Here is a 57459-nt window from a genome sequence, read left to right on the forward strand (position 1 = left end):
CTGCACGCTACTGGAATAACGTGACTCGTGACGGTGAGCCAGTCACTACTGCCCAAGTGACCACTCCTTTCCATTTCTGTACATCCGGTGCCACGGTTTTTGCTCCGGGTGTGAACCTTACCGACTTCTCGGCTACCTACAACAGCGTATTCACTCCCGACCAGTCGGGAGAGGTGGTCTTTGACATCTATGCTTATGGCTCAGGGAGATTGCGGATAAATGGGGAGGAAGTGAGAGGATTCTCCAATCAGCACGGTGGGCAGAAGAGTGCTTATACTTTGCAGGTACAAGCAGGAAAAACGTATGACGTTGAATTGGATTTTGAATATTTCCGTAGCGATGCACAGCTGAACTTTGACCTTGGATTTAAGAATGAAGTGGATGTGAGGAAATCTGTGGAGCGTGTAAAGGATGCTGATGTCGTGGTCTTTGTGGGAGGAGTCTCTCCGAACCTCGAAGGCGAGGAGATGGGTGTTGAGCTTCCCGGATTCAGAGGAGGCGACCGTACTGATATTGAGTTGCCTGCTGTCCAGCGGGAACTGATTGCCGCTTTGCACCATGCCGGTAAAAAGGTGGTGTTGGTGAACTGTTCAGGTTCTCCTATCGGCTTGGAGCCGGAAACCGGGAGGTGTGGAGCTATCCTGCAGGCATGGTATCCCGGTCAGGCAGGCGGTACGGCTGTAGCTGAAGTCTTGTTCGGTGATTACAATCCGGCAGGACGCTTGCCGGTAACCTTCTACCGTAATGTGTCACAGCTTCCTGATTTTGAGGATTATAATATGACCGGCCGGACTTACCGTTACATGACCCAGGAACCGCTTTTCCCCTTCGGTCATGGATTGAGCTATACCTCTTTCTGCTATGGCGCTGTGGTGCTTGGTTCGGATAATATAAAGTCCGGTGAGAAATTGAGATTGAATGTCCCCGTAACCAATACCGGCAAATGTGACGGTGAAGAGGTTGTGCAGGTCTATTTGAAGAAAAACGATGATGTCGAAGGACCGAGCAAGGCATTGCGTGCTTTCAAACGGGTACATATCCCGGCAGGAAAGACGGTCGATGTAGAGTTTGATTTGGGCGATAAAGAGTTGGTGTGGTGGAATCCGCAAAGCAATACCATGTGCGTTTCCGAAGGCAGTTATGAACTTATGGTGGGCGGTAGCTCGCAGACTGCTGGTTTGCTGCGCCGGTCTTTTGTCATTCAGCCTTGATACATTGCTGACAAAGTCGAAAAAGAAAATTCCGCTTGAAGGTAAGTCATGACCCTCAAGCGGAATTTTTGTGTACTGGGGATACATGTTCTTAATAATCCTTAATACAATATGTTAACTTCCTTGCTTCTCTGTTCTTATCTAATTTTAATTGATATATTTGTGATATCATTATGATATCAATTAAATCTATAGAATATGGAAACAAAAGAGTGTGGTTTCAGTGGTTTCAAGATGAATGGCTTTTTGGCCTTGTTCCTTCATTTGGTAGTGCTTACGGCAGTGATAATCTTTGGGTTTATCATTTCTGTGCCTACCTTGATCCTTTCGGTGTGTCTGTGTCTGATATGGTTTATTATGTTTGCCGGCTATATGGAGCTGGAGCCGAACGAGGCGCGTGCTATGGTGTTCTTTGGTAAATATAAAGGGACGTTCAAGGAGACCGGCTTTTTCTGGGTAAACCCTTTTCTTAATAAGAAGAAGCTTTCGCTTCGTGCACGCAATCTGGATGTGGAGCCGATAAAGGTGAATGATAAGATTGGCAATCCCATACTTATAGGATTGGTATTGGTGTGGAAGTTGAAAGATACTTATAAAGCCATGTTTGAGATTGACTCGCAGACGATGGCTGCATCCACTCCCACAGCAGGCAATGCCAACCAGGTGAGCCTTGGTAATGCGGTGGCCAACCGTATGAATGCGTTCGAGAACTTTGTGAAGATACAGAGTGATGCCGCCCTTCGTCAAGTTGCCGGTCAGTATGCCTATGATGATAATGAGGCTGATACGGAGGAACTGACGCTTCGCTCCGGTGGCGAGGAAATCAATGAGCAGTTGGAACAGAAGTTGAACGAGCGTCTGGCCATGGCGGGTATGGAAGTGGTGGAAGCCCGCATCAACTATCTGGCGTATGCACCCGAAATTGCTGCTGTGATGCTGCGTCGCCAGCAAGCATCCGCCATCATTACGGCACGCGAGAAGATTGTGGAAGGGGCAGTCTCTATGGTAAAAATGGCGCTCCATAAACTTTCTGAAGAAGAAATTGTTGAACTGGACGAAGACAAGAAAGCAGCAATGGTCAGCAATCTGTTGGTAGTGCTTTGTGCGGACGAGGCTGCACAACCGGTAGTCAATACGGGAACGTTGAACCATTGATAAAGGATACGGATGAAAGAGATGGGGGTTATAGGACGATGGGCTCTTATACTGCTCTTGCTGGGCAATGTATATGGGGGCTTTGCACAAGATGCGAATACTGCGCGCGCGCAGCACATTTATGAATTGTTTGTGGCAGGGCAAGATGACAGTATCCATGCGGCATTGAACCGGGAGTTGCAGAAGAAACTAGCTCCGGCACTCTTCAATGATTCTTTCCGGCAAGCAGAGAAAATGTTTGGTAAATCCATATCAAAAGGAGAATGGAAGACCGATTCTGCCCAGGGAATTACTATCTATTATTCCGATGTGGAATTTGAACGTTATAATCTCCGTTTTCTGGTGGCTTTTGATGCTGACGGGGCACTGAATACAATCCGGCTGGTCCCTGCACCTGCTGTTAGCACTGCCCAACCGGTAGCCTATGATAAGACAAAAATGGATGAAAGGGATATTACGCTGGGAGCCGACGGCTACAAGCTTCCCGGAACGTTGACTTTGCCCAAGCGGGCAGTCGGTCCGGATGCATGCAGGGTTCCTTGTGTTATTTTGGTACATGGTTCCGGTCCTCACGACCGTGACGAGACGATAGGTCCCAACAAGCCTTTCCGTGACCTTGCCTGGGGATTGGCGAAACGCGGCATTGCTGTCGTCCGCTATGAAAAACGGACAAAGGCATATGGTGCGGCTTGCGTTCCTGCCGGTCGCGAACTCGATTATGATACTGAGGCCGTGGACGATGCCGTTGCCATAGTGGAGCAGGTAAGGGCTTTGCCCGAGCTGGCTCCTGACAGTGTGTATGTGTTGGGGCACAGCCTGGGAGGTACATTGGCTCCCCGTATTGCCGGGCGTTCGAAAGGTTTGGCAGGTATCATTATCCTTGCCGGACTGGCAAGATCGCTTGAAGATGCTCTTGAGGAACAGTTTTATTATACCTCTTCTTTGACGGATTCTTCAGTCAATGTAAAGGTTCAACTTGATGAGCTGAAACAACAGTTGGCTAATGTCAAAAAGCTTGGTACGGAAGAGTTTGATGAAACGATTTCCTTGCCATTGGGGCAGCCCCGCTCATATTGGCTGTTTGCCAATGCTTACAAACCGGTGGAAGTTGCCGCTAAACTAAAGCTGCCTATATTTGTTCTTCAAGGGGAGAGAGATTATCAGGTGACTATGGAAGACTTCGGTTTATGGCGTTCCGGTTTGTTGCGCTGCAAGAATGCATATTTCAAATCTTATCCGAAATTGAATCACTTGTTGCAGGAAGGCAGCGGCAAGGCGACTCCGTTTGAGTATAGCCATGCTTCGCCCGTCCCAGCATATGTTATGGATGACATTGCCTCCTTCGTGCGGGGCAAGCAGAATACTCTTTGATTGGTACTTGGTTATATCAAAGTAACTTCAATCGTAAATCGTAAATTGTTAAATAGTAAATAAATAGTGGCTAAAAAAGAAACTTCAACCAAAAGCTTTGTCCTCCGTGTGGATGCTGCAACGATGGATGCCATTGAAAAATGGGCAGCCGACGAGTTCCGTAGTACCAATGGACAGCTTCAGTGGATTATCGCTGAAGCATTGCGGAAGAGTGGGCGGATGAAGAAGTCCAAGAATCCTCCTCCGTCTGAAGAGAAAGCAGAGGAGGATTCGTAATAACAGATTCTAAATCGCAGATAGTATGATTAATCTTGGTCCTTATTCCGGCAAGAATTGCCCTAATGTCCGTTTTCACCCCACTGTGATTGACCGTATTCTGGAAGGTACGGCCCTGCTTATCGTGCTCGTTACGTGGATTAGCATTTACTGGCTGTATACCCAAAGAGAAGGTGCCCTGCTGCCCGCCGTCTGGGTGATGGGTGGCTGTTCCATTTTCTGTTTCCTTTTGATGGGGGGATTGGCGTATCTTCCCGTCCGTTTCATCAATTTCCCTATTCGGGTCACCGAGCGCAATGCGGCTGTTCAATATTTGTTTGCCATACGCCTTACCCGGGTGATGAACATCATTCTGTTGTTAGTGCTTTTGGGCAGTGTTTGGGGCTTGTATTATGCATTCGGCAAACTCCTGCTCCTTGTCTCGTTTGTTTTGTTGGGGGTGGCATTTATAGGGTACTATATACTGGCGTTTAAATATAAGTAGCCTTACAGTCTGTTTAATAGTCCTTTTTACCACTTACCCTCCTTTCTCATCTTTATTTGTTGTTATAAATCTGCCATTACCTACTAATGGTTACTCCTTCTCTTCTTTTCGTAATTTTTAGGTATTGTTCTCCTTTTTAACTACCTCTACCTTTGCCCTAATAAAATTTAAGATAAAAGATGAGAAAATTAACAGGCTTATTCGTTTTATGTTTTCTGCTTTCTGCCAATGCTTTGCAGGCTGCTGAACCTGAAAAAGTTACTTCTGCAGCAGAGAGTACGGAAATTTCAACAGACAAAGAGAAAAAGGAAAAAGTAGCGAATGATGGCGACAACTACAAGAAATTCCGTTTCGGTGGATACGGAGAAATGGTTGCAAGTTTTAAGGATTATGGTATTAACCGTTTCTATGGTGCGCCTGAAGGCAATCCAGACAAACATAGGAATACAATTTCTATACCCCGTTTCGTGTTGGCTCTGGATTACAAGTTCAATTCCAAATGGATACTCGGTGCTGAAATCGAGTTTGAATCCGGTGGTACGGGTACTGCTTATGAACTTGAGAATACGGAAAACGGTGAGTATGAAACGGAGGTGGAAAAGGGTGGCGAAGTGGCTATCGAGCAATTCCACATTACCCGTTTAATTGTTCCACAATTCAACATACGTGCCGGTCACATCATTGTCCCGGTAGGATTGACCAACGCCCATCATGAACCAATCAATTTCTTTGGAACTTATCGGCCGGAAGGAGAGACAACCATCCTTCCTTCTACGTGGCATGAAAACGGACTCGAGTTTTTTGGTTCTTTTGGAAAAGGATATGCCAGCTTTGATTATCAAGCCATGATAGTGGCCGGTCTGAATGCCAATGGTTTTGACCGTAACACCTGGATAGCAAGTGGCAAACAAGGCATCTTTGAAGAAGACAACTTTACTTCACCGGGCTATGTGGCTCGTCTGGACTACAAGGGGGTTCCGGGGTTGCGTATAGGCGCTTCGTTTTATTACTGCGCTGATGCCGGTTCCAATTCTGACAAAGCGGATACTTATTCGTCTACCGGTAAGATTCCGGTAAGAATCTATACGGCAGATGCCCAATACCGTAATAAATATGTGGTTGCCCGTGCCAATATGGTATACGGAAATTTGGGTAATTCAGCGAAGCTTAGTGAGGCAAATACCAAATTGTCGAATAAATCTCCTTACAGCCGTATAACCCCCATTGCAAAGAATGTAGTCAGTTATGCAGCCGAGGCCGGTTTGAATATCAGCGCTTTCTTCAAAGGAAACAGGAAAGTTCCGGTTATCTACCCCTTTGCACGTTATGAATATTATAATCCGCAAGAAAAGGGAGAGGCCAGCCAGATAATGGAGAAACGTTGTCAAGTAAGCATGTGGACTGCTGGATTGAATTGGTATGCCTTGCCTAATCTGGTGGTAAAGGCTGATTACACCACCCGCCAAATCGGAACAAACAAGGTTTTTGGAACTGGTAAGTATAATAGTGAAAATGAGTTTTCGATCGGTATTGCCTATATCGGTTGGTTTGTCAAGAAGTAGATGAATAGTAATCAATTAATTTTATACAAATGAAGAAAAATTTCTTTTATGCGACAGCTTTGGTATTAGGGCTGGCATTTACGGCTACTGCTTGTAGCGATGATGATGACAACAGTACAGTTAATCCTGCTGACATTGAGTATAATTCGGGGAATGCAGCAAGTTGGCACAACTACATGAGAAATGTGGCGGCTTTGTTGAAGACAGATGCCACCAATCTTTATGATTCTTGGAATACGAGTTATAAGGGTGGGGCAAGTTTTGCAACTTCCTTCAAAGCTCATAATGGTGCCTATAACTTTTCAAGTGCCTGGAACTGTATAGAGCAGGTTATCGACGGTTGTGTTGAAATCTCCAATGAGGTAGGTGAGACGAAGATTGGTGATCCATATAATAAATATATGGCAAACAATGTTACAGAGGCCCTCTATGCTGTTGAGTCATGGTATAGCTGGCATTCCCGTGATGATTATACCAATAATATTTACTCAATCCGCAATGCCTATTACGGCTCTTTGGACGGTAAGGTGAGCGACAAGTCAATTTCAAAATTGGTGGCTGGAGCCAATGCGGAGTTGGATACGAAAGTGTCGGCAGCTATCACTACGGCAGCATCGGCTATTCAGGCTATTCCCCAACCTTTCCGTAATAATATCAACAGTCAGGAAACGGTAGCGGCTATCAAGGCTTGTGAAGAACTGGAAAGTGTATTGGATAAGGAGTTGAAACCTTATATCAGGGACAATAGCACCATTAACAGCAATGAAGCACTTGACCCGATTGTTGAAAATTATGTCAATGTTGTGGTTTTGCCTACCTATAAGGATTTGAAGGAGAAGAATAGTACGCTGTATGACGCTGTGGTGGCTCTTGCCAACAATCCCTCTAACAGTGCTTTTGAGACGGCATGCAATGCTTGGATAACAGCCCGTGAACCTTGGGAGGAAAGTGAGGCGTTCCTATTTGGGCCGGTGGATGAGCTGGGGCTTGACCCGAATATGGATAGTTGGCCTTTGGACCAGAACGCCATTGTCCAGATTCTGAATTCCCAGAAATGGGGCGATTTGGAATGGAGCGAGGGTGATGATGATGCAAAAGTTGAATCTGCCCAAAATGTACGCGGATTCCATACTTTAGAATTCCTGCTTTTCAAGGATGGCAAGCCTCGTACAGTTAAATAAGAATTATTTATAAACAATACTCAAGAAGTAAAGGGGGGGATTTGGAGAATCCTGCCTTTACTTCTTTGGCATGTTTGGATATGCCATTATTAAAAAGTAGATAAAGATGATGAATCATTTAATGAGATATTCATGTCTTCTCCTTTGTTTGTCGGCAGGTTTGACTGCTTGTGATGATGATGGGATTGACGTGTTGGATATAGAGATTCCTGAAGGATACGCTCTGTCTGCCGGAACGTCCACAATCTTCATGAATTCATCCAAGGCCTATGATTCACCGGCAGATTGGGTGTCGGGTGTTTACAACAGTCGCTTTAATGATGGTGACGGGCTTTACGATGATGTGCGTACGAGTAGCAATGGCATGGGAGGGGGGCTTGGCCCAGTCTATGCGGGGTATTCTTGTGGCAGTTGTCATCGTAATGCCGGCCGTACCAAACCGACGCTGTGGAGTGAAGGCGGATCGGGTAGTTACGGGTTTTCCTCGATGCTGGTTTATATAAGCCGCAAGAATGGTGCGTTTTTTCAGGATTATGGCCGTGTTCTCCATGACCAGGCCATTTATGGAGTGAAACCGGAGGGAAAGCTTTCTGTGGAGTATACTTATGAGACTTTTACCTTTCCCGACGGAGAGAAGTATGAACTTTGCAGACCGGCTTATTCCATATCCGAATGGTATGCTGACAGTATAAAGCCTGAAGATATGTTCTGTACGGTGCGTATCCCGTTGAGACATGTCGGTATGGGGCAAATGATGGCTTTGGAACCTACGGAGATTGAAGCGCTTGCTGCAAAAAGTAATTATCCGGAGTATGGTATAAGTGGCCGTTGCAATTACATTACCGAACGTGGTGTGAGAAGCTTGGGGCTGTCGGGAAATAAGGCTCAACATGCGGATTTGACTGTTGAACTTGGTTTTTCAAGTGATATGGGTGTTACCAATAGCCGCTATCCGGAAGAGATATGCGAGGGGCAGGCCCAGGTGAATCAAGGCAGCATGATGGGGCTTTCTTATGCCCAGTTGGATGTTTCTACAGAAGATATGGAAGATGTTGACTTGTATATGCAGAGTCTTGGTGTTCCTGCACGGCGTAATGTGAATGACCCGCAGGTGATAAGGGGAGAACAGAATTTCTATAAAGCCAAGTGCCATCTTTGCCATGTCACCACGTTGCATACCAAGCCTCGGGGCTCCGTGCTGTTGAACGGTACCCGTTTGCCATGGTTGGGAAGTCAGACAATTCACCCCTATTCGGATTTTTTGCTGCATGATATGGGCTCCGAAATTATGGGAGTCGGTCTGAATGATAACTATGTAAGTGGGTTGGCGCGTGGCAATGAATGGCGCACTACTCCGCTTTGGGGTATCGGGCTTCAGGAAAAGGTAAACGGACATACCTACTTCTTGCACGATGGCCGTGCCCGCAATCTTGTTGAAGCCATAATGTGGCATGGGGGAGAGGGAGAAGCATCGAAAAATCTCTTTAAGAACATGAGCAAGGATGACCGTGATGCCCTGATTGCATTTTTAAATTCACTTTAGAACTAATAAGCTTTATATAAAAAGTAATTATGAAGAAATTTTTATATGTCGCCATGCTGGCTGTTTTGCCTTTGACCGCTATGGCGCAACATGAGGAAGATACGGAGAATGGTGTAGTGTCATTGGCCGGAAGAGAAGGTTTTACCATTGAAACAAAGAAAGGTGACTTTGTTTTCAAGCCTTATCTGTTGGTACAAACGAGTGCTAATTTCAATTGGTATGATGATGAAGGCTTGGATAAGGCTTATAACCAAGATAATATTGCCAATTCGGGTTTTTCCATTCCTTATGCCGTACTTGGCTTTACTGGCAAGGCTTTTGGAAAAGTGGCTTTCAATCTGTCCATCAATGCTGCTGCAAGTGGAGGAGCGCTGTTACAGCAGGCGTGGTTCGATGTACAGCTGAAAAAACAATTTGCGATTCGTGTCGGAAAGTTCAAGACTCCATTCTCGCATGCCTATCTGACAACTCTTGGCGAAACACTGCTTCCCCAGTTGCCGGTTTCTCTGACGTCTTCTGTAATTTTGCCTTATTCGTTGAATGCCGTGACGCCTAATATCGGTACGGGATTTGACCTGGGTGTTGAAGTTCACGGTCTGGTGGCAGATAAGTTCGGTTATGAAGTCGGCTTGTTCAATGGAACCGGAGCTTCCGTGAATACAGCTTCAAAGACGATGAGTGATGACTGGCATATCCCTTCATTGCTGTATGCCGGACGTCTGACTTATATGCCCAAGGGGGTGATGCCTTCCACACAAGGTAATCCTAACCGTTTGAACGAGGATAAGATATTATTCGGTCTTTCGGGTTCTATCAATGTGGAGAGTGAAAATGAGAGTACCAATGATACCCGTGTGGGGTTGGAATTTGCTATGTTGAAGAACAAGCTCTATCTGGCGGCTGAAGCTTATTATATGAATGTAGGTTTCACCAAACGGCAAAAGATAAATGAATCGTATAGCTTTTTAGGCGGTTATGTGCAAGGTGGTTACTTTGTCGCTCCCCGCCTACAGCTTGCCGCACGCTACGATATCTTCAATCGTAACGGTACGGATGACGACGGTTTCCTGAATATGCCTGCTGTAGGTATGAACTACTTTTTCAGAGGATGCAACTTGAAATTGCAGGCAATGTATCAGTATGTAGCCCGTTGGGGACACGACACGCAGCTCGACCGTGATAATGATAATTTAGGTCTGGCCACTCACTCTGCCACGGTGATGCTTCAATATACATTCTAAATGAAGTCAGGAAAGGATTCGTCTATGAAAAAATACATTCTTTTCTTTTTTCTGCCCGTGCTTCTTATAGGTCTGCATGCATGCGATGAGGGGAGAATTTATGAGAATGCCGTTGTGGCCACGGGTGAAGGACGCACAGTGAAGATGACAGGCCGGATTAGTGGTGTGGATAAGTGGTCGGGCGACTATAGTGTGGTAGTGGCAGGATTTGATGATGAAAGCGATTATGCCATTGTTTCAAAGGTTGTTCCGGCATCCGAATCGGATAATGATGAAATCCAGTTGACAATGTCCGGCATAACGGATGAGGTGACAACTGTCGAGCTATGTGTAATCAATAAGTTGAGGAAGCGCATTGTCAGTTTGGTGGCAATGGAATGTACTGAAATCGCTGATACTATACTTATGGATGCAGGAACAGTTGATGCAAGTATGTACAATGCCATTCAACAAAAAATATTCAATGCCACTTGTACGGCTTGCCATGGTCTTAGCACCACTCCGGGTGGTGGCTTGAATCTGCTGGAAGGACATAGCCATGCTGATCTGGTCAACCGGGCTTCAACGACGGTGGACGGTAAAATGAGGGTTATGCCCGGTAATGCGTCAGAAAGTGTCTTGCATCTCATATTGGGTACGGACATCAGCTCGGATTGGCGTATAGACCATTCTCAGATGATAACCTCATCTGATATGCAGTCTTTGATTGGCAACTGGATTGACGATGGTGCACAGCCGTAATAATGATGGGCCTTACTGGTAATACCGGTACTTTTTTGAACAACAACGACTAATTGATATTTAATATGAAAAATAAACAACAACAAACTAATCAATTGGAGAATACCTTAACCGAAATCTTTAAATATGAGGTAGAAGCGGGTGTTTCGGAATATCATGTAATGATTCATGCCACCAGACCGGAAGCGACTTATGAAGAACAGCTGAATGCGGTGGTCGACACTTACTGCCAACTGCGTGAAAGTGAACTACAAGGTGCTGTTGCCATCTTTAAACGCTACTTTCTAAGTGACGCCGCCAATCAAGCAGATATGCTACTGGCGCTTTCGGCAGAATGTTCGGATTGTGCACTCTCCGTGGTAGAGCAGCCGCCGTTGAACGGTACAAAGATTGCACTGTGGGTCTATCTGCAGAAAGGTGTGGAAACACAGGTGCTTCATAACGGATTGTTCGAAGTGAGACATGGCGCCTACCGTCACCTTTGGGGAGGCGGCTCTTTCAATCGTGCTGCCAATTCGGAATACCAGACCCGTCTGCTGTTGAATGACTATGTGATGCAGCTGATGGAACAGGGCTGTAAGCTGGCTGATAATTGCATACGTACCTGGTTCTTTGTACAGAACGTGGATGTGAATTATGCCGGAGTGGTGAAGGCGCGTAATGAGGTGTTTGTTACCCAGGACTTGACGGAGAAGACTCATTATATTTCCAGTACCGGTATCGGTGGCCGTCATGCCGACCCAAAAGTGACGGTTCAGATGGATACTTATGCTGTAGATGGTTTGAAATCTGAACAAATTCACTACCTTTACGCACCGACACATCTGAATCCCACATACGAATACGGTGTGAGTTTCGAGCGAGGTACGTATGTGGATTATGGCGACCGTCGCCAGGTGTTTATTTCGGGTACTGCGAGCATCAATAATAAAGGTGAGGTGGTATGTCCCGGAGACATTCGCAAGCAGACGGAACGTATGTGGGAGAATGTGGAGGCTTTGTTGAAAGAGGCTGGCTGTACGTTTGATGATTTAGGACAGATGATTGTTTATCTGCGGGATGTTGCAGACTATACCGTGGTCAAAGGAATGTATGACGAGCGTTTTCCGGATACTCCGAGAGTGTTTGTATATGCTCCCGTATGTCGTCCGGGTTGGCTGATAGAGATGGAATGTATGGGAGTCAAGTCTTTAGAAAACAAGGAGTTTGCTCCATATTGATTTTTTTACTTTTAATTGATAGCTCTTAATTGAAAAAGTTTCTCATAGCTGTTTATGGTTGTTTGCTGCTCTTACTTGCTGCAACTACGTTTGTAGAGCAGACATACAGTACGGATTTTGTAGAAAAGCATGTTTATCATACGATTTGGTTCTGTTGTTTGTGGGGAGCCCTTGCTGCGATGACTGTTGTTGTGCTTGTAAGACAGCGGTTGTGGCGGCGTCTCCCGACGTTGTTGTTGCATGGCTCCTTCCTCGTGATTTTGGCGGGAGCCATGACTACGTTTCTTTGTGGCCGAAAAGGATATGTGCATCTTACTGTCGGCAGTGAGGTGAACTGCTTTTTGGAACAAGACGGCAGGCAGGTTGTAGAGTTACCGTTCACCTTACGTCTGGACAGTTTCCGGATTGAGTACTATCCGGGTACGGATGCTCCTGCAGATTATATCAGCTATATTCACGGTGAGACGCCCGTCTCCATGAACCGTATTCTTTCACGGCAGGGGTTCCGCTTTTATCAGTCTTCCTTTGATGAGGATATGCAGGGGAGCTGGCTGACAGTGAATTATGACCCGTGGGGGATAGGGGTTACCTATAGTGGATACCTCTTGTTAGGTGTCTCCATGCTCTGGATGCTGGTCAGCCGGGGTGGAGAGTTCCGCAGGCTGCTGAGGCATCCGTTGTTGAAGAAGGGAGGAATGTTTGTTCTATTGTTGCTGTGTCTGGGAAGTGGGGTACATGCGCAGAAGAGAAGCCTTCCGGCACTGGCACGCAAGCAGGCGGATAGTCTCGCCCGTAAGCAGGTGATTTATAATGACCGTGTGGTTCCTTTCAATACCCTTGCGCGCGATTTTGTACTGAAACTGACGGGAAAACCGTCTTATGGAGGCATGACGCCGGAGCAGGTGATTGGTGGATGGCTTCTGCGTCCGGAAGTTTGGCAGAATGAGCCGATGATTTATATCAAAAACGAGGCACTCCGTCGCCTGCTTCATTTGGAGACACCCTATGCATGTCTGGCTGATTTGTTCGACGGTGAGAAGTATCGCTTGCAGAAGTTCTGGAAGGGGAAGCAAGACCATCATCAGAAAATGACTTCTCTGGAAAAGGCCATTGTAGAGGCGGATGAAAAGGTGGGACTGATTTTGATGCTCCAAAATGGTACATTGATTCGTCCTTTGCCGGAAGACGGGAGTGTGGAGCCTGTTTCCGATACTAAAATACAAGCCGAATTGCTGTATAACCGTATTCCTTTCAGCAAATTACTGTTCATGTTCAACCTTACGGTGGGGATGCTGGCTTTCTTCCGTCTGCTGTATCGCGGCCTGCGTCGTTCGTCGGCATTGTCAGACTCTTCCGGTAGGATTGTAGCGCTCTCTTTCTCTTCGCGTTTGGCAGATACTTTTTTCCCGTTTTCTCTTTATGCGGCGTTTCTCTTTCAGCTCTTCGGGTATGGCCTGAGGTGGTACATCGGTGGGCGAATACCGTTGGGCAACGGATACGAAACGATGCAGTTCATGGCATTGTGTGCGCTGTTCCTGGCTTGTCTGTTTCGGCGGCGCTTCCCGTTTATGGTGCCTTTCGGCTTTTTGCTGTCCGGTTTTGCCTTGCTAGTGTCTTATTTGGGACAGATGAATCCCCAAATCACTCCCTTGATGCCCGTGCTTGTTTCTCCATGGCTCAGTACGCATGTGTCGTTGATAATGATGTCTTATGCTTTGTTTGCCTTTATGATGCTGAACGGCATACTGGCATTGTGTCTTCGCCGTTCAGCCCGGATGTTGATGCTGCTCGGCCGATTGCTGCTTTATCCTGCCGTTTTCTTTTTGGGAGCCGGTATTTTTCTGGGTACGGTTTGGGCCAATGCTTCTTGGGGGCGATATTGGGCTTGGGACCCGAAGGAAGTATGGGCGCTGATTACCTTTATGGTTTATGGAGCGGCGTTCCATGCGCGCAGCCTGCGCATTTTCCGCAGGCCGTTATTCTTCCACATCTATATGATTGTCGCTTTTCTGACAGTCCTGATGACCTATTTTGGGGTGAACTACATCCTTGGAGGAATGCATAGCTATGCCAATGCTTGATTTGCGGGTGGTTCTACCTATTTATAATGACTGGCTTTTTTCATTATACCTAATTTGAGCGATTGCGTACTGTCTGCCGATGCCTTATCTTTGCAACATCAGATTTGAATGAATTAGTTAGTCATAATTACGTAACCACTTTTATGAAGATAAAAGGATCCCCACTTTCCGATGTGATATCGTGAAGTGGGGATTTGTGTATGGCGTGGCGGATACTGTGGGCAAGGTTGGTTAAGGCTACTTGTCAGACTGCTTGAGTCATAGCATGGGGAGGGCTGACATAGGGGATGAGCTTTGTCTTCAGTCTGAAGATGCACATCTCTATGCTGAAGATATACATCTTTACGCTAAAGATGTATATCGCCAGTCACAAGATAAACCTTAATCAATAGCCAGAGGCCTTTTCCCGTATGGGGGAGAATACTTTTGCAAGGGATTCATCCGTTTTTTCCCTATAGGCCGTAGTGGGTAGGGAAACAGTTGCCGGAAGAACCTTATAGAGAGTTCTTGATGTCTCCCAATTCCACTAGCTTGTTCACAATAGCGTAGATGGTAAGCCCTGCCGGAGAATGTATCTGCAGTTTGCGTGCAATGTTACGGCGATGGGTAATGACAGTATGAATGGAGAGGTAGAGTTTGTCGGCGATGGCTTTGTTGGTCATGCCCTTCACAACGCAGGTGATGATTTCTTTTTCGCGCTGGCTCAGGGTTTCTTGTTCGCTGTCTTTTTCCTCTTCCTCCTCGGTGTGCAGCAAGTGGTTGATTTTGGAGGTGATGACATCTATGTCATCGCACATGGCGAAGTTCTCGTCATATTCCTTCAATATGTTGTTGTCGATGACGGAGCATACCATAGCAATGTACTTGATGCCGGATTTTCCGTGTTCTGCCTTGAAGGCGGGCAGGTCGAACCAGCCACCGAAAGTGGGGTTGATGATGATAATGTCTGCCGGATGCATGTGAATGTAGTTTTGCAGCGATTCCGGAGAAGAAACTTCAATAGGGTGTGCATTCAAGTTGGGAATACGCTTCAAAACAGCCGTCAGACCACTTCGGATGATGACCGAAGTTTCTGCAATGACAATCTTCAAAGAAGTATTATTGTTCATTTTTCAGTTTCCTTTCTATTTGCGCTACGGCGGGAACAAACATATAATCTTCTACCTGGCAGTGGGTGGCAAGGTCTTGTTCGCAGTTGAATATATCGAACAAGACCGCATTCAGGAGATTGTTGTTCTCCTTTTCCGGGTAGTATTTGATGATGATGTTCTTCAGTTCTTTCAGTTTGGTGTCTATCTGATTATGTTTGCTGGCAAAAGTGGCGATGTTGTATTCGTCCGATAGTCTGCCCTGGAGCAAGTGCTCTACGTAGGTGAATACGGCCTGGTTTTCATATTCCATGTGGCGGCGTACCTCCTTGGCATATTCATCGAAGAACTTCAGGATGAGGTAGGCTACATCGTTTGTACTGGAACAATCGATGGCTTCGATGAGTTTGCGGCGGATGGCCGGCAGGTTGAAGTCGAGGAAATACGTGTGGGCACGCTTCAGATAATCCATAAGGGCGGGAATGGAAAAGTCACTTTCATTGCCGCTGTAAGAGTATTGTTCTTCGCTGATAAAGTTGGCTACGGCGAGGAATGTGGGGCAATCTACGCCTTGCGCTTCGCAGACGTCCTTCACGTTCTTGTCTCCGAATCCTAATGACAGTCCGAAGCGGCTCATCACCATTAATAAGGAGTAATTGTCACAGATGAGGTCGCTCATTTTGTCCGTGGAGCGGTACTTATGTTGCTCATTCATTGTGTGTTATTGTTTTTAATTCTTTAATTCGTGCGCAAAGTAACGGCTTTTATCCGAGAACTGCAATCACTATTAGTAGGTATTTTGCTTGTCGGGAGATGGTTGGAGAGTGGTGTTTGCTGGATAAACTAAAAGCTTTAGTTTTATTTAACGAGAGAAATTAGTTTTTGAACTAAATAATTTAGTTATTTGCGGAAAACAAAGAATGTTATGAAAGGATTGACTGCAAAAGAAGAAGAAATCATGGGCTTTTTCTGGGGAAAAGGACCCTTGTTTGTGAAGGAAATGCTGGCATTCTATGAAGAGCCGAAACCCCATTTCAATACTTTGTCCACCATTGTGAGGGGATTGGAGGATAAGGGATTCCTAAGCCATCATGCATATGGTAACACCTATCAGTATTATGCGGTGGTCAGCGAGGAGGATTTTCGCAAGCGGACACTGAAGAATGTTATCAGTAAATATTTCAATAATTCCTATCTCAGTGCAGTGTCGTCTTTGGTGAGGGAAGAAGATATATCTTTGGAAGAACTGAAACTGTTGATACAAGAGGTGGAAAAGGGAAAGGATTGAGGTAATTGAAAATCTAATAACTCTTGCTTATGAAAAACATCGGATTGGTTTGTTGGTTGCTGGTGAGTATTTGCTGCGGATTGCAAGCAAAGAAAATTGTAAAGACTCCCTATTTCATGGCTTGTAATACGCGTAGCATCGAAGTGGAGCGAGTGATACTTGGAGAAGACACGACTTGGCTGGATGTGAAGATATACGGTATGCAGGGTGATAAGGTCAGGATAGATTCGGCAGCCGTATTGCAGGCATCCGGAAAGCATTATGAATATTGGGGGGATACCGGTTTTTCCAGAGGGGAATGGACAAGTATTCCTGCTTCCGGTGAAATGACCGCTACTTTGAAGTTTAGGCCGCTTCCGATGGACACCGAGAGTTTTGACTTTCTGGAGATGCCTGGCAGTGATGAGGGATGGATAATCTACGGCATACAGCTCAACGGGCAGAAGCCTCAGGTGGATATTCCCGAAAGGCTACTGGACAAGAAGCCGGATGAAGTTTTACCCTTGCCCGCACCGGAACTGAATGCAGGAAAGGCTGTCATAAAAGGACGGATATTAGGGTATAAGCCGGAATATGGAGTGACGTTACGCTACTATGGCTCGCCTTGGTTCTTTATGTATTTCACCGGCAAGGACTTGGAGATTGCGGAGGATGGCACGTTCCGCTATGAGACGGAGGTGCTGTTGCCAAGCGGTGCTGCGTTGTGGATATCCCGTTCGAAGATAGAATTGTTCCTTGTGCCGGGTGGAGAACTGGATATTACAATCAATCTGCCCGAAATATTCTATTCGCAGAGCCGTCTTTTAAGCAGGAAAAGCGATGGGGAAGTGGAGAACCGCGTCTGGTTTGAAGGAGACTATGCCGGACTGAACACCGAGTTGTTGCGGTTCGGTGAAATGAAAAGCTTATCGGAAGCTGATGATTTTTATTCCGATATTTGTGGGATGACTCCGCAGGCATATAAGAAATATCTGTTCAGGCATTATGAAGATATGCTGGAGGAACTTGTGAAAAACAAGGATATGAGTCAGGCTTGCCGCACCTATATCCGGTCAAATCTGGATATGAATCTATTCAGCCTTATCTATAATTACAAGAGCAACCTTAGTTATGCCCCGATGCTTTCGGGCAGGAAGGGTGTGAAAAGGGCGGACATGACGGTGGACAGCACCTCATACTTCAAGGAAATACTGCAACTAGATATTCTGCATTCTCCCGCGCAGAAGTATTATGACTTTTATACGGATTTTGTGCGGACTGCTACCGGAGAACTTCGTGACAGGTTTGTGCAGGACACCCTTTGGCCGGACATGCTTCTTGCCAGGCGTGCTTCCCGTAATCTGAGCAAGTACATGCCTTTGACTGAGGAAGAGCATCGGACGGTAGACAGCATTGCTTCTCCCGACCTCAGGCAATTGTTCCTGATGAGAAACGAGAGGATTGAGGCTGAATTGAAGGCCGGGATGGAAGCTGCTAAGGGCAAGACCGGATATACGGTTGTTGAAGTAGGAAAGGAGATAGCGGCAGATAGCTTATTGAAAGTTATTACCCGTCCTTATCGTGGTAAGATGGTATTGGTCGATATGTGGAACACCTGGTGCGGTCCTTGTATGCGGGCAATGAAAAGTCTGAAACCTTTGAAGGAAGAGTTGAAAGAGGTGGTCTATTTATACATTGCGGATGAATCATCTCCTGAAGGGAAATGGAAATTGAGGATACCGGATATACACGGCATCCATTGCCGCATCAGCAATGAGCAAAGTACAGCATTGGCAAAGCTGTATGAATATCCGGGCATCCCGACCTATTTCGTAGTGAACCGTGAAGGAGATGTCTCCTACAAAGTAACCGGATTCCCCGGAGTGGAGATGCTACGGAATGAACTGACTAAGTAGCTGTAAATAGTAAATCGTTAAATAGTAAATAACTCCATGGGTCTGTTTTTTGTTTATATACTCAAATCATCCGTTTGTCTGGCGGTATTCTATCTGTTTTATCGCTTGCTGCTGGCACGTGATACATTTCATCGTTTCAACCGGTTTGCGTTGCTGGGCATTTTGTTGTTGTCGTGCCTGCTGCCTTTGGTTGAGGTAAGTGTAAGGCAAGAGACTGAAGTGCATCAGACCATGCTGACATTGGAACAGTTGTTGATGATGGCAGATGCAATGAATGCTACTGAAACCGGAATAACGGCTGAGGCGGCAACGGTCACCTGGATACAGGTGGCGTTGTTGGTTTATCTGGCAGGAATCATTTTCTTTGCTCTCCGCAATGCTTGTTCGTTGGTGCGGTTGCTGATGTTGCTGAAAGCGGGTAAGAAAGAAAGTGTCGGCAATTACTTGCCGGGCAGGAAAGAGCGCGTTACTTTGATTGTACACAACTGTGACATCGCTCCGTTCAGTTGGATGGGATATATTGTCATTCCACGGAAAGACTTGGAGGAGAACGGACGGGAAATCCTTATCCACGAGCTTGCCCATATCCATAACCGCCATTCCTGGGACTTGCTGGTGGCTGATGTCTGCATTTTCTTTCAGTGGTTCAATCCGGCATCATGGCTCCTGAAGCAGGAATTGCAGAATATCCATGAGTTTGAAGCGGATGAAACGGTGATAAAGGAGGGTGTGGATGCAAAACAGTATCAACTATTATTAATAAAAAAAGCTGTCGGCACAAGGCTCTACTCTATGGCCAACAGCTTTAATCACAGTAAACTTAAAAAACGTATCACTATGATGTTAAAAGAAAAATCAAGTCCGTGGGCACGTTTGAAGTATCTTTATGTACTTCCGGTAGCTGCCATTGCAGTGACAACTTTTGCCCGTCCAGAAGTCTCCGATAAGGTTGAGGAGATTTCAAGTGTCAAAGTTAACGATTTGGCTGCAATTGTAGAAACAAAAGTGGTGGAAAGTGTAGGAGACACAACGAAACCTGCCGATGTGAAGTATGTACCTACGGAAGTCCGCAAGCAGTTGAAGGGAACTCCGGTCTTTGAACTGGTAGAGGAGATGCCGGAATTTCCCGGAGGTGGAATGAGTGCTCTTATGGGTTATCTGAAAGACAATATGCGCTATCCGGCATCTGCCAAAGAGAAAGGTACGCAAGGGCGTGTGACTGTCCAATTTGTGGTGGATAAAGATGGAAGTATCAAGGAACCGAAACTTCTCCGTTCTGTAGATAAGGATATGGATGCTGAAGCGTTGCGTTTGATAAGTAATATGCCGAAGTGGAAACCGGGGAGACAGAAGGGGCAGCCGGTGGCGGTGAAATATACGGTTCCGGTGATGTTCAGTTTGGATGATGACAAACTTGAGAAAACTTCTTCTGCCAATGGTATTACAGTTGAAGGATATGCAGGTAATGGGAAAGAACCACTGTATATTGTGGATGGAAAAGAGGTGACACCATCTGTCATGAGTGCATTGGATCCTGATAAGATAGAGCGTGTAACGGTTTTGAAAGATAAATCTGCCACGGAATTATATGGAGAAAAGGGAAAGAATGGTGTTCTTTTGATAACCCTGAAACAAGGAACTCCAGGTATAGTTATCCGTCGGGATAAAGAGGTGACAGAGAACGCTAAAGTACAGCATAACGGTAGTCTTGATTTAACGAAGACTATTTATATTGATGGAGAAAAGGTTGATTTGGGTACTAAAACTATCGATGATTTAATACCTGCGGAGAATATTGAGAGCATTGAGGTGAAGAAAGAGGCAGGTGGAAAAGGTGAGATTTACATTGCTACTAAAAAAACTAAAGCTGTAGAAAAGACTTCCGTTCAAGGTAATATGAAAGTGGAAGGCAAAGTGGTGGATGAGCAGGGCGAGCCTATTATTGGTGCGGCTGTTCTGATAGAAGGTACCACTACGGGAAGCGTTACCGATGTCAATGGTAATTTTGTCCTTTCTGTTCCTTCTAAGGATGCTGTATTGGTTGCTTCGTATATAGGCATGGCTACCAGCAAAGTGAAGGCGCAATCCAAGCTTACGATTACACTAAAAAATGAATAGTCTCTAACAACTATGACAAGTAAAATTCTTTCTTTGTTTCTGATTCTGATAGCTGTGGGGGCAGGGCTTTGCTCTGCCCAGACAGCAGGTAAGAAATATTATTTAGTGGATGGCCTTTTCTTCGAAGGCATGCCACCTTGTGTGGATTCGGATAATGTAGCAGCCTACGTTATACATAAGGACGGCGTGGGACACGAGGTTACAGAACTTCGTTTGTGCAGGGATTTTGTGCTGCCTGAAGATGTGAGAAAATACGCTACTCCTGCTGAAGAGGTGTCTGGTGCGGAAGCCTTTTTGATGAGTTATCGTGGAGGGATAGGGCAGAAGCTCCCGATAGTCTCTGTCGTACGGACTCTGAAGACAGAGGAATGGATAGGTAAACCCTTTCCAGAATTCAAAGTAAAAGATACCGCAGGGAAGGAGTGGACTAATACCGATGTAGTGGGCCGTCCTATGGTCTTGAACTTCTGGTATACTGGCTGTGGCCCTTGTATCCGTGAAATGCCGGAGCTGAACAAATGGATGGAAGTCTATCCTGATGTAACCTATCTTGCTACGACTTTTGACAGTGCTGCACAAATAAAGAAAATTGTAGAGAGCCGTCCTTTTCTCTTTACCCAGATAGCCGATGACTTGTTTTTCTTCGAGACCTTTCATGTGAGCGGTATGCCGGTCACTATACTGGTGGATAAGAAAGGTATTATCCGCCATATAGAACAAGGTACTGGAACTGCGAAACTTCGGTATATACAGGATAAGTTGCAGAAACTTGTCAGCGAATAATTCTTTCTTGATGAATAGGGATAAGGATTTCAGAGGATTTCTTTTGCTCTTTCACAGATTATCATACCTTTGCGAATATAAATCTAAGGAAGGGGAAGGTTATGATAAAACATCTTTTTTTAATATTGGGACTGCTTGCTGCGCTCACTTTTGCCGAGCCGGTTCTGGCTTGTACATCTGCCGTCGTTTCCGGAAAGGTTACTCTTGACGGCCGTCCGTTGCTATGGAAAAACCGTGATACGGACTATCTGCGAAATCATGTAGCTTATGTGAAAGGTGAGAAGTATGACTTCATTGCCGATGTGAATAGTGACAATTTCCCTGATTTGAAGGAGGCATGGGTCGGTACCAATTCCGCCGGCTTTGCCTTGATGAACACCCAATCCTACAATCTGGTGGAAGTGAAAGATGGGGAAGAACGGGGTGCCGCCAACGGGAGGATTATCTACCGTGCTTTGGAGGTTTGTGCCACGGTGGAGGACTTCTGCCATTTTCTTGATACCATCACCAAGCCCAGCCTGATAGAAGCCAATTTTGGCGTGATTGATGCCAAAGGCGGTGCCGCCATGTTTGAGGTGGATTACTATAAATATACGATGTATGATGCCAATGATCCGAAAGATGCTCCTTACGGTTACATTGCCCGTACGAACTTTTCTTTTGCCGGTGAGGTGAACCGGGGAGCGGGTTATGTACGCTATATGGAGGCAGACCGGGTATTGATGAAGGCTTCTGCAACGGGTGGGGTGACACCTCAGGGTATCTTCAATGACCTTTCACGTTCGTTCCGCAATTGCATGCTCGATATTGATTTGAGGAGCGGGAAGTTTAATCGCCCGCAAGGTTCCGGTTGGTTTGTCGACCAGGATTTTATTCCCCGTAACAGCACTTCTTGTTCCATTGTGGTGCAGGGCGTAAAACCGGGTGAGAAGGCGGAACTTACTACGATGTGGACAATGCTGGGATATTCTCCTACGGGCATTGCCGTGCCACTTTGGGTGAAGGATGCGGATAAATTTCTGCCTTCGATGGTATGTTGGGACAAGGCGTGTGCTGCCGCTCCGCTCAGTGATTGGTCACTCCGGCTTTCCAATAATGTCTTCTGTTACAATCAGGGGATGGGAACCAATCGTTATCTGAATTGGGAAAAACTGTACAATATGGAGAATAACGGCTATATGCAACAGCTTGTTCCGGTGGAGGCGGAGGTGTTTCGCCGTACATGCCCATTGTTGGACAGTTGGAGACAGCAAGGAAGCATTGATTCTCAAGAAATGCAGAAGCTTTATCAAGATGTGGAAGCACTTGTCCGAAAGGCTTATACGCCTTTGATGGAGCAATGACAGTATTCCAGTATTTCTCTTTCCTGCTCAGGGTGGAACCAGCGGATTTCCTCGTCCCGTTTGAACCAGGTCATTTGCTTACGGGAATAGATGCGTGAGTTCTGCTTTATCTTCTCAATGGCAAAGGGTAATGTCCATTCGCCGTCCAGGTACTTGAATATTTCTTTGTAGCCTACTGTATTTAGGGAATTTAGACTTTTATGCGGATAGACCATGTGCGCTTCTTCCACCAAACCCTCTTCCACCATTTGGTCCACCCGGCAGTTGATGCGTTCATAAAGCTCTTCCCGGTCACGCGTTAATCCTATTTTGATAATACGGAAGGGGCGTTCTTTCTTTTGTTGGGTGCGGAAGGAAGTGTAGGTCTTGCCCGTCATATAGCAGATTTCCAAAGCATGGACTACGCGTTTTGGGTTTTTCAAATCTACTATTTTGTAATATTCCGGGTCCAACAGCTTAAGTTCCGCACAAAGTCTTTCCAGACCTTCTGTTTCGTATTTGTACAGCATGAGTTGGCGTGTATCGGCATCTACGGTCGGAATGTCGTCAATGCCTTTACAGACTGCATCTACATACATCATTGAGCCTCCGGTCAGCAGTATGGTGTTATGCTTTGTAAACAAGTCTTCCAGCAGCTTCATTACTTCCGCTTCGTATTGGGCGGCACTGTAATAGTCTGTCAGCTTCAGGGTACCGACGAAGTGATGCTGTACCCGTTGCAGCTGCTCCGGTGTAGGGGCAGCCGTGCCTATCTTTAAATCTGCATAGAGTTGTCTCGAATCGGCCGAGACGATACAAGTATGGAAATGTTCTGCCAATCGGAGGCTTAATTCTGTTTTGCCTACTCCGGTGGGGCCGATAAGTACGATTAGGGTGTGCATGCGGGTATAAAATTTAGGCGCGAACCATAACAATCCGCGCCTTTCTGAAGGGGAATAATGTCTGTTTAATATTTCTCTTCTTCGAAGGAGTTCCCGGCTTCGTCCAAACCGCCGAAACCCTCTTTGTCGAAATCTTCCATATCGAAGTCTTGGTCGCCGTAAAAGTTTTCGTCCAAGTCCAGGGAACCGCCGGCAGCTGCCATTTCTTCAAAGTCAACGGTCTGCTTGGGAGCTTCACCCGCTTTCTTGGTGCATTTGGCGCCTTTCATTTCTTTTCCGGTAATGATTTCAGAAAGCTCGATGAAGAAGCAGCGTTCAGTCATATAATCGAATACATAGAGAAGTTTCTGCTTCTCGTCTTCAACCAGTTCGCTCAGCTGGGTCTCTTTCATCACCCAACTGTCCATTTCCGGATTGTCGTCCATTTCTTCCAGCGTAATTTCCTTTTCTTTTTCCCAGTCATCATCGCAAATGAAGAAAGAAGTCATCTGGTCGTTGGTGTAGCCTGCCGACTTTAGAATCGCCTCATGGAAGTCATAAAAGGTAGCTTCCGGGTCTATCTGTATTTCTCTGACAAAATCGTCCACCTCATCAGAGATGATTGTAAATCTGTAGATCATGATGATTTATAATTTATGATTTCTGACTTCTGATTTTGTGTAAATCATACGTTTTTCATTTTCCTGCGGGGATAATGCCGCGGGCTGATTCACGTATAAAGTTTACGATATAGCTTATTTCCGGTGTCATTTCCATTTCATCCTCGATTTTCTTCAAGGCATCCGTATTGTTCAGGCCGCCTTGATAGATGATGCGATAGGCATCATGGATTTTCTCGATGGTCTCGTTGGAGAAGCCGCGTCGGCGTAACCCTACCACATTGATTCCCGCATAGCAGATAGGCTCGCGTCCGGCAATGATGTACGGCGGGATGTCCTTGCTGAAACGGCAGCCGCCCTGTATCATGCCGTAACCACCTACATGGCAGAATTGGTGCATCAGTACATTGGCGCTGATGATGGAATAATCGTCGATGACAATTTCACCCGCCATTTTTGTAGAGTTGCCAATGATACAGCCGTTGCCTATTAGGGCATCATGCGCCACGTGTACACTTTCCATCAAGAGATTGTTGTTGCCGACAATGGTTCTGCCTTTGGCAGCTGTACCGCGGTTGACAGTTACGTTTTCACGTATGATATTGTTGTCTCCGATTTCAGCAGTGCTTTCCTCCCCTCTGAACTTTAAATCCTGGGGAATGGCACCGATAACGGCTCCCGGGAAAATGGTGTTTCCATTGCCGATGCGTGCACCGTACAGAATGTTGGCGTTTGCCATAATCTTGTTGTTATCACCGATTACCACATTCTTGTCAATGAAAACAAAAGGAGCAATTTCTACGTTTTCCCCGATTTTAGCTTCGGGATGAATATACGCTAAGGGACTTATCATATTATTTACGATTTAGCTATTTACAATTTACGATTGAGATTACTTGCGATTTACTGTATATACGATTTTACCCGAAGGTGATAATTCTTATGGGTAATATGAATCGTAAATCGTAAATCTTCTAATCGTAAATCTATTTATTTGTTCTTAACTATTTGTGCCATAAACTCTGCTTCGCAGACCACCTTTTCGCCTACGAACACATAACCTTTCATGGTGGAGATGCCGCGGCGTATGGGGGCCATCAGCTCTACACGGAAGATGAGCGTGTCTCCCGGTACCACTTTCTGGCGGAATTTCACACCGTCAATCTTCATGAAGTAGGTGGAGTAACGTTCCGGTTCATCCACCGAATTCAGTACAAGCAAACCTCCCGTCTGTGCCATTGCCTCTATCTGCAATACACCGGGCATTACGGGTTCCTGCGGGAAGTGTCCCTGGAAGAAAGGTTCGTTGGAAGTTACGTTCTTGACACCTACAATGTAGTTGGCACCTATTTCTATGACTTTGTCCACCAATTGCATCGGGTAACGGTGAGGCAGAAGTTCGCGGATGCGGTTTACATCCATAATCGGTTCGCGGTTGCAGTCGTAGGTAGGAGCCTGTATTTCGTGCAGGCGGATTTCCTTGCGCATCTGGCGAGCGAACTTATTGTTGATGGTGTGTCCCGGGCGGGTAGCGATGATACGGCCCTTGATGGGCTTGCCTATCAAAGCCAGGTCACCGATGACGTCGAGCAACTTGTGGCGGGCGCATTCATTGGGCCACACCAAAGGTTTGTGGTTGATATATCCCAATTGTTTGGCGTCCATGTGAGGAACACCCATCACATCGGCCAGCTTGTCATAGTTCTCCTGGGACATTTCGCGTTCGTAAATAACAATCGCATTGTCAAGGTCGCCGCCCTTGATAAGACCGGCTTGCAGCAACGGCTCAATTTCGCGTACAAACACGAAAGTACGGCTTGCGGCGATTTCATCCTTGAACTTCGTCATGTCTTCCAGCGTTGCAAACTGGTTGGGGAGGATGTTGGAGTCGTATGATACCAATACATTCAAGCTGAAGTTCTCGTCCGGCAATACGATGATGGAAGAGCCGGTTGTTTCGTCACGGAATTCAATTTTGGACTTGATGATATAGAAATCTTTTACGGCATTTTGTTCTACAGTGCCTACGCGCTCTATTTCGTTGACATAATATTGGGCGCTTCCGTCCAGAATGGGAAATTCCGGTCCGTTTACCTGTATCAGGCAGTTATCGATACCCAATGCATAGAGGGCTGCCATACCATGCTCCACTGTGCTCACCTTTACTCCGTTTTTGGAGATTACAGTTCCACGGGTAGTTTCGGATACGTTGTCTGCAACGGCATCGAAGGTTGGCTGTCCTTCCAGGTCGATACGTTGGATTTTGTATCCATGGTTATCCGGAGCAGGATTGAAAGTAACGGTTAGGTCAAGTCCCGTATGAAGACCTTTTCCACTAAGCGAAAAGCTATCTTTCAGAGTCTTTTGTTTTAACATTGGTTACTTATTTAATTGTTGTTTAAGTTCATTCAATTCTTTGCGGAGCTGGCGTAGCTCCACTTGCATTTCCGGCAAACTTCTTTGTACGATGGATGCCTTGAAATATTGTTTCAGCTCCATAGGAGGGGTGCCGATAAGCTGGCTGCCGTCTTTTATGCTACTGGGAACACCAGACTGTGCGCCAAGGTTTACTTTATTGCCAATATGAATATGGCCTGCAATGCCTACCTGACCGCCGAACATGCACCATTCTCCTATCTTGGTAGAACCTGCTATACCTACTTGCGCCGCCATTACGGTGTGGGAGCCTATTTCATCGTTGTGTGCCACCTGGATTAAATTATCCAGTTTCACGCCGCTATGTACGATGGTAGCTCCCATAGTAGCACGGTCCACACACGTGTTGGCACCGATTTCCACATGGTCTTCCAGAATGGTAATGCCTATTTGCGGGATTTTTTCATAACCCTCGGAAGTGGGGGCGAAGCCGAAACCGTCTGCACCGATAACGCAACCGGAGTGCAGGATACAGTGGTTTCCTACCCGGCAATCGTGGTAGATGGTTGAATTGGCGTAAATAATACAGTCATTGCCTACTTTGGCACCGCTGCCAATCGTGACGTGCGGATGAATGACCGTATTGTCTCCCACCTCTGCATGCTCGTCAATGCAGGCAAAAGGCGCAATGTAAACATCCTTGCCAATTTTAGCTGTTTCGGCAACAAATGCCAGAGAGTCAATTCCCACTCGCTTTGGTTTACTTTGCTCATAAAGATTTAGCAATTTAGCAAGACTTTCATACGCATTGTCCACTTTAATCAAGGTAGCTTTCACTTCTTGTTCCGGAACAAAGTCCTTATTTACCAGAACAATGCTTGATTGGGTTTCGTATATGTAGGGGGTATATTTGGGGTTGGATAGGAAGGAGATGGCTCCCGGTATTCCCTCTTCGATTTTCGCAAAGGTGTGAACGGTAGCATTCTCGTCTCCAACAATTTCTCCTTGGATAAATGTTGCAATTTGTTTAGCAGAGAACTCCATGTCTTATTCTTGTTAGATGGTTTCAAAACGCAAATAACGGACTTTTTTTTTATATTTCCTTGTCCTGAGGTGAATATTTTATACTTATCTATGCAAACGTTGGTAGCATAAGTAGTATTTTTTTACTTTCTTGGACAGAAGAGAGATATTGAGCATATCCGATGCTTCGGCAATATTCTTGATGCTGCCGTCGTTGTAGAGGATGTCAATACTGTCATCTGCCTCGTCGTACATATTCTTCTCGATGCTGGGGGTAGAGATGAAATATCTCGCTTCGGAGAGAGGGATGTTCAGTTGTTCACTGATTTGCAAAGTTAGTGCTTTTTTCCGTTCCTCACTAATAGGTTCGGTAGAAATCTCAACTTTGAAGATGTTTCGGTTAATCATGCCGGCGCTCAAGGTGGACAAAACCTTGTCCGAATGGCGGCTCCATACCTTGAGGGCAGTCCAGATGTCATTATCGTCCAACTGAATGAAATTCTCCAAACATTCGGGATTGTTGTAGAATGCCTCCCGGCTGATGTCGTTGTATAGAAAGAATTTCAAGGTGGGTGAGGCAAAGAGGTCTATGCCGCGGCTTGCCAGTTCCTTGGCGCGGAGCAGGGCGCTAATCAGCATTTTCTCGTAGGCAACGGAGGTCTTATGCAGGTAGACCTGCCAGTACATCAGGCGGCGGGCGGTGAGGAAGTTCTCAATAGAATAGATGCCTTTGGACTCTACTACCAGGTGGTCATCCTTTACATCCAGCATCTTGATGATGCGGGCGGAGCCAATGTTGCCTTCGGTCACTCCGGTATAGAAGCTGTCGCGGCGCAGGTAGTCCAGGCGGTCCATATCCAGTTGCCCGCTTACCAGTTGGTGCAGGAAGCGCTTGGGGTATTCATCCTTGAAAATTTGAATGGCGAGTGTCAACTGTCCGTTCATTTCCTTGTTGATACGTTCCATCAGCATCAAGGAGATGTCTTCGTGGGAGACGCCCTGCACGATAGTATTTTCCAGTACGTGGGAGAAGGGGCCGTGGCCGATGTCGTGCATCAGGATAGCGGCTTCCACAGCTTCGGCTTCGCTGTCGAAGATAAAGTTTCCTTTGGTGGCAAGTTGCTGGATGGCCTCACTCATCAGGTAGAAGGCTCCCAAAGAGTGTTGGAACCGTGTATGCTGCGCACCGGGATATACGACAGAGGACAACCCCAGTTGCTTGATACGGTTTAGACGTTGCAAAAGAGGATGTCGTACAACATCGTACAACAACCCCTTTGGTATGTTGATGAACCCGAAGACAGGGTCGTTGATAATCTTTCTTTCGAACATTAAGCGTTAGCCGTTAATCACTTTTTTCAACTCTTCCGCCATCTGTGCCTGCACTTCTAGGGCTGCTTTTCGGCTGGCGGCGGCGAAGTTCTCTGTCTTGTCCACGTAGATGATGCCACGGCTGGAGTTGACAATCAGGCCGCAAGTCTTGTTCATGCCATACTTGCAGACTTCTTCCAGGGAGCCGCCTTGTGCGCCTACGCCGGGAACCAATAGAAAGTGTTCGGGAACAATCTTGCGGATATCTTCGAAGGCGCGGCCTTGTGTGGCGCCTACTACGTACATCATCTGTTCGTCACTGGCCCACTCCTGGGATTTGCGGAGCACTTTTTCGAAGAGGCGTTCGCCGTTGGTGTCTTCCGTCAGCTGGAAGTCGTGCGAGCCTTTGTTGCTGGTCAACGCAAGCAGGATTACCCATTTGCCTTCGTACGTAAGGAACGGGGTCACACTGTCTTCGCCCATGTAGGGAGCTACGGTTACGGAATCTATATCCAGCTCTTCGAAGAAGGTGCGGGCATACATGGCAGAGGTGTTCCCGATGTCACCGCGTTTGGCGTCGGCAATGATGAATTGGTCGGGATAGTTCTGCTTGATGTAATTTACGGTTTTCTCGAAAGCTATCCAGCCTTTCACGCCCATACTCTCATAAAATGCCAGATTGGGCTTGTAGGCGATGCAGAGGTCGGCAGTAGCGTCGATGATAGCTTTGTTGAAAGCGAATATAGGGTCTTCCTCTTTCAGAAGATGTTCGGGTATTTTCTTGATGTCGGTGTCAAGACCTACGCAAAGAAATGACTTCTTGCGCTTGATGTTCTCGAATAATTGCTGTTTGTTCATATTATTTTTTAGTTACGGGCTACAAGCTACGAGCTACGAGAGATAGCGTGTGGGCTGGCAGCTGGTTGTTTTTTTAGTTATGAGTTACGAGCTACTTGTCACTTGTTTCTTGTAACTATCTTACAGCTCGCTCTCTTTCAGCCTTTCTGCATTTTCCGCCACAATCAGGTGGTCGATGCAGTCTTGGATGTCTCCGTCCATAAAGGCGGCGAGATTATAAATGGTGTAGTTGATGCGGTGGTCGGTGATGCGTCCTTGCGGATAGTTGTAGGTGCGTATCTTGGCAGAGCGGTCGCCAGTACTGACCATCGTCTTACGCTTGGAGGCGATATCGTCGATGTACTTCTGGTGTTCCTTGTCGTAGATGAAGGTACGTAGGCGCGAGAGGGCGCGTTCCTTGTTCTTGGGCTGGTCGCGCGTCTCGGTACATTCGATGAGGATTTCTTCGACTATGCCTGTGTTGGGATTCTTCCAGTTGTAGCGCAGGCGCACGCCGGATTCCACCTTGTTCACGTTCTGACCGCCGGCACCACCGCTTCGGAAGGTGTCCCACTTGATTTCACCTTCGTTGATAACTACGTCGAACTCTTCGGCTTCGGGAAGCACGGCTACACTGGCGGCTGAGGTGTGTACCCGTCCTTGCGTTTCTGTGGCCGGTACGCGCTGCACGCGGTGCACGCCCGATTCATATTTCAGTGTGCCGTATACATTGTCGCCCGTCACGGAGCAGACAATTTCCTTGAAACCGCCGGCTGCACCTTCGTTAGCGCTGGATATCTCCATTTTCCATCCCTTGGATTCGCAATACTTGGTGTACATGCGGAAGAGGTCGCCGGCAAAGATTGCCGCTTCGTCACCACCCGTGCCGCCACGAATTTCGAGGATGGCATTACGGCCATCCTGCGGGTCGGCGGGGACGAGCAGCAGCTTTATCTGCTCTTCCAGTTCCGGTTGGCGGGCTTGGCAGGCATCCAGCTCTTCGCGTGCCATTTCCCGCATCTCCTGGTCTGTTTCGTTGGCGATAATTTCTTTGGCTTCTTCTATGCCGCCCAGTACTTGCATGTACTCTTTGCGGGCATTCATCAGGTCGCCCAGTTCTTTATATTCTTTGGTGAGCTTGACGTAACGCTTCTGGTCCGCAATCACTGCCGGGTCTGTAATCAAGGTCGACACTTCTTCGAAGCGGGCGACAAGCCCTTCCAGCTTTTCGAGTATGGTATTGTTGTCTGCCATATATTTAATACTTGAACTCTCCGAATTCGCTCTTGATAATCAGTTCTTTCTTGTCGCTTTCTTCCACGCGGCCTACAATCTGTGCATCGATGTTGAAACTCTTCGAAATAGCAATCACCTCTTCTGCATGTTCGGGAGAGAGGTACACTTCCAGGCGATGCCCCATATTGAACACCTTGTACATTTCGCTCCAGTCCGTATCGCTCTGCTCCTTGATGGTCTTGAACAACGGTGGAACGGGGAAGAGATTGTCTTTGATGACACGGCAGTTGTCTCCCACAAAGTGCAGTACCTTGGTTTGTGCGCCGCCCGAGCAGTGTACCATACCGTGGATTTGGGGACGGAGCGCATCGAGCAGCTTCTTAACTACCGGTGCGTAGGTGCGGGTGGGGGAAAGTACCAGCTTTCCTGCATCCAGCGGACTGTCTTCGACACTGTCTGTCAGTTTTAGCTTGCCACTGTATACCAGCTCTTCGGGTACAGCCTTGTCATAGCTTTCAGGGTATTTCTCTGCCAGGTATTTGGAGAATACATCGTGGCGTGCGCTGGTCAGTCCGTTACTGCCCATACCGCCATTGTATTCTTTCTCATAAGTAGCCTTTCCGTAAGATGCCAGACCAACAATCACATCGCCCGGACGGATATTGGCATTGTCTATAACATCTGAGCGCTTCATGCGGCAGGTCACTGTCGAGTCTACGATAATGGTACGTACAAGGTCGCCCACGTCGGCTGTTTCGCCACCGGTGGCATAAACGCCTACGCCCATCTCGCGGAGTTCGGCAAGCAGTTCGTCCGTACCGTTGATGATGGCTGAAATTACTTCGCCGGGGATGAGAAGTTTATTACGTCCGATGGTAGAGGATACCAGAATGTTGTCTACCGCACCCACACAAAGCAGGTCGTCGATGTTCATAATCAGTGCATCTTGTGCAATGCCTTTCCACACAGCCAGGTCGCCGGTTTCCTTCCAGTACATATAGGCAAGACTGGATTTGGTGCCTGCTCCATCGGCATGCATAATGTTGCAATACTCCGGGTTACCGCCCAAAATGTCGGGGATAATTTTGCAGAAAGCCTGCGGGAAAATACCTTTGTCGATGTTCTTGATGGCGTTGTGCACATCTTCTTTAGATGCGCTGACGCCTCGCATCATGTATCGTTGATTACTCATGAGATAATAGGTTTGTTCAATTGAATGTGCAAAGATACATCTAATCTTCTACAACACAAAGCGAGGCACAAAGTTTCTCGCCTTTGTGCCTCGCTATAGAGTTGTGTATTTATCAGAATTGTACCTGGGGAGCTTGTTCCGCTCCTTCTGCCGCTTCGAAATAAGCTCGTTTCTCAAAACCGAAGAGACCGGCAAGGATATTTTTTGGGAAACGGCGAATGGCTGTATTGAAGTTCTTGGCTGCATTGTTGAAGTTGGTCCGTGCTACGTTGATACGGTTTTCCGTACCTTCCAGCTGTGCCTGCAGTTCCAAGAAATTCTGATTTGCTTTCAAGTCCGGATAGTTTTCTGTGATGGCAAGCAATTTACCGAGGGCAGAAGTCACCGCACCTTGTGCTTTCTGATATTCAGCCAGCTTTTCCGGAGTAAGGTCTGCAGCATCCACTTTGATTTGAGTGGCTTTGCTGCGGGCTTCTACTACACCTTCCAGTGTTTCCTTCTCGTGCGTGGCATATCCTTTCACGGTATTCACCAAGTTCGGAATCAGGTCGGCACGGCGTTGGTATTGGGTTTCTACGTTCGACCATTGTCCGCTGACATTTTCGTCCATGGTTACGAGTCCGTTATAGCCGGTTACACCCCAAATGGCGAGAAGAGCTATAACAACGATAATGATAATGGTTGATTTCTTCATACTTTTCATTTTTAGGCCTCACCTCCGATTCCTCTCCGATAGAGAGGGGAGGAGGGGAAGGCAGTTATTAATCATTTAATTATATTCTATGTAAACGTTTTATTTTCTTCCAGTATCCTCGAAGGTGTGTCAAAACGGTTGATGGCGCACAGATGACACATACTCGGCGTTAGAACCGGGAACCGGCTCCACCGCCACCTCCCATACCGCCTCCGAAGCTACCACCGCTGAAGCCTCCTCCGCCACTTCCGCCGAAGAGACCTCCACCACCGAAGATGACCGGACCACCTCCGCCTCCTCCCCGGTAGTTTTCATCGTATGACTGCTGGCGGCGCACTACTTTATGTCCGCAATTGCGGCAGGTGTAGGTCACATCTTCCGTTTTCACTCCATTGCGGCGTGAGATGAGTATGCTGCTGCTACGTTGCAATTTATGTTGTCCGCAGTTGGGGCATTTGTTGGCAGCGCGTTGGGCAAGGATGCCTATAATAGATGCCACTGCGAGGAAACCGATAAGTCCCAGTAGGATACCTCCTACGGAGAGGTCATCCTCCTCTTCCGTGTCATTCACCATAGTGCCGTCAAGACGTGAACAGACCGCCTTTACACCCGCGACCATTCCGGCATCCCAATTACCGTCTTTCAGATAGGGAATCATATATTTGGTCTGTATGCGTTTGCAGATGGCGTCAGGCAGGTCCCCTTCCAAACCGTATCCCGTATAAAACTGGATGCAGCGTTGATCGGTTACCAGCAGAATGACCAGACCGTTGTTTTTCTCTTTTTTCCCTACTCCCCATTCATTGAGCAGCCGGTGTGAGAAATCAAAACAGTCTTCTTGTCCGATGGAGGGAACAACGGCAACTACCGTTTCAATACCCGTCTGCTGCTCCAATGCGTAGAGCATGCGGTCTATGTCGGCACATGCCTCTTTGGATAAGATGTCGGCAGGGTTGCAGACATAACGCGTCTTGTCCTGAAGGTGTACTTTAGGAATGTTCTTAGTGGTGTAGACTTCTTGTGCCTGCAAGGATATGAACAAGCACAGGAAGAATGCTATGGAAATAAATCGTTTCATATTACCAATGTTTGTTGCGGCGAAGATAGGAAAAATCACGTCAATGTATGTATTTCCCTACGAATTTCTTTACATGCTCGGTGTATTCCTGCGGATAATCCTTGTAAGACATGGCATGTGTGGCACCGGGTACAATCCATAATTCTTTGGGTTCGGGCTTGGCTTCATAGAGGGGATAAACCATCCACGTCGGTACAAAGGTGTCGGCATCACCGTGGATGAAGAGCATCGGCAAAGTACATTTCTTTACTTGCTCCAGGGCAGAAGCTTCGCGGAAATCCCATCCGTACTCCTGCCGGCAAAGCCAGCTTGCAGTATGCAGTAGGGGGAAAGAGGGCAGTCCGAACTGTTCTTTCAACTCCCCGCGAAACTCATCCCATACGCTTGTGTAACCGCAGTCTTCCACAAAACACTTGATGAATGGCTGTTGGTATTGTCCGTGTTCCACTTCGCCGGATACCATCATGGTGGTGGCGGCTCCCATGGAGATGCCGTGTACTACCATCTTTGTACTGCGGGACGCTATGCTGTCCGTATGGCTGCGTCCGAAAAGCTCATCGGCGGTTTCGGTCCATTGCAACACGTCGAGCCGGTCTTTCCAGCCCATCTGTACATGGTTTCCTTCGCTCATCCCGTGTCCGTAAAGGTCGGGCAGCAGGATATTGAAGCCCATCTCCTTGCTGTACAAATAACCTATCATCAGCATGCGCACGGCGTTGTCCGTATATCCATGTACGATGACTGCCGTTTTGTCGGTAGGGCGGGCAGCGGCAACATAGAGCGCATGCAGCGTCTCTCCGCGGTCGTTCTCGATGTAGAAGTCCTTCAGTGCTCCTGCGGTCATCAGGCTATCCACCCAGGGGTGCAGTTCGGGGTAGCGCTCGTACATGAAATCGTAGGATGCGGCTATGTTGCGGCTGCGTGAAACGAGGTCGTCCGGTTTCAGGGAATAGCCCAGCATATAGTACCCTCCGCACAACAGTAGGGTGCAGAGGGCGGCCAGACTGAGAATTGAATATTTTATGGCTTTTTTCATTATTTATTCCAAATTTCCCATGCGGCAAAGGCCTGCAACAGCAACATCTCCAGTCCGTTCTTGGTGACGGCTCCTTGTGCCTGGCCTTTCTTCATGAAGAGGGTTTCGTTTGGATTATATAACAAATCGTAGAGCAAATGGTTGGGGGTCAGTAGCTCGTAAGGAATGTTGGGACAGAAGTCCACTTTGGGGTACATGCCTACGGGGGTACAGTTGACAATCACCGTGTACTCCTGCATGATTTCCGGTGTCAGCTCTTCGTAAGTGAGGTATTTGTCCTCTTTCTTGGTGCGCGATACGAAGGTACTTTTTATACCCAGGTTCTCCAGCCCGCGATATACGGCTTTCGATGCGCCGCCGGTGCCCAGAATCAGGGCTTTCTTGTGATGTGGTTGCAAAAGCGGTTCTATGGATTGTGTGAATCCTATGATGTCGGAATTGTAGCCAACCAGCTTTACCTTGCCTTTGGGAAGGCGGATAATCTTGATGACATTGACGGCGCCTATCTTGGCGGTGTCTTTGTCCAGTTCGTCCAGATAGGGGATGACTTGCTCCTTGTAGGGAATGGTCACATTCAGTCCACAGAGGTTAGGGTTTTCCTCTATAACTTCCATGAAATCCTCGATACGTGGAATTTCGAAGTTTACATATTCTGCATCAATGTTTTCTGCCGTGAATTTCTCATTGAAATATCCGATGGAAAAGGAATGTTTCAACGGGTAACCTATTAAACCGTATTTCTGCATAATGAGGGTGTGTTAAAGGGGAATTAATGATTATTTTCTGGCTGTATACAACGTACATATTCCGAAAGTGAGCCGCTTGAAGTGTACTTCACTGAAACCGGCCTTGCGGATAACTTCCTGCATCACTTCTCCTTGAGGGAAGGCACGGATGCTTTCCGGCAGATAAGTGTAGGCGCTGTTGTCTTTCGAAATACATTTACCGAGCAGGGGGATAACGACTTTGGAGTAAATGGTAAACAGTTGTTTCATCGGGAAGCGGTCCGGCGTGGAGAGTTCCAGTATGACAAGATGTCCGCCGGCCGTCAGTACGCGGCACATTTCGGACAGTCCTTTATCCAGCCCTTCGAAGTTGCGGATGCCGAACGCTACGGTTACAGCATCGAAACTCTCATCGGCAAACGAGAGAGAGGTGCAGTCCTCCCGGGCAAATGAAATCTTGTCCGAGAGGTGCGCCCGTTTTACTTTTTCGCGCCCCACATTCATCATGCCTTCCGAGATGTCGGTACCAATCAAAGCATCGGGTTGCAGTTCGCGGCATGCAAGGATGGCGAAATCACCGGTGCCGGTAGCTACGTCCATGATACGTCGGGGGTGGAAAGGAAGGAGGTATTTGATTGCCTTCCTGCGCCAGCTGCGGTCAATACCCATGGATAGGGTGTGATTCAGCTTGTCGTAGGCGGGAGCGATGTTGTCGAACATTTCTTCCACTTGTTCGCTCTTCTTACCGTCAGCGCCGTAGGGCTTGATGTGTTCTTGGGGGTAATCCATGATTTTTTTTATGTGCTAATGTGCTGATACGCCAATGTGCTAATTGGCTGCGCTATTATGCCGCAAGGTCATTAGCACATTGGCATATTATCACATTAAGTAATTAGTTACATTCTTTTCAATGCGTTCGGCAATGTTGTCGGTATCTTCCTTTACGAACTTCTCGCCAGTGATGTGTTCGTACAGTTCGATGTAACGTTCGCTGATTGAAGTAACGATTTCGTCTGTCATTTCCGGTACCTGCTGTCCTTCCTTACCCTGAAAACCGTTGTCCATCAGCCATTCGCGTACAAATTCCTTGGAAAGTTGTTTCTGCGGTTCGCCTTTGGCAAAACGTTCTTCGTAGCCTTCGGAGTAGAAATAACGGCTGGAGTCCGGGGTATGGATTTCGTCCATCAGATAAATCTTGCCGTCGTGCTTGCCGAATTCGTATTTGGTGTCTACCAGAATCAATCCGCGTTCCGCTGCAATCTCTGTACCGCGTTTGAAGAGAGCCATTGTGTATTTTTCCAATACGGCATATTCTTCGGGCGTGGCAAGTCCTTGTGCTAGGATTTCTTCTTTGGAGATGTCGGCATCGTGTTCGCCAATTTCGGCTTTGGTAGTCGGGGTGATGATGGGTTCGGGGAACTTCTGGTTCTCCTTCATTCCTTCGGGCAGTTTCACACCGCAGATTTCACGGACACCGCTTTTGTAAGCGCGCCATGCACTGCCGCAGAGGTAACCGCGTACAATCATTTCTACGGGGAATCCTTCACACATCACGCCTACCGTCACCATCGGGTCGGGAGTAGCCATTTTCCAGTTGGGGCAGATGTCGGTGGTGGCATCCAGAAACTTGGCTGCAATCTGGTTCAGCATTTGTCCCTTGAAAGGAATGCCTTTGGGCAATACTACGTCGAAGGCTGAGATACGGTCGGTAGCTACCATGACCAACTTCTCGCCATTGATGTTGTACACATCACGAACCTTCCCATGATAGACACTTTTCTGTCCGGGAAAGTTGAAATCTGTTTTTGTTAATGCTTTCATCTTTGTAATATTTACGATTTGAGAATTTACTGTTTCTGTTCAATCTTGCTATTGGCTTGTTCGGCCTTGCGTCTTTCGCGCTCCGCTTTCGCTTCTTTGTCAAACTTTTCGTAGGCCTCCACAATTTGGGTGACAAGCTTATGCCTTACGATGTCTTTCTTGTTCAGTTCCACGAAGCTGATGCCTTTCACTCCTTTCAGAATACGGAGTGCCTGCACCAGACCGGATGTCTGGGAGGAAGGCAAGTCAATCTGCGTCATGTCTCCCGTGACAATCATCTTGGTGTTCATTCCCATGCGGGTGAGGAACATTTTGATTTGCTGGGTGGTGGTGTTCTGCGCTTCGTCCAGAATGACGACGGCATCGTTCAGTGTGCGTCCGCGCATAAAGGCGAGGGGGGCAATCTGGATGATGTTCAGCTCCATGTACTCTTTCAGCTTGGCAGCAGGTATCATGTCCTGCAGGGCGTCATAGAGCGGTTGCAGATACGGGTCTATCTTGTCCTTCATGTCGCCGGGCAGGAAACCGAGCTTTTCTCCGGCTTCTACAGCGGGGCGGCTGAGGATGATTTTCTTGATTTCTTTGTTTTTCAGTGCCCGCACAGCAAGCGCGATGGCAGTATAAGTCTTTCCGGAACCGGCAGGACCGATGGCAAACAGCATGTCGTTCTTGGCAAAAGCCTCCACCAGTTTCAGCTGGTTCTCGCTGCGCGGGATAATCGGCTTTCCGGTTACGCTGAATACAATGACATTGCCCGATTTCTCTGCTTGCGGGGCATTGCCTTTGATGATGTCTATAATGACCTCTTCTTTCAAAGAGTTGTACTCGGCACAGTGTTTTTCCAGTTTGGTGATGTTCTCCTCGAATGCACACATTTCCTCCTCATCACCCAATACTTTGATGACATTGCCACGGGCGATGATACGAAGCTTGGGATACAGGGCTTTTATCAGTTGCATGTTGGCGTTGTTTACGCCGTAGAATATTACCGGATCAATATCTTCAAGAACAATCAGTTTTTCTATCATTGATATGCTTTAAAGTTCAATTCGTTCTTTTAGTGAAACGTTTTGCAAATGTAGTGAAACGTTTGGATACTTAAATGGTTCTATCGGGTATTTTTTTTGCAGAGGCTTCGGGTAGATTGCCGGCAATTGTTGCACGACGATGCCGTTTCCTTTTTTTGAGCATCCGATGCGTTGCCGGTTCAGCGTCTGCTCCTTCATGTTGAAGATGATATTGGGGTCGAAGTGCTGGCCGTTGACTCGTGTCTCAAAGTGGAGATGCTCGGTAGAGGCGCGTCCGGTACGTCCGGTCAGTGCGATGGGCTGTCCGGCTTTGACCGTGTCGCCACAATGTACAAGGTTTTTGAAGTTGTGGCTGTATATCGTTTCCAGTCCGAAGTCATGGCGTACGACAACGACATTGCCGTAGGCGCTGTAAGGCTTGGACATCCGTACTACGCCGTTGAAGGCACTCCGTATGGTGTCTTTGGCGCAGGTCTTGATGTCTATGCCGCTGTGGCGTCCCCGCCCCCGTCCGTAAGGGGAGATGACTTTTCCTCCGGGCAGAGGAAAGGAGTATTCCGTGTCCGGAATGTCCTCCAAAGGTAGCTCTATCAGTTCTCTTTGCGAAAACAGTCCTGGAGTGGCAACGCGGATATGGTTGGTTTCCATGGCGGAAAAGACCGCTTTTTTCCCTTGTGCCGTGGCACCAAGGGCTATGAGTAGGAGAGGGACAAGAACGCGTATTCTCATTTATTCAAAATATTGTATGGTCCCACCGGTAGAGGAAGCATATTTCTCCAACAGTCCCAATATCATTTCGGCTGCTTCTTTCAGGCCTTCCTGCCCGTTGTAGCCGTTGACAATGGCAAGGATATGGCGGGTTTCCAGTTTCATCTTGGTGCGTTCGTGGTCACTGGTCGGGGTACCGATACCGCCTATACGGTCGCGGTAGACGGGTAGCCCTTCTATGTTCAGCATGCCGCGGCCTATACCCTCGAACGATTCCTCTGCACGTCCTATGCCCAGTTCAAGGTCGGTTCCTTGTATCTCGTCGGCATCAAATCCGCCGATAGAGTGACCCGTACGTAAGGAAACAAGGTTGATAAGGTCTACCAATGTATCTATCTGATAGAGTTCCAATCCGCGTAGCAGTCGTCGTCTCAGTGCTTCGGCCGAGGGACGGTAGCGGCTGGGGTCTTTGCCGCAACGTTTGTAGGCTTCACGGGTGGCGGCAATGACAGGTTGGTACTTGATGCTGTCCGTGGTTTCACGGGCTCTTAGCTCTTGGGTGAAAGTTGCGATTTCCTGCCACAACCCTTCGCTATATGCGGTATTTGTCACTTCGGCAAATACGGCCGCACCACGGAATTCGGAGCAATTCTGTTTGATTTCTTTAGAAAGTGTGATATGATACATTATAATATGCTTGAATATGTTCTTTATCTCAATTTCATTTTAACATGATTCCTGACAGTAATCTTCCGGATTTGATACCCAGCCTGCGTGCGGAGAAGAATTCTTCGTGTCGGGTGTATGTGCAGATGCCTGCCGTCTCCACTTGTGCGGAAGGTACTCCGAAGTCCAGCAGTTGCAGTCGGTTGGCAGCCCATAGGTCGATATGGTATTTGTGGGTGTCGGGTTTCCATTCGGAGATGTAATCCATCTGGAAACCGTTCTTGCGGAATGCTTCATAGACTTCGTCGCCTACCTCGAAGGCAGAAAGGGAGATGCCGGGGCCGATGCAGGCTATCACTTCTTTACCCTCTGTGCCATAGCAGGCACTCATCTTGTCGAGTGTGTGGCCGAGGATATAATTCACTGTGCCACGCCATCCGGCATGAACAGCGGCTATCACGGCATTCTTCCGGTCGTAGAGCAGGATGGGAATGCAGTCTGCCGTAGAGATGCAGATGCAGCAGCCCGGTTCACGGGTTATCAGTGCATCAATGCCCTGTAACATGGAGTGGCGTTCTTCTGCTGTTGCTTGCAGATAAGTTCCGTCAATGACAAGTGCCTTTGTCCCGTGGGTCTGAAACGGAATGACCAGTTCTTTGGGACGCTGGGGCAGGGAAGAACACACTATTTCCTGATTGCGGCGCACAGCTCCGGCTTCGTCTCCCGTGTAAGGTGTACAATTGAGGGAGGCATAGTTTCCCTGGCTGCACCCTCCATGACGGGTGGTTACAAAACAAGAAATGCCGGGATATGAGGCAAGCAGCTCATATCCCAACATTTTCCTATCTTCAGTAAGAGGAATCATTTTTTATCTTCCTCCCAATCCTCTTCGTATTCAAAGTCCTCGAGGTCCTCTATGTCCTCGTCGTCGTTGACGTATTCATAGCTGAGGTCTTCGTCCTCACCCTCTTCTTTCAATTCTTCCTGCAGGTGGCTGAGGTCTTTGGCGCGGTGGGCAATGCTGTCCACTTTGCCTTCTATCTTATTACTTTCCTTGTTCAGCTCTTCCCAAAGGATGTCTTTCAGCGTAGAGATGCCCATGCCGGAGACAGCAGAGATGAATATATGCGGAATCCCTTCGGGCAGTGTCGGCTCTATCTCGTCCATCAGTTCCTGGTCGAGCATGTCGCATTTGGTGACGGCAAGCACTCTCTGTTTGTCCAGCATTTCGGGGTTGAAAGTGCGAAGCTCGTTCAACAGGATTTCGTATTCCTTACGGATGTCGTCACTGTCGGCAGGCACCATGAACAGCAACAATGAGTTGCGCTCGATGTGGCGCAGGAAACGCAATCCTAAGCCTTTGCCGGCACTGGCTCCTTCGATGATGCCGGGAATGTCCGCCATCACAAACGATTTGCTGTCGCGATAGGACACGATGCCCAGATTGGGCTCCAAAGTGGTAAACGGATAATTGGCGATTTTGGGCTTTGCCGCAGAAACGGCTGCCAGCAAAGTCGACTTGCCCGCATTGGGGAAGCCTACCAGACCGACGTCTGCCAGCAGCTTCAGTTCCATGATTACCGTCAATTCCTGCATCGGTTCGCCCGGTTGGGCAAAGCGGGGAGCCTGGCGTGTGGCGGTTTTGAAGTGCCAGTTGCCCAGACCTCCTCGTCCGCCTTTCAGCAGGATGACTTCTTGTTCGTGCTCGGTGACGTCGCAGATATATTCACCCGTTTCGGCGTTGTACACCACCGTGCCGCAGGGCACTTCAATAACCTTGTCCGCTCCGTCTTTTCCGAAACTGCGGTTCTTGGAACCGGATTCTCCGTGACCTGCCAGGATGTGGCGATCATATTTCAGGTGGAGCAGCGTCCAGTAGTTGCGGTTACCCCGCAGGATGACATGGCCTCCTCGTCCTCCGTCACCTCCGTCGGGGCCTCCGTTGGGTATGTATTTCTCACGCCGCATATGCGTAGAACCTCGTCCGCCCTTTCCGGAGCGGCAATATATTTTTACGTAGTCAACAAAATTCGATTCAGCCATATTCTGTTTTATTGTTATTTCACTGCGTCAATAGCCTTGCAAACATCAGCAAAGATTTCTTCCAATACGCCGAAGCCTTGGATGTGCTGGTATTTGCCATCTTGTTTGTACCAGTCAATTAGCGGAGCTGTCTGTGAGTGATAAACAACAAGGCGCTTTTTGATTGTCTCTTCGTTGTCGTCTGCACGTCCTGATTCTTGTCCACGCTTGATGAGGCGCTTCATCAGTTCTTCTTCGGGCACGTCGAGGTCAAGCATCACGCTGACTTCTTGTCCGCGTTCGGCGAGCATCTTCTTTAATGCTTCAGCTTGGGCGATTGTTCTGGGGAAGCCGTCGAAAATCACGCCTTTGCTATCCTTGAAGCTGTCGAACACGCTTGCCAGGATATCAATCATCAACTCATCGGGAATCAACTGGCCCTGGTCGATATAACCTTTAGCAGTCTTGCCCAGTTCTGTACCGTTCTTCATTTCAGCACGGAGCACGTCTCCGGTAGAGATGTGGTTGATGCCATACTTTTCTACAATCTTTTCACTTTGCGTTCCCTTACCTGAACCGGGAGCGCCAAAAATTACAATGTTCAACATTTGCTTAGTTATTATTTAATGATTTACTATATTATGTCTGTATCAGTCTACTACAGTATAAATGTCGGGATAGTTGCGCCCGAAGCCGTCATAATCCAACCCGTAGCCCACGATGAAGTCGTTCGGAATATTCATGGCCACATATTCTATGTTCAAATCAACTTTCAGCTTATCGGGTTTCACCAGTAGGGAGGCAATATGAATCTCCCTGGGACCGCGAGTGCCGAGGGTGTCCAGTAAGCGTTGCATGGTGAGTCCCGTATCTACGATATCCTCTACAATGACCACTGTACGGTCCGTGAGGTCTTCATTGATGCCTATTACTTCCTTGATTACCCCGGTAGAGGATACTCCTTGATAAGATGCCAATTTGACAAACGAAATTTCGCAGGGAATCGTGATTCGTTTCAGCAAATCGGAGGTAAACATGAACGAACCGTTCAGTACGCTGAGGAATAGAGGATTCTTTCCTGCCAGGTCGCGGTTGATTTCGTTCGCTACACGGGTTACTTCTTTCAGTATGTCCTGCTCCTTGATGGAGACTGTGAACATCTTGTCTTTTATTTGTATGGTATCCATAGATGGGATGTTTTTAGAAAGTTGCCGCAAAAATACGATTTTTATTCCACTCCATGCATCATCTTCTGTAATTTCTTTGAAAGCAGGAAGAGGATAAGCGATGCCGTGGCAGACATGATGACGAACACCATGAAGAAATCGTACATCGTCTCGATGCGATAACCCAGCAGCGTCTTTACTTTTCCGGCTTCGGGGTAGAGCCCGCTCAGCGTGCCTGCAAACTTATTGGCAGTGGCGGTGGAGAGGTACCATATCCCCATCATTAGTGAGGCGAAGCGGATGGGCGTGAGCTTGTTCACCATGGAGAGCCCGATGGGCGAGAGGCAGATTTCGCCCATGGTATGGATGAAGTAGAGCCCCGTCAGCCAGATGAGACTCACCTTGATGCCCGGCTGAACATCTTTCACCCCAAAGCAGATGACGAGATAGCCCAGTGAAAGCAGTAGCAGGCCGATGGCTTGCTTGGTGGGCGAGGCGGGCTCCATGCCCCGTTTGCCCAGGGCGCCCCATACGCCCGGCATGATGGCGGCAAGTATTACTACAAAGAAGGGGTTGAAGGACTGAATCCAGGAGGCGGGCATTTCCCACCCCAGGATGACGCGGTCGGTCTGCTCGGAGGCGAAAAGCGTGAGCGAGGCGCCTGCCTGCTCGTAGGCCGCCCAGAAGAAAATGACGAAGAAGGCGATGATGTAGATGACGAAGATGCGGTCGCGCTCCGTCTTGGTGAGCGAGCCTTCCAGCAGGATGCTGACGGGAAACACGATGCAGGCGGTGAAGATGCCGATGCTTATCCAATCGCTCCCGAAACACCAGTAGAAGAAACCGGCAAGCGCGATGGCGAGCAGGGCGAGCAGCAGGTAGTTGCGCATGGGCCGTCCGTTGGCGTGGGCACTCTTCCGGGCGGTGTTGTCTGCCTGGGGCCGCTCCTTGCGGGCGTCGGGGATAATGCCGAGGGGCTTGCCGTCGGGGCCGATGAGGTACTTGTTCTTCTGGGTTTCGAAGAGGACGACCGTCAGCACGGTGACGATGGCTGCGATGAGGAAGCCCCATCGGAAGTCGTGAGGATTGCCCGTCTCGCCAAAGTAGCCGCAGACCAGCGGGGCGAGGAAGGAACCCACGTTGACACCCATATAGAAGATGGTGTAGGCGGAATCCAGCCGTTTGTCACCCGGCTTGTAGAGTTGCCCCACCAGGGAGGAGACGGTGGGCTTGAAGCAGCCGTTGCCCAATATAAGGAAAGTCAGTCCGCCGTACATCAGCCAATGCGAAAGCTCACGCGCCTCCAGCATCGAGGCGCTGGCAAACATCAGGAACTGGCCGACTGCCATCATCATGGCCCCCCAGAAGACGGAACGGCGGATGCCCCAGTATTTGTCGGCGATGTAGCCTCCGATTAAGGGCGTCAGGTACACCAGTCCGGTGTAGCTGCCGTAGATGGAGGCGGCGTGCTCCTTGTCGAAAAGGAGCGCCTGGGTGAGGAACAGGATGAAGATGGCACGCATGCCGTAGTAGCTGAAACGCTCTGCCGTGCTGGTGGCGAAGATAAGGTAAAGACCTTTCGGGTGTCGGGATGTACTCATTGAATATGCTTTTATTGTTTTGGCTTTTATTATATGTTGAGGGTACAAAATTAGTCATTATTTTGCGTAAGTTAATGGGTATAATTAGAAACTTGCCGGCAAGCCTGCGGGAACTTGCCGACAAGCCTGTGCAAACTTATCCGTAAGCCTACGCAAACTTAAAACAGAATTTCTGTTTCTGTAAATAAAGCTTTTGTTTATAGAAATAGAGCTTTTGTTTCTAAGAATAAAGGCTTTGTTCTAAGAATCCTTTGCATTGAAGACAACTTTTCCTTACGGAGCAGATATCTTTTCCCGGGGGACAAAGCAACTTGATAAAAAACGTCTTCTCTTTGTACAGTTGAAATCAAAGCCCTATCTTTGCTCTACGATTTTAAGATAATCCTATTATGAAGATATTTCCTACTACAAGCATCAAGCAACTGGATGCAGATACCATAGAGAATGAACCGATTGCCTCCATCGACTTGATGGAACGTGCCTCACGCGCATTGGCCCGTGCCATTGCCGAGCGTTGGGAGCCGGACACGCCGCTCACCGTTTTTGCCGGACCGGGGAACAACGGTGGCGATGCGCTTGCCCTGGCGCGACTGCTGGCTGGGAAGGGCTACCGGCTCGAGGTGTATCTCTTCAATACGAAAGGGACGCTTTCGCCGGACTGCGAGACGAACAAGGAGCGGCTGGCCGACGTGCCGGGCGTGGACTTCCACGAAGTGACCACTCAGTTTGTACCTCCTGTGCTGACGGCGGACCATGTGGTGATAGACGGCCTCTTCGGCAGCGGTCTGAACAAGGCTCTGAGCGGCGGTTTTGCAGCCGTAGTGAAGTACATCAACGCTTCGCCCGCAACGGTGGTGTCCATCGATATCCCATCGGGACTGATGGGTGAGGACAACACCTACAACGTACATACGAATATCGTCCGTGCCCATCTGACGCTGAGCCTGCAATTGCCGAAACTGGCATTTCTCTTTGCCGAGAACGAGCCGTATGTGGGCGAATGGCAGTTACTGGACATCGGGCTCAGCAAGGATGCCATCCATGACATGGAAACGGACTTCTGCCTGCTGGAGCATGAAGATGTATCTGCCCTGCTGAAGCCGCGCGGCCGGTTTGCCCATAAGGGGAATTTTGGCCGTGCACTGCTGATAGCCGGTTCGCAGGGGATGGCGGGAGCTTCGGTACTGGCTGCGCGTGCGTGCCTGCGTTCGGGTGTGGGGCTGCTGACGGTACATGTGCCGTTCTGCAACAACTTCATTGTGCAGACTTCCGTGCCCGAAGCCATGACGGAGCTGGACATCAGCGACACCTGCTTTGCTGCCGCTACCGATACGGACGATTACCAGGCCGTAGCGATAGGCCCGGGACTGGGAAAGGCGGCAGAGACCGAGGCGGCTCTGCTGGAGCAGATAGAGATATGCCAGACTCCGATGGTGGTGGATGCCGATGCCCTGAACTTGCTGGGCGAGAAGCGTAACTATATAGGGCGTCTGCCCAAAGGGAGTATTCTGACTCCGCACCCCAAGGAGCTGGAGCGTCTTGTAGGCAAATGCCAGAATTCGTACGAGCGCTTGATGAAGGCTCGCGAGCTGGCGAAGAGCGCCGGAGTGCACATTATCTTGAAAGGTGCTTATTCTGCCATTGTCACTCCTGCCGGGAAATGCTTTTTCAACCCTACCGGCAATCCGGGTATGGCAACGGGAGGCAGCGGTGATGTGTTGACGGGAGTGGTGCTTGCCTTGCTTGCCCAAGGTTATGAGCCGGAGAAGGCTGCCTGCCTGGCCACGTATGTGCACGGACTGGCGGGAGACATAGCCTGCAAGAAGCAGGGGGCAGTGGGGATGACGGCGGGGGATATGACTGCTTGCTTGCCGTTGGCGTGGAAGATGCTGGAAGAATAATTCTTTTCCGCTTATTTCTCTCTTGTCGTAATGTGGAAGCATCCTTGCTTCAACTCGTACTTGATGTAGCATTTATCGGCTTTCCGCAGGTCACGGAGCACTTCCGAAAGAACCAGCTTTAAGGTATCTGCGCTGACATCCTGCAAAGGGCGTCCATCTTCGTCTTCTATTTTCTGGAAGCGTTTCCAACTGACATCGAATGTCGTTCCGTAAAAATGTGCCGAGTTTGGAGAAGCATTGCCGTTGCGGCGGCGCAGGCGTTTTACATCGTCCTGGGTGCGAAGTACGGAAGTCACAATTATCTTGTTTGGATTCAGTCCTTTGGCGGTCAGTGAATCTAGGAAGTTGTGTCCGATGGTGTCCAGTAGGCTGGCGGCGCCCGGAATGAGATAAGGGATGGAATGCGTCAGTGAATCCACGGCATACAGTTCGTTTGTCGTGATAGGTTGCAGTTGCTCCTTCATCTTTTCTGCTTCCTCGCGGGAGGAAAGCACACGTATGCCGATGGCTTGGGCTACATTGAGATGTTTCTCATTCAAGTCTCCGAATGAGCGTTTGTAGCTGACAACGCCCCGAATGTTGCGCGGTTCGTTCAACTTGAGCGACATGTCTTTCTTCTTGCAGCCGGCAAAGGTGAATGTTGCGGCAGCTGCGACAATTATCAGTATAGGTAGGATTTTGGAAGAATATTTCATGATGTCTGTGAAAAAACTGCGTTAATCTGTGTAATCTGTGGTGAAAAAACGTGCAAAGATAATTCAAACGTTTTTAAATTAGCACTATCTTTGCTGAAAAAGCGAATATAGGCTGCACCTCAACATAACTTTTTCATGCGAGCATGAAAGTTCTGTATTCGGTTTGCACTATCTTTGCACACAAAAAAGACCGTGCAACGATATTTTATATACCTGGCTTATGATGGCACTGCTTATCACGGCTGGCAAATCCAGCCCAATGGAGCAAGTGTGCAGGAGTGTTTGATGAAGGCGCTGAGTACCTTGCTGCGTCGCGAGGTGGAAGTCGTGGGAGCGGGGCGTACCGATGCCGGGGTTCATGCCTCACTGATGGTAGCTCACTTTGACAGTGATTCTCCTCTGGACACTGTTTTTATGACGGATAAGCTGAATCGTCTGCTTCCTCCCGATATTTCTGTATACCGCTTGCGGGCCGTGAAGTCCGATGCACATGCCCGCTTTGATGCTACGGCGCGTATGTATAAGTATTATGTCACTACCGCCAAGTCTCCTTTCAACCGCCAATATCGCTGCCGTCTGTTCCAAACACCGGACTTTGAACGGATGAATGAGGCTGCCCAAACCTTGTTTGACTATACGGACTTTACCAGCTTCAGCAAACTTCATACGGATGTCAAAACCAATAATTGTAAGATTATGCATGCTGCCTGGACTCGGGTAGACGATGTGACCTGGGTTTTCACCATCCAGGCCGACCGGTTCCTGCGGAACATGGTACGTGCCATTGTCGGCACTCTACTCGAAGTGGGTCGTGGAAAACTTTCTGTTGAAGGTTTCCGACGCGTCATCGAACAGAAGGACCGTTGCCAGGCAGGAACCTCCGTTCCCGGAAATGCATTGTTTCTGGTGGATGTAGCCTATCCGGAAACTACTTTTTTAGAATAAACAGAGGGATGCACTACAAAAACGTACCCCCCTCCCTTTAATTTTTAATTCTTAATTTTTAATTAACTCTATGTGGTTATTACTTGCTTTCCTTTCTGCTGCCTTGCTGGGATTTTACGATGTCTTCAAGAAGAAGTCGCTTCGTGATAATGCCGTACTGCCGGTACTTTTCTTGAACACGCTGTTTTCGAGCCTTATATTTCTTCCTTTCATTCTGGTATCAGCCTTTGCACCGTCGGTGTTGGGAGGTACGATGTTTGATGTTCCCGTGGTGGGGTGGGAGGTGCATAAGTTTATTGTTGTCAAGTCGTTTATCGTGCTTTCTTCCTGGATATTCGGTTATTTCGGGATGAAGCATCTGCCGCTGACCATCGTGGGACCGATTAATGCGACGCGTCCCGTAATGGTGCTTGTAGGTGCCATGCTTGTGTTTGGCGAACGCTTGAACCTTTATCAATGGATTGGCGTGCTGCTTGCCATAGTCTCCTTCTTCATGCTGAGCCGTTCGGGCAAGAAAGAGGGAATCGACTTCAAGCATAACAAATGGATTCTTTTCATCGTGCTGGCTGCCGTTGCCGGAGCTGTCAGTGGGCTGTATGACAAATATCTGATGAAGCAGCTCAACCCGATGTTGGTGCAGTCGTGGTATAATGTCTACCAAGTCTTTATCATGTGTCCCATTATCCTGTTGTTGTGGTATCCCAAGCGAAAAGAAAGTACCCCGTTTCGTTGGGACTGGACCATTATCTGTATCTCCATTTTCCTTTGTGCGGCAGACTTTGTCTATTTTTATGCCCTGAGCTATGAGGACTCCATGATTTCCATCGTTTCGATGGTGCGTCGTGGTAGTGTTGTAGTTTCCTTCCTTTTCGGTGCGCTTTTCTTCCGTGAAAAGAATTTAAAAAGTAAGGCTGTCGACCTCATTTTGGTGTTGATTGGAATGTTCTTCCTATATTTGGGGAGTAAATAAACAAGAGATATATGGCAGAAGACCTATATATAAATGCTGGTAGCAAGACAGAGAAATATCGCGCTTTGCTTCCTCAACTGAAAAATCTGCTGGCAGGTGAAGATGACTTGATAGCCAATCTGGCGAATGTTTCGGCGGCGCTGAAAGAGACTTTCCATTTCTTTTGGGTAGGCTTCTATTTGGTGAAGGGTGAAGAATTGGTGTTAGGACCTTTCCAGGGACCGATAGCTTGTACGCGCATCAGGAAAGGCCGCGGTGTTTGCGGCGCGGCATGGGATAGAGCCGAGACGTTGGTTGTGCCCGATGTGGATGCATTTCCCGGACATATAGCCTGCAGCTCGCTGTCGCGTTCGGAGATCGTGGTTCCGCTGAAGCGTGAGGACGGTGAAGTGTGGGGAGTATTGGATATTGACAGTGACGATTTGGGCAGTTTTGATGAAACAGATGCCCGTTTCCTTGAAGAAATGATTAAAATGTTATGATAAGAAAACTGAGTGCTTTTTTGATTTTGGCTTTCATCGGATGGGGGTATTTGCAGGCTCAGGAAGCCAAGACGTGTTTTAAGAATATGCCGGATTCTATATGTCCGTTGCTTAGCGCCGTGAACCGTGCGGATTTTATAGACTTTCTGGAAAGTAAAATGAAAGCTGAGGTGACCAACAGCTTTGGTGGTAAATCGGAAATGACGGAACTTTCTCCAGACTATATACATGTGAAGATGACTCCCCAGAGCTCGTGGCAGATGAAGCTCTTGCCTGTCAACGACAGCACGAAAGTGGTTTGTGTGGTATCTACGGTTTGTGCTCCGGCTTGCGACAGCCATGTCAAGTTCTATACGACGGACTGGAAGGAGCTGCCTGCTTCGTCCTACCTGCCGGCATTGCCCGTTCTGGATGATTTTATCGCTGAGGCTGCGGATACGGTGGATGTCTATGAGTATCAGGATGCCTGTCGCCAGGCCGACATGCTGCTGATGAAAGCGGACCTTTCTGCGAAGGACGCCACGTTGGTATTCACTTTTACCACGACCGATTACATGGGTAAAGAAGCGGCGGAAAAATTAAAGCCGTTTGTCCGCCGTCCTATTGTTTATACTTGGAATCAAGGGAAGTTCAAGAAATCCTCTACTTCACTTTGATTCTGTCGAATCCCTCTCCATAGACTCCGATGACTGCACTTTGTGATACAAAGGCATTGGGGTCTATGTCTTTTATGAGCCGGAAAATGATGGTGGACTCCCGCTTCTTGGCCAGCACGAACAGCATTTTTATCTCTTTTCCCGTATAGAAACCCGAGGCGTTGATGACTGTTGCACCTCTGTGGGGATATACTTGGATGTGCTTGGCTATCTCCTCATATTTGTCGCTGATAATGAAGAATTGTACGGACTGGCGGGCACTGTTCACCACTTGGTCGAGTACGAAGCTGCATATGTATAGAGTAACGTAGCCATACACCACCTTTTCCCAATCTTTTAGAACAAAGTAACTGGACGAGATGATGATAAGGTCACATATCAACATGACTCTGCCCAGCGTGATGTCGCGGTATTTGTTGATTACGGCGGCAATGATGTCCGTGCCGCCAGTACTGCCGTTGTTGGAAAAGGCGATGCCGATGCCGCTACCGCAGAAGGAGGCACCGATGACACAAGCCATGAAAGGCTGGTCGTGCAGGAGGACAACACCCTCGGTCAGTTTCTGGATAATGGAAAGGAAAAAGGTCAGGGTGAATACGGCAAAGATTGTCTTTACGCTGAACTTCCATCCCAACACACGTAGGGCAAGCAATAGAAGTATAAAGTTGATGGCGAAGTACGTATATTGGACGGGAAATCCAGTGGCAAAATATACGATGGATGCAATGCCCGGTACGCCACCGGTAGTAATATCGTTGGGAAGCAGGAAGACTGTCCAGCCGATACCATATAAGACCATACCCAGGGCAATCATCAGATAATCCCGCAGTTCGCGCATGGTGTTCTGTCGGGAGGGAACATTTACTATTGTTTTCATTATAATTTTATGTGGTTGTGAAAATGCGGGGACAAAGATACTGCTTATTTAGGGTATAATGTTGAAAAAAAATGCGGATTTTTGCAACCAAACTTTATCTTTCTGCGTCTAATAAATAAAAAGAGGAGATTATGAATATGAAAATGAATTTTTCCATGGACGAGATTCGTCTTAAAGTAGAGGAGTATATAAAGAAAGGTGGCCGGGCAGCCGGTCGTCCCGTACTGACTGCTTATTATGTACTGACTGCAGATTCTACTCCGGAGAGTGAAAAGACAAATATCATGATTGCTTTGGTGGCCATTGTATTTCCTACCAGTATAGAAGACCTTTTGGGACAAGTCTTTATGGTAGGGAAGGGATTTGCCGCAGTTTATGCTTATAAGAAAGTGAAGAAATACATCACTCCACAGATAAAAGACAAGGTTGAAGCTAAATTGGATGAGTGGTTCCATGAGAATGTGACGGAGGTGGTGGAGCCACTTTATCTGGAATGATAATGCACCACTGATTACACAGATTTGCACAGATAAAAATCCTTGAGATAAATTAATCTGTGTAAATCTGTGTAATCTGTGGTAGCCCCTTTACCGTTTCTTGCTCAAGAAGCGTCTGGCCAGATATTTCCGTACCGGTTCATCATAGAATTTCAAGCATAGATAAGCCAATAATATGTTCCATGCGTAAACACACAAGGCAACCTGCCAAGTCTGCTCCAACGTGAAGAGCTGGTTCTTGATGAGCCATGCATAGAACAAGTACATAAATGGATAATGTATCACATAGACTGGATAGGATATATCTCCCAGGAATTTGCATATCCGGGTTGATTTTTTATCCGTTGTGGTACCGGAAGCTCCTAACCAGACGAGAACCGGAAAAGCGATGATTACACAGAACGCTTCATAAATGCCATTTGTACAGACCGGTGTTGCACCTTCCAGGTAGGGCACTGAAAACAAGGCAACCAATGCAATGGTACATATCCAGAAAGCACCTTTCACCTTGATAGGCTTGAAGTTGCGCGACAAAAGCATGCCCATGGAGAAAGGAAAAAGCATCCTCAGCAATCCGCCGCCAAAGTTTATTCCGTCCAGTGTCCAGCCTACTCCCATATTTCCGTATCCGGAGACATCGAAAATGGCGAATGATGCCAATGCCACTCCCAGCAATATTGTCAGTACGGCGAGGGCTTTGTTTGATAAGCGGCGGATAAACAAGGCGTAAAGGATGTTGCCTATATATTCAAAGAACAAGGACCAGCATGGACCATTCAAAGGAAACATTTCGCCATTACCACGGACTTCATAACCTGCACCTGGCATTGCGGGAATAAAAAATATAGTACAAAGAAGGGACAGCATAATCATGGAGAGGGCAATATGTGTTCCGTCCCATTGTACGCATCCTTGAAGACAGAAGGTAATGGCACCCAGGACGGCTCCCATAATGACCATCGGATGGAGACGTATTAGGCGCCGTTTAAAGAAGTTTTTCATTGTGAGACTCCTGCCCCAACGGTCGTCATAAGCATACCCGATAACGAATCCCGATAGTATAAAGAAGAAATCTACAGCTAAATAGCCGTGGTTGAAGGTTTCGATAATGCCACCACCGGCAAAAGCATAGCCTTCGAATATATGATACCATATAACCATCAAGGCTGCTACGCCACGGAGGCCGTCGAGAAGGTCATAATGTGCTTTGGTGTCTGAAAAGGCAGAAGATGAAATGTGCGACATCTGTTTTTTTCTGTTGTTTGGTTAATGTTTTCGGATGTCAAAGATACGCCATGCGAAGCGAAGTTCTTTTGCTTAAAAGCAAAAAAGAACGGCAATCTTCTATTTTTTTGCGCGTACCCGGCTGAGAGTATAGATGGAAATACCCAGGAAGGCTGCCACATATTTTAGCTTCACCCGATTTATCAGTCCGGGGTAACGGCGGTTAAATTGTTCATACCGCTCTTTGGGAGGCAGTTGGAGCCTTCCCACAAACATATGACTGAGCTCCTTGTTTACGTTCTGATGCAGTATTCTGCCCCAGTTGGCTATATCAATATATGTTTCGTAGAGAGCATTTAACTTGTCTATGTGGATGACGTAGATTTTGCAGTCCGAAAGAGTTTCAATGCTTTCTACTGACGGCTGCTGATAGTACAGTGAATCCATTCCGAAGGTTACATCACCTTCCTGGCTGAACCAAGTGGTGGTATCTTGTCCGTCGTGATGAAATACGGAACGGGTGACCCCTTCCTCAATGAAATAAACCAAACGGTCTGTCACTCCTGCTTGTACTATATAAGTTCCTTTAGGATAGTGTCTTACCTGCATATTCATCAGCAATGCCTGAAGAGCTTCTTCGGAAACCGGATAAATCTGCCTGATTTTATGAATGATGTTGTTCATTGGAGGAGAGCTTTTTATTCGTTTACAAACTTACATAATTTTATTAACTAAAACTGAACTTTGATATACAAATGTGTGCGTTGCCTTATAAGCGTTTATGGTATAGTGGGATTTTTCTTGTAAAAGAGATGTTTGTTCTTTGAATATTGTATCTTTGTAGAAAACGGTAGCCTATGAATAAAATATTGGTAACATTATTGGCTCTAATCGGAGGCAGCTGTATTTCATTCGCACAGATGGAGACTGGAAGAGTTTCCGATACAGCTGAGGATACATTGAGAATAGAAAATGAAATTGTCGCTGTTGATACCGGATTTTACCAGTCAGTAGTCCGCTATGATACGGTGCGCTATAATTTGAAAATGCAGAGTGTTTACAAAAAGGCTTTTCAACTAAAGAATGATGTTTTTGTGGAAAAGATGAAAGAGCCGTGGTTAGATGATATTCTCAGAAATATCTTATTTAAATAACCATGAATTTGTGCTTTGCGTCATTCGGTTGACTTCCAGGTTTAACTCACTCGGTTAAACCACACTAAATTCAGCATTCTCTAAAAACAAAAATCAGATAGAAATCTTGCGATAACTATCTGATTTTCAGAAGAGCGGAAGACGGGGCTCAAACCCGCGACCCTCAGCTTGGAAGGCTAATGCTCTATCAACTGAGCTACTTCCGCAATTTTTTGTGGGCAAAGATGGATTCGAACCACCGAAGGCGTAAGCCAGCAGATTTACAGTCTGCCCCATTTGGCCACTCTGGTATTTGCCCTTTTGCACTTAAGATTCTATCTCAATTCTCTCATTGAGTAGGTTTGTTTCTCAATTGCGGTGCAAAGATACGACTATTTTTGTAAACTCCAAGCAAAATCTATCATTTTTATTGCAGTAATTGCACATTCGTCTCCTTTATTACCCAGCTTACCACCGGCGCGGTCTTCTGCTTGCTCCATAGTATTGGTAGTAATTAATCCGTAAATTACTGGTACATCGCCACTTGCGTTTAATTGGGTAATTCCTTGGGTAGCACCCATGCAAACATAGTCAAAATGTGGAGTATCTCCTCTGACTACACAACCAATTGCAATAACTGCATCGACTTCACTGTATTCGATAAGTTGGTTGGCGCCGAAAGTCAGTTCAAAACTGCCGGGTACTGTTTTTACCAGAATATTTTCATCTTTGGCTCCATGTTTTTTTAAGGTGTCTATGGCGCCTTTTAGGAGAGCACCGGTAATATTATAATTCCACTCAGATACAACGATGCCGAATTTCATTTTTTCCGCGCTGGGTACAGAACTGAAATCGTAGTCTGAAAGATTGTGATAAGCTGTTGCCATAAATAAGGAATTAAGAATTAAAAATTAATAATTGAAAATTAAAGGGAGAGGGGAGATAAAAGAGGCACGGACTACACGGATTCACGGCTATTGTGTCTTTCCGTGTTTTCCGTGTAATCCGTGCCTGAGATGTCTTTATAATAAGGTATATTACTTCTTCAACAGTTTGGCTTGTTCGATATACTTGTCGATATCCATTGCCTGGTATGAACGGAAGTATTTATCCTTGATAGTGGTATACGCCTGGATTGCATCGTCATACTTACCTTGCTTTACCAGGATTTCTCCGGCTTGCAGCAGGTAGATGGGGCTGAGGGAGTTGTTGTCGGCTTCGTTGGCGGCTTTCAGCAGCATAGAAGCGGCTTTGTCCAGTTGGCCGAGCTGCGCATAGCAGTTACCCATAGCACCTTTCATGGCAGGAGCTACCATTTGGTCGTCTCCGTCAAAGCTGTCCAATGCTTTCACTGCTTCGTCATATTTGCCGAGGTGTGCATAGCAGAGACCCATATAGGCTTTTGCAAGATTGGCTGCTTTTGTGCCGCTGTATTCGTCTGCCACTTTTACAAATCCGGCAAAACCGATGCTGTCACCGTTCAGTGCTTGTGCATAAGCGTCTGCTTCGAAGTATTCTTGTCCTTTGAATAAGGCAGCTTGTGCTTTTTCTTCACGGGGGTCTGCATAAAGGTTCTTGTACATCACTACACCGGCAATGATGATGATTACTGCTACTACAGCGCCGATGATTGCTTTTTTGTTCTTAATGAAAAAGGCCTCCGATTGTGTCAGTGCATCCTCCACGTTTAAGGCTTCATTCGTCTTTTTTTGTTCTGCCATTTTTATATAATCTTTTTGTTATTATTCTTATTTATCTATTTCGACCCGCAAAAGTAAGTTTTTTATAGCTATCAACGAAATTTAGCAGCATCTTTTTTTGTATTGTATCAGAAAACGCTGAAATTATTTCTACTTTTCAATAAGCCGGGCTTCACCTCTGTGTTAAAAATAAGCAGGCTTATTTTGTACTGCTTTTGGTTTTGCATTATCTTTGTAACCGAACTCATCGTTACTATAATGATACTGAAACGTATATCTATACTCAATTATAAGAACTTGGAGCAGGTAGAGCTTACATTCTCGCCCAAGTTGAACTGCTTTTTCGGACAGAACGGCATGGGGAAAACGAACCTGCTGGATGCGGTGTATTTCTTGTCTTTCTGTAAAAGTGCCGGTAATCCCATTGATTCCCAGAATATCCGCCATGATGCCGACTTCTTTGTTATTCAAGGGTTTTATGAGGCTGCCGATGGGACTCCTGAAGAAATCTACTGTGGTATGAAGAGGCGCCAGAAGAAACAGTTCAAGCGAAACAAGAAGGAGTATACGCGTTTGTCAGACCATATCGGCTTCCTGCCTTTGGTCATGGTTTCGCCTGCCGATTCGGAGTTGATAGCAGGAGGCAGTGATGAACGCCGACGTTTTATGGATGTGGTTATCTCGCAGTACGACAAAGAGTATCTGGATGCTTTGATACGATACAATAAAGCTTTGGTGCAGCGGAATACCTTACTGAAGAGTGAACAGCCGGTGGAGGAAGAGCTCTTTCTGGTTTGGGAGGAGATGATGGCGCAAGCCGGCGAAGTGGTGTTCCGCAAACGTGAGGCCTTTATCCGTGAGTTTATTCCTATTTTCCAGTCTTTCTATTCATTCATTTCGCAAGATAGGGAGAAGGTGGGATTAAGCTATGATTCCCATGCCCGCGATGCCTCTTTGCTGGAAGTACTGAAGGAAAGCCGTGTACGCGACCAGATTATGGGCTATTCATTGCGCGGTGTGCACAAGGACGAGCTGAATATGCTTTTGGGAGATTTCCCCATCAAACGTGAAGGATCGCAGGGACAGAACAAGACTTATCTGGTAGCGTTGAAGCTGGCACAGTTTGATTTCCTGAAACGTACCGGGACCACTGTTCCCTTGTTGTTGCTGGACGATATCTTTGACAAACTGGATGCCTCGCGTGTGGAGCAAATCATCAAGTTGGTGGCAGGCGACAGTTTCGGACAGATTTTTATAACCGATACCAACCGCGAACACCTGGACCGTATTCTGCATAAAGTGGGCAGTGATTATAAGATGTTCCGTGTGGAGCAGGGAATAGTTGCTGAGATGAAGGAGGAAGAGGCATGAAGCGAAATAATGCCGAACAGATAGGTGAGCTTATCCGTCATTACCTCAGGCAGGAAAGTCTGGAGTCTCCGCTGAATGAACGGCGGCTTATCAGTGCGTGGCCCGAAGTGCTGGGCCCTACTATTGCCTCCTACACCCGTGAACTTTATATAAAGAACCAGGTACTTTATGTACACCTCACTTCTGCTGCCCTGCGCCAGGAGCTGATGATGGGGCGTGAGTTGCTGGTGCGCAACTTGAACCGTCATGTGGGGGCTCAGGTCATAACGAATATCATATTCAGATGAGCATCCTCAGCTCATCTATTCTTTCAATCTTCAGTTCTTTCAATTCCTGGACTGCCCGGTCATAATACATCGGAGTTTCCAAATCCTTGTTGTCATGCGCATCCAGTCCGATGATAGCTGTACAGCCTTCATTGGCAGCG

General features: G+C 47.4%; 58 protein-coding genes and 2 tRNA genes (2 of these 60 only partly in view). 26 read left to right on the forward strand and 34 right to left on the reverse strand.

All coding sequences use genetic code 11. The features are described from left to right. The 12 genes from xyl3A to ccsA all read left to right on the forward strand — a co-directional run. A protein-coding gene (gene xyl3A, locus H1A11_RS01080) for a xylan 1,4-beta-xylosidase (RefSeq protein WP_138345158.1) crosses the window boundary here: on the forward strand, nucleotides 1-1211 show its 3' end. 1384 nt of this gene lie to the left of the window's left edge; only the last 1211 of its 2595 coding nucleotides appear in the window; its start codon lies off the left edge, out of view; the stop codon is at nucleotides 1209-1211. 198 nt (nucleotides 1212-1409) lie between these two features. Continuing rightward, nucleotides 1410-2366, forward strand: a complete 957-nt coding sequence (locus tag H1A11_RS01085) for an SPFH domain-containing protein (RefSeq protein WP_138345053.1) — start codon at nucleotides 1410-1412, stop codon at nucleotides 2364-2366. 12 nt (nucleotides 2367-2378) lie between these two features. Continuing rightward, nucleotides 2379-3737 (forward strand): alpha/beta fold hydrolase, encoded by a 1359-nt coding sequence (locus tag H1A11_RS01090; protein WP_181757615.1) that lies wholly within the window; start codon nucleotides 2379-2381, stop codon nucleotides 3735-3737. Between the two features lie 66 nt (nucleotides 3738-3803). Next, on the forward strand, nucleotides 3804-4013 hold the full coding sequence (locus H1A11_RS01095; RefSeq protein ID WP_005835322.1) for a hypothetical protein: 210 nt from the start codon (nucleotides 3804-3806) through the stop codon (nucleotides 4011-4013). 25 nt (nucleotides 4014-4038) lie between these two features. Beyond that, entirely contained in the window at nucleotides 4039-4497 is a 459-nt protein-coding gene (locus H1A11_RS01100; protein WP_087332951.1) for a hypothetical protein, read from the forward strand. A 179-nt stretch (nucleotides 4498-4676) separates the two neighbouring features. Further along, entirely contained in the window at nucleotides 4677-6059 is a 1383-nt protein-coding gene (locus H1A11_RS01105; RefSeq protein ID WP_005823799.1) for a hypothetical protein, read from the forward strand. A 29-nt stretch (nucleotides 6060-6088) separates the two neighbouring features. Further along, nucleotides 6089-7240, forward strand: coding sequence for an imelysin family protein (locus H1A11_RS01110; protein WP_117680609.1), 1152 nt, complete (start codon nucleotides 6089-6091; stop codon nucleotides 7238-7240). 109 nt (nucleotides 7241-7349) lie between these two features. After that, entirely contained in the window at nucleotides 7350-8783 is a 1434-nt protein-coding gene (locus H1A11_RS01115) for a di-heme oxidoredictase family protein (RefSeq protein ID WP_034523352.1), read from the forward strand. Between the two features lie 29 nt (nucleotides 8784-8812). After that, a complete protein-coding gene (locus tag H1A11_RS01120; RefSeq protein ID WP_087332953.1) occupies nucleotides 8813-10024 on the forward strand; it encodes a porin in 1212 nt (403 codons plus the stop codon). 24 nt (nucleotides 10025-10048) lie between these two features. Further along, nucleotides 10049-10765: a hypothetical protein gene (locus tag H1A11_RS01125; RefSeq protein ID WP_008665536.1), complete on the forward strand. Its 717-nt coding sequence runs from the start codon at nucleotides 10049-10051 to the stop codon at nucleotides 10763-10765. Between the two features lie 65 nt (nucleotides 10766-10830). Continuing rightward, entirely contained in the window at nucleotides 10831-11985 is a 1155-nt protein-coding gene (locus H1A11_RS01130) for a Rid family hydrolase (RefSeq protein WP_005835334.1), read from the forward strand. A 29-nt stretch (nucleotides 11986-12014) separates the two neighbouring features. Further along, nucleotides 12015-14066, forward strand: coding sequence for a cytochrome c biogenesis protein CcsA (gene ccsA, locus H1A11_RS01135; RefSeq protein WP_181757616.1), 2052 nt, complete (start codon nucleotides 12015-12017; stop codon nucleotides 14064-14066). A 494-nt stretch (nucleotides 14067-14560) separates the two neighbouring features. Here the strand turns inward: ccsA and H1A11_RS01140 are convergent, their stop codons facing one another. Next, on the reverse strand, nucleotides 14561-15175 hold the full coding sequence (locus tag H1A11_RS01140; RefSeq protein ID WP_181757617.1) for a response regulator transcription factor: 615 nt from the start codon (nucleotides 15173-15175) through the stop codon (nucleotides 14561-14563). Further along, nucleotides 15165-15869 carry a hemerythrin domain-containing protein gene (locus tag H1A11_RS01145; RefSeq protein WP_117599410.1) on the reverse strand — a complete coding sequence of 235 codons (705 nt, stop codon included), beginning with the start codon at nucleotides 15867-15869 and terminating at the stop codon, nucleotides 15165-15167. Before H1A11_RS01145 ends, H1A11_RS01140 begins: the two co-directional genes overlap by 11 nt. Before the next feature lie 210 nt (nucleotides 15870-16079). On the opposite strand from H1A11_RS01145, the gene H1A11_RS01150 reads away from it, so the two are divergent. The 5 genes from H1A11_RS01150 (at nucleotide 16080) to H1A11_RS01170 (ending at nucleotide 22581) form a co-directional block, all read left to right on the forward strand. Further along, nucleotides 16080-16442, forward strand: coding sequence for a BlaI/MecI/CopY family transcriptional regulator (locus H1A11_RS01150; RefSeq protein ID WP_117599411.1), 363 nt, complete (start codon nucleotides 16080-16082; stop codon nucleotides 16440-16442). 29 nt (nucleotides 16443-16471) lie between these two features. Continuing rightward, nucleotides 16472-18337, forward strand: coding sequence for a TlpA disulfide reductase family protein (locus H1A11_RS01155; protein WP_131225848.1), 1866 nt, complete (start codon nucleotides 16472-16474; stop codon nucleotides 18335-18337). Nucleotides 18338-18373: 36 nt separating this feature from the next. Next, nucleotides 18374-20455 carry a M56 family metallopeptidase gene (locus tag H1A11_RS01160; RefSeq protein WP_131225850.1) on the forward strand — a complete coding sequence of 694 codons (2082 nt, stop codon included), beginning with the start codon at nucleotides 18374-18376 and terminating at the stop codon, nucleotides 20453-20455. Nucleotides 20456-20467: 12 nt separating this feature from the next. Beyond that, nucleotides 20468-21238, forward strand: coding sequence for a TlpA disulfide reductase family protein (locus H1A11_RS01165; protein WP_117964794.1), 771 nt, complete (start codon nucleotides 20468-20470; stop codon nucleotides 21236-21238). Between the two features lie 101 nt (nucleotides 21239-21339). Then, nucleotides 21340-22581 carry a hypothetical protein gene (locus H1A11_RS01170; protein WP_117964792.1) on the forward strand — a complete coding sequence of 414 codons (1242 nt, stop codon included), beginning with the start codon at nucleotides 21340-21342 and terminating at the stop codon, nucleotides 22579-22581. Here the strand turns inward: H1A11_RS01170 and miaA are convergent. The 23 genes from miaA to H1A11_RS01285 form a co-directional block, all read right to left on the reverse strand. Then, nucleotides 22557-23462, reverse strand: coding sequence for a tRNA (adenosine(37)-N6)-dimethylallyltransferase MiaA (gene miaA, locus H1A11_RS01175; RefSeq protein ID WP_138345063.1), 906 nt, complete (start codon nucleotides 23460-23462; stop codon nucleotides 22557-22559). The two genes, H1A11_RS01170 and miaA, sit on opposite strands and share 25 nt — an antisense overlap. 65 nt (nucleotides 23463-23527) lie before the next feature. After that, the gene (locus tag H1A11_RS01180) at nucleotides 23528-24082 is read right to left on the reverse strand and encodes a hypothetical protein (RefSeq protein ID WP_057282010.1); all 555 of its coding nucleotides are present in this window, start codon (nucleotides 24080-24082) and stop codon (nucleotides 23528-23530) included. Between the two features lie 55 nt (nucleotides 24083-24137). Then, nucleotides 24138-24914: an acyl-ACP--UDP-N-acetylglucosamine O-acyltransferase gene (gene lpxA / locus H1A11_RS01185; protein WP_009037103.1), complete on the reverse strand. Its 777-nt coding sequence runs from the start codon at nucleotides 24912-24914 to the stop codon at nucleotides 24138-24140. Between the two features lie 137 nt (nucleotides 24915-25051). Then, nucleotides 25052-26437: a bifunctional UDP-3-O-[3-hydroxymyristoyl] N-acetylglucosamine deacetylase/3-hydroxyacyl-ACP dehydratase gene (locus H1A11_RS01190; protein ID WP_005823709.1), complete on the reverse strand. Its 1386-nt coding sequence runs from the start codon at nucleotides 26435-26437 to the stop codon at nucleotides 25052-25054. Nucleotides 26438-26440: 3 nt separating this feature from the next. After that, nucleotides 26441-27481, reverse strand: a complete 1041-nt coding sequence (gene lpxD, locus H1A11_RS01195; protein ID WP_117599417.1) for a UDP-3-O-(3-hydroxymyristoyl)glucosamine N-acyltransferase — start codon at nucleotides 27479-27481, stop codon at nucleotides 26441-26443. An 84-nt stretch (nucleotides 27482-27565) separates the two neighbouring features. Further along, nucleotides 27566-28792 carry an HD domain-containing protein gene (locus H1A11_RS01200; RefSeq protein ID WP_181757618.1) on the reverse strand — a complete coding sequence of 409 codons (1227 nt, stop codon included), beginning with the start codon at nucleotides 28790-28792 and terminating at the stop codon, nucleotides 27566-27568. Nucleotides 28793-28798: 6 nt separating this feature from the next. After that, entirely contained in the window at nucleotides 28799-29629 is an 831-nt protein-coding gene (gene pyrF, locus H1A11_RS01205) for an orotidine-5'-phosphate decarboxylase (protein ID WP_181757619.1), read from the reverse strand. Between the two features lie 120 nt (nucleotides 29630-29749). Next, nucleotides 29750-30862: a peptide chain release factor 1 gene (prfA, locus tag H1A11_RS01210; protein ID WP_016272584.1), complete on the reverse strand. Its 1113-nt coding sequence runs from the start codon at nucleotides 30860-30862 to the stop codon at nucleotides 29750-29752. Nucleotides 30863-30866: 4 nt separating this feature from the next. Beyond that, complete coding sequence (locus H1A11_RS01215) at nucleotides 30867-32036, reverse strand: AIR synthase-related protein (protein ID WP_117964788.1); 1170 nt, start codon at nucleotides 32034-32036, stop codon at nucleotides 30867-30869. 112 nt (nucleotides 32037-32148) lie between these two features. Then, nucleotides 32149-32730 carry a LemA family protein gene (locus H1A11_RS01220; protein ID WP_005835359.1) on the reverse strand — a complete coding sequence of 194 codons (582 nt, stop codon included), beginning with the start codon at nucleotides 32728-32730 and terminating at the stop codon, nucleotides 32149-32151. Between the two features lie 169 nt (nucleotides 32731-32899). Then, entirely contained in the window at nucleotides 32900-33808 is a 909-nt protein-coding gene (locus H1A11_RS01225; protein ID WP_117964786.1) for a YgcG family protein, read from the reverse strand. Between the two features lie 40 nt (nucleotides 33809-33848). After that, nucleotides 33849-34844, reverse strand: coding sequence for an alpha/beta hydrolase (locus H1A11_RS01230; protein ID WP_117599423.1), 996 nt, complete (start codon nucleotides 34842-34844; stop codon nucleotides 33849-33851). Next, the gene (locus H1A11_RS01235; protein ID WP_005835363.1) at nucleotides 34844-35590 is read right to left on the reverse strand and encodes a shikimate dehydrogenase; all 747 of its coding nucleotides are present in this window, start codon (nucleotides 35588-35590) and stop codon (nucleotides 34844-34846) included. Before H1A11_RS01235 ends, H1A11_RS01230 begins: the two co-directional genes overlap by 1 nt. Before the next feature lie 30 nt (nucleotides 35591-35620). Further along, the gene (gene ubiE / locus H1A11_RS01240; RefSeq protein ID WP_098032550.1) at nucleotides 35621-36358 is read right to left on the reverse strand and encodes a bifunctional demethylmenaquinone methyltransferase/2-methoxy-6-polyprenyl-1,4-benzoquinol methylase UbiE; all 738 of its coding nucleotides are present in this window, start codon (nucleotides 36356-36358) and stop codon (nucleotides 35621-35623) included. A gap of 90 nt (nucleotides 36359-36448) precedes the next feature. Then, nucleotides 36449-37390, reverse strand: a complete 942-nt coding sequence (locus tag H1A11_RS01245; RefSeq protein ID WP_117599425.1) for a phosphoribosylaminoimidazolesuccinocarboxamide synthase — start codon at nucleotides 37388-37390, stop codon at nucleotides 36449-36451. A 26-nt stretch (nucleotides 37391-37416) separates the two neighbouring features. Then, a complete protein-coding gene (locus tag H1A11_RS01250; protein ID WP_117599426.1) occupies nucleotides 37417-38418 on the reverse strand; it encodes a PhoH family protein in 1002 nt (333 codons plus the stop codon). Between the two features lie 9 nt (nucleotides 38419-38427). Next, nucleotides 38428-39147, reverse strand: coding sequence for a M23 family metallopeptidase (locus H1A11_RS01255; RefSeq protein ID WP_117599427.1), 720 nt, complete (start codon nucleotides 39145-39147; stop codon nucleotides 38428-38430). Next, nucleotides 39148-39813: a B3/4 domain-containing protein gene (locus H1A11_RS01260; protein WP_117599428.1), complete on the reverse strand. Its 666-nt coding sequence runs from the start codon at nucleotides 39811-39813 to the stop codon at nucleotides 39148-39150. It abuts the gene before it with no gap. Nucleotides 39814-39847: 34 nt separating this feature from the next. Continuing rightward, nucleotides 39848-40657, reverse strand: coding sequence for a peptidoglycan editing factor PgeF (gene pgeF / locus H1A11_RS01265; RefSeq protein ID WP_117964780.1), 810 nt, complete (start codon nucleotides 40655-40657; stop codon nucleotides 39848-39850). Next, on the reverse strand, nucleotides 40654-41835 hold the full coding sequence (obgE, locus tag H1A11_RS01270; RefSeq protein WP_117964778.1) for a GTPase ObgE: 1182 nt from the start codon (nucleotides 41833-41835) through the stop codon (nucleotides 40654-40656). The genes pgeF and obgE overlap by 4 nt, the downstream gene beginning before the upstream one ends. A 14-nt stretch (nucleotides 41836-41849) precedes the next feature. Next, on the reverse strand, nucleotides 41850-42422 hold the full coding sequence (locus H1A11_RS01275; protein WP_005823672.1) for an adenylate kinase: 573 nt from the start codon (nucleotides 42420-42422) through the stop codon (nucleotides 41850-41852). Nucleotides 42423-42464: 42 nt separating this feature from the next. After that, nucleotides 42465-43001, reverse strand: coding sequence for a hypoxanthine phosphoribosyltransferase (hpt, locus tag H1A11_RS01280; protein ID WP_005835372.1), 537 nt, complete (start codon nucleotides 42999-43001; stop codon nucleotides 42465-42467). Nucleotides 43002-43042: 41 nt separating this feature from the next. Further along, nucleotides 43043-44581 (reverse strand): peptide MFS transporter, encoded by a 1539-nt coding sequence (locus H1A11_RS01285; RefSeq protein ID WP_181757620.1) that lies wholly within the window; start codon nucleotides 44579-44581, stop codon nucleotides 43043-43045. Nucleotides 44582-44970: 389 nt separating this feature from the next. Between H1A11_RS01285 and H1A11_RS01290 the strand changes: the two genes are divergently transcribed. Then, nucleotides 44971-46482 (forward strand): NAD(P)H-hydrate dehydratase, encoded by a 1512-nt coding sequence (locus H1A11_RS01290; protein WP_131225867.1) that lies wholly within the window; start codon nucleotides 44971-44973, stop codon nucleotides 46480-46482. An 11-nt stretch (nucleotides 46483-46493) separates the two neighbouring features. On the opposite strand, the gene H1A11_RS01295 is transcribed toward H1A11_RS01290, so the two are convergent. Further along, nucleotides 46494-47177 (reverse strand): DUF5715 family protein, encoded by a 684-nt coding sequence (locus H1A11_RS01295; protein ID WP_117599433.1) that lies wholly within the window; start codon nucleotides 47175-47177, stop codon nucleotides 46494-46496. A gap of 192 nt (nucleotides 47178-47369) precedes the next feature. Between H1A11_RS01295 and truA the strand changes: the two genes are divergently transcribed. From truA to H1A11_RS01315, 4 genes are all read left to right on the forward strand, one after another. After that, on the forward strand, nucleotides 47370-48122 hold the full coding sequence (gene truA, locus H1A11_RS01300) for a tRNA pseudouridine(38-40) synthase TruA (RefSeq protein ID WP_181757621.1): 753 nt from the start codon (nucleotides 47370-47372) through the stop codon (nucleotides 48120-48122). Between the two features lie 70 nt (nucleotides 48123-48192). After that, nucleotides 48193-49092 (forward strand): DMT family transporter, encoded by a 900-nt coding sequence (locus tag H1A11_RS01305; protein WP_016272603.1) that lies wholly within the window; start codon nucleotides 48193-48195, stop codon nucleotides 49090-49092. An 11-nt stretch (nucleotides 49093-49103) separates the two neighbouring features. After that, on the forward strand, nucleotides 49104-49574 hold the full coding sequence (locus H1A11_RS01310) for a GAF domain-containing protein (protein ID WP_181757622.1): 471 nt from the start codon (nucleotides 49104-49106) through the stop codon (nucleotides 49572-49574). Next, nucleotides 49571-50230, forward strand: a complete 660-nt coding sequence (locus tag H1A11_RS01315; protein WP_181757623.1) for a DUF3256 family protein — start codon at nucleotides 49571-49573, stop codon at nucleotides 50228-50230. Before H1A11_RS01310 ends, H1A11_RS01315 begins: the two co-directional genes overlap by 4 nt. Here H1A11_RS01315 and H1A11_RS01320 read toward each other — a convergent pair. Next, nucleotides 50217-51107 (reverse strand): YitT family protein, encoded by an 891-nt coding sequence (locus H1A11_RS01320; RefSeq protein WP_181757624.1) that lies wholly within the window; start codon nucleotides 51105-51107, stop codon nucleotides 50217-50219. The genes H1A11_RS01315 and H1A11_RS01320 overlap by 14 nt on opposite strands. 131 nt (nucleotides 51108-51238) lie before the next feature. Between H1A11_RS01320 and H1A11_RS01325 the strand changes: the two genes are divergently transcribed. Continuing rightward, nucleotides 51239-51604, forward strand: coding sequence for a hypothetical protein (locus H1A11_RS01325; protein WP_117749655.1), 366 nt, complete (start codon nucleotides 51239-51241; stop codon nucleotides 51602-51604). A 90-nt stretch (nucleotides 51605-51694) separates the two neighbouring features. Here H1A11_RS01325 and H1A11_RS01330 read toward each other — a convergent pair whose 3' ends face one another. Both H1A11_RS01330 and H1A11_RS01335 read right to left on the reverse strand, forming a co-directional pair. Further along, nucleotides 51695-52849: an acyltransferase gene (locus H1A11_RS01330; RefSeq protein WP_181757625.1), complete on the reverse strand. Its 1155-nt coding sequence runs from the start codon at nucleotides 52847-52849 to the stop codon at nucleotides 51695-51697. Nucleotides 52850-52948: 99 nt separating this feature from the next. Further along, complete coding sequence (locus H1A11_RS01335) at nucleotides 52949-53512, reverse strand: Crp/Fnr family transcriptional regulator (RefSeq protein WP_181757626.1); 564 nt, start codon at nucleotides 53510-53512, stop codon at nucleotides 52949-52951. Between the two features lie 173 nt (nucleotides 53513-53685). Here H1A11_RS01335 and H1A11_RS01340 point away from each other — a divergent pair, with 173 nt between their 5' ends. Continuing rightward, nucleotides 53686-53982: a hypothetical protein gene (locus H1A11_RS01340; protein WP_005823625.1), complete on the forward strand. Its 297-nt coding sequence runs from the start codon at nucleotides 53686-53688 to the stop codon at nucleotides 53980-53982. A 133-nt stretch (nucleotides 53983-54115) separates the two neighbouring features. On the opposite strand, the gene H1A11_RS01345 is transcribed toward H1A11_RS01340, so the two are convergent. From H1A11_RS01345 to H1A11_RS01360, 4 genes are all read right to left on the reverse strand, one after another. Further along, nucleotides 54116-54188: transfer RNA gene (locus tag H1A11_RS01345), tRNA-Gly, on the reverse strand. Nucleotides 54189-54197: 9 nt separating this feature from the next. Next, nucleotides 54198-54280 (reverse strand) — tRNA-Tyr (locus H1A11_RS01350). Nucleotides 54281-54353: 73 nt separating this feature from the next. Next, complete coding sequence (ribH, locus tag H1A11_RS01355; RefSeq protein WP_005823623.1) at nucleotides 54354-54848, reverse strand: 6,7-dimethyl-8-ribityllumazine synthase; 495 nt, start codon at nucleotides 54846-54848, stop codon at nucleotides 54354-54356. Between the two features lie 150 nt (nucleotides 54849-54998). Beyond that, nucleotides 54999-55682 carry a tol-pal system YbgF family protein gene (locus tag H1A11_RS01360; RefSeq protein ID WP_057282025.1) on the reverse strand — a complete coding sequence of 228 codons (684 nt, stop codon included), beginning with the start codon at nucleotides 55680-55682 and terminating at the stop codon, nucleotides 54999-55001. A 237-nt stretch (nucleotides 55683-55919) separates the two neighbouring features. Between H1A11_RS01360 and H1A11_RS01365 the strand changes: the two genes are divergently transcribed. Then, on the forward strand, nucleotides 55920-57032 hold the full coding sequence (locus H1A11_RS01365; RefSeq protein ID WP_117966027.1) for a DNA replication/repair protein RecF: 1113 nt from the start codon (nucleotides 55920-55922) through the stop codon (nucleotides 57030-57032). Further along, nucleotides 57029-57319 carry a DUF721 domain-containing protein gene (locus H1A11_RS01370; protein WP_005823615.1) on the forward strand — a complete coding sequence of 97 codons (291 nt, stop codon included), beginning with the start codon at nucleotides 57029-57031 and terminating at the stop codon, nucleotides 57317-57319. Before H1A11_RS01365 ends, H1A11_RS01370 begins: the two co-directional genes overlap by 4 nt. Here H1A11_RS01370 and H1A11_RS01375 read toward each other — a convergent pair. Then, nucleotides 57312-57459 carry the final stretch of a histidinol-phosphatase gene (locus tag H1A11_RS01375; protein WP_119961255.1) on the reverse strand. It continues 638 nt past the right edge of the window, so the window shows 148 of its 786 coding nt (coding positions 639-786); its start codon lies off the right edge, out of view; its stop codon occupies nucleotides 57312-57314. The two genes, H1A11_RS01370 and H1A11_RS01375, sit on opposite strands and share 8 nt — an antisense overlap.

The organism is Bacteroides sp. CACC 737, assembly GCF_013874375.1.
In the GTDB taxonomy this organism is placed as follows: domain Bacteria; phylum Bacteroidota; class Bacteroidia; order Bacteroidales; family Bacteroidaceae; genus Bacteroides; species Bacteroides uniformis.

Coding starts and splice junctions, on each gene's coding strand:
- H1A11_RS01085 (WP_138345053.1), top strand. CDS start 1,410: ATGGAAACAAAAGAGTGTGGTTTCAGTGGTTTCAAGATGAATGGCTTT.
- H1A11_RS01090 (WP_181757615.1), top strand. CDS start 2,379: ATGAAAGAGATGGGGGTTATAGGACGATGGGCTCTTATACTGCTCTTG.
- H1A11_RS01100 (WP_087332951.1), top strand. CDS start 4,039: ATGATTAATCTTGGTCCTTATTCCGGCAAGAATTGCCCTAATGTCCGT.
- H1A11_RS01105 (WP_005823799.1), top strand. CDS start 4,677: ATGAGAAAATTAACAGGCTTATTCGTTTTATGTTTTCTGCTTTCTGCC.
- H1A11_RS01110 (WP_117680609.1), top strand. CDS start 6,089: ATGAAGAAAAATTTCTTTTATGCGACAGCTTTGGTATTAGGGCTGGCA.
- H1A11_RS01115 (WP_034523352.1), top strand. CDS start 7,350: ATGAATCATTTAATGAGATATTCATGTCTTCTCCTTTGTTTGTCGGCA.
- H1A11_RS01120 (WP_087332953.1), top strand. CDS start 8,813: ATGAAGAAATTTTTATATGTCGCCATGCTGGCTGTTTTGCCTTTGACC.
- H1A11_RS01125 (WP_008665536.1), top strand. CDS start 10,049: ATGAAAAAATACATTCTTTTCTTTTTTCTGCCCGTGCTTCTTATAGGT.
- H1A11_RS01130 (WP_005835334.1), top strand. CDS start 10,831: ATGAAAAATAAACAACAACAAACTAATCAATTGGAGAATACCTTAACC.
- H1A11_RS01140 (WP_181757617.1), bottom strand. CDS start 15,175: ATGAACAATAATACTTCTTTGAAGATTGTCATTGCAGAAACTTCGGTC.
- H1A11_RS01145 (WP_117599410.1), bottom strand. CDS start 15,869: ATGAATGAGCAACATAAGTACCGCTCCACGGACAAAATGAGCGACCTC.
- H1A11_RS01150 (WP_117599411.1), top strand. CDS start 16,080: ATGAAAGGATTGACTGCAAAAGAAGAAGAAATCATGGGCTTTTTCTGG.
- H1A11_RS01155 (WP_131225848.1), top strand. CDS start 16,472: ATGAAAAACATCGGATTGGTTTGTTGGTTGCTGGTGAGTATTTGCTGC.
- H1A11_RS01160 (WP_131225850.1), top strand. CDS start 18,374: ATGGGTCTGTTTTTTGTTTATATACTCAAATCATCCGTTTGTCTGGCG.
- H1A11_RS01165 (WP_117964794.1), top strand. CDS start 20,468: ATGACAAGTAAAATTCTTTCTTTGTTTCTGATTCTGATAGCTGTGGGG.
- H1A11_RS01170 (WP_117964792.1), top strand. CDS start 21,340: ATGATAAAACATCTTTTTTTAATATTGGGACTGCTTGCTGCGCTCACT.
- miaA (WP_138345063.1), bottom strand. CDS start 23,462: ATGCACACCCTAATCGTACTTATCGGCCCCACCGGAGTAGGCAAAACA.
- H1A11_RS01180 (WP_057282010.1), bottom strand. CDS start 24,082: ATGATCTACAGATTTACAATCATCTCTGATGAGGTGGACGATTTTGTC.
- lpxA (WP_009037103.1), bottom strand. CDS start 24,914: ATGATAAGTCCCTTAGCGTATATTCATCCCGAAGCTAAAATCGGGGAA.
- H1A11_RS01190 (WP_005823709.1), bottom strand. CDS start 26,437: ATGTTAAAACAAAAGACTCTGAAAGATAGCTTTTCGCTTAGTGGAAAA.
- lpxD (WP_117599417.1), bottom strand. CDS start 27,481: ATGGAGTTCTCTGCTAAACAAATTGCAACATTTATCCAAGGAGAAATT.
- H1A11_RS01200 (WP_181757618.1), bottom strand. CDS start 28,792: ATGTTCGAAAGAAAGATTATCAACGACCCTGTCTTCGGGTTCATCAAC.
- pyrF (WP_181757619.1), bottom strand. CDS start 29,629: ATGAACAAACAGCAATTATTCGAGAACATCAAGCGCAAGAAGTCATTT.
- prfA (WP_016272584.1), bottom strand. CDS start 30,862: ATGGCAGACAACAATACCATACTCGAAAAGCTGGAAGGGCTTGTCGCC.
- H1A11_RS01215 (WP_117964788.1), bottom strand. CDS start 32,036: ATGAGTAATCAACGATACATGATGCGAGGCGTCAGCGCATCTAAAGAA.
- H1A11_RS01220 (WP_005835359.1), bottom strand. CDS start 32,730: ATGAAGAAATCAACCATTATCATTATCGTTGTTATAGCTCTTCTCGCC.
- H1A11_RS01225 (WP_117964786.1), bottom strand. CDS start 33,808: ATGAAACGATTTATTTCCATAGCATTCTTCCTGTGCTTGTTCATATCC.
- H1A11_RS01230 (WP_117599423.1), bottom strand. CDS start 34,844: ATGAAAAAAGCCATAAAATATTCAATTCTCAGTCTGGCCGCCCTCTGC.
- H1A11_RS01235 (WP_005835363.1), bottom strand. CDS start 35,590: ATGCAGAAATACGGTTTAATAGGTTACCCGTTGAAACATTCCTTTTCC.
- ubiE (WP_098032550.1), bottom strand. CDS start 36,358: ATGGATTACCCCCAAGAACACATCAAGCCCTACGGCGCTGACGGTAAG.
- H1A11_RS01245 (WP_117599425.1), bottom strand. CDS start 37,390: ATGAAAGCATTAACAAAAACAGATTTCAACTTTCCCGGACAGAAAAGT.
- H1A11_RS01250 (WP_117599426.1), bottom strand. CDS start 38,418: ATGATAGAAAAACTGATTGTTCTTGAAGATATTGATCCGGTAATATTC.
- H1A11_RS01255 (WP_117599427.1), bottom strand. CDS start 39,147: ATGAGAATACGCGTTCTTGTCCCTCTCCTACTCATAGCCCTTGGTGCC.
- H1A11_RS01260 (WP_117599428.1), bottom strand. CDS start 39,813: ATGTATCATATCACACTTTCTAAAGAAATCAAACAGAATTGCTCCGAA.
- pgeF (WP_117964780.1), bottom strand. CDS start 40,657: ATGATTCCTCTTACTGAAGATAGGAAAATGTTGGGATATGAGCTGCTT.
- obgE (WP_117964778.1), bottom strand. CDS start 41,835: ATGGCTGAATCGAATTTTGTTGACTACGTAAAAATATATTGCCGCTCC.
- H1A11_RS01275 (WP_005823672.1), bottom strand. CDS start 42,422: ATGTTGAACATTGTAATTTTTGGCGCTCCCGGTTCAGGTAAGGGAACG.
- hpt (WP_005835372.1), bottom strand. CDS start 43,001: ATGGATACCATACAAATAAAAGACAAGATGTTCACAGTCTCCATCAAG.
- H1A11_RS01285 (WP_181757620.1), bottom strand. CDS start 44,581: ATGAGTACATCCCGACACCCGAAAGGTCTTTACCTTATCTTCGCCACC.
- H1A11_RS01290 (WP_131225867.1), top strand. CDS start 44,971: ATGAAGATATTTCCTACTACAAGCATCAAGCAACTGGATGCAGATACC.
- H1A11_RS01295 (WP_117599433.1), bottom strand. CDS start 47,177: ATGAAATATTCTTCCAAAATCCTACCTATACTGATAATTGTCGCAGCT.
- H1A11_RS01305 (WP_016272603.1), top strand. CDS start 48,193: ATGTGGTTATTACTTGCTTTCCTTTCTGCTGCCTTGCTGGGATTTTAC.
- H1A11_RS01310 (WP_181757622.1), top strand. CDS start 49,104: ATGGCAGAAGACCTATATATAAATGCTGGTAGCAAGACAGAGAAATAT.
- H1A11_RS01315 (WP_181757623.1), top strand. CDS start 49,571: ATGATAAGAAAACTGAGTGCTTTTTTGATTTTGGCTTTCATCGGATGG.
- H1A11_RS01320 (WP_181757624.1), bottom strand. CDS start 51,107: ATGAAAACAATAGTAAATGTTCCCTCCCGACAGAACACCATGCGCGAA.
- H1A11_RS01325 (WP_117749655.1), top strand. CDS start 51,239: ATGAATATGAAAATGAATTTTTCCATGGACGAGATTCGTCTTAAAGTA.
- H1A11_RS01330 (WP_181757625.1), bottom strand. CDS start 52,849: ATGTCGCACATTTCATCTTCTGCCTTTTCAGACACCAAAGCACATTAT.
- H1A11_RS01335 (WP_181757626.1), bottom strand. CDS start 53,512: ATGAACAACATCATTCATAAAATCAGGCAGATTTATCCGGTTTCCGAA.
- H1A11_RS01340 (WP_005823625.1), top strand. CDS start 53,686: ATGAATAAAATATTGGTAACATTATTGGCTCTAATCGGAGGCAGCTGT.
- ribH (WP_005823623.1), bottom strand. CDS start 54,848: ATGGCAACAGCTTATCACAATCTTTCAGACTACGATTTCAGTTCTGTA.
- H1A11_RS01360 (WP_057282025.1), bottom strand. CDS start 55,682: ATGGCAGAACAAAAAAAGACGAATGAAGCCTTAAACGTGGAGGATGCA.
- H1A11_RS01365 (WP_117966027.1), top strand. CDS start 55,920: ATGATACTGAAACGTATATCTATACTCAATTATAAGAACTTGGAGCAG.
- H1A11_RS01370 (WP_005823615.1), top strand. CDS start 57,029: ATGAAGCGAAATAATGCCGAACAGATAGGTGAGCTTATCCGTCATTAC.